Below are 54,266 nucleotides of genomic sequence, written 5' to 3' on the forward strand. Positions count from 1 at the left end.
GGCGACCGGGGTCGGACGCGGCGGCGGCGGCGGGGCGGCCACGGGGGCTGCGGCGCGGGGCGCTTCGGCTTCCGGGGCAGGGGCTGCCGGCTTGCGGGCGGGCGCGGCCTTCTTGGGCGCCTCGTTGGCCTTCACCGGGGACGGGCGCGACTGCAGGCCAAGGCGATGTGCCTTGCCGATCACCGCGTTACGGCTGACGCCGCCCAGTTCGTCCGCGATCTGGCTCGCGGTCAGGCCCTTTTCCCACATCGCCTTGAGCTGGTCGATACGTTCGTCGGTCCAGGACAATGAAAACTCCTCACAATCTGTGCTATGCGCCCTATATGGGGCATGCAGGCGCGACTTCCAACCGCGCAGAACGCCCTTGCGGCATAACGGACCAGCCGATAGTCGATCCCATCATGAACGACCAGCCCAAAATTGCAGCCGCCCATCCCGCGCCCGTTCCCTTCCATGAGCCGGGGGAGTTGGTGATCCGCAACGTCAACTGGGCCGGCATGCGCGCGCTCTACCGCAAGGAAGTGCGGCGCTTCATGAAGGTGCAGCTCCAGACGATCTGGGCGCCGGCCGTTACCACGCTGATGTTCCTGGTGATTTTCACCATCGCGCTGGGCGGAGCGAACCGCCAGGTGCTGGGCGTGCCCTTTGCCGATTTCATCGCGCCGGGCCTGATGATGATGGGCATGATGAACAATGCCTTCGCCAACAGCAGCTTCTCGCTGCTGGCGGGCAAGATGCAGGGGACGCTGATCGACTATCTGATGCCGCCGCTGTCGGTGGGTGAATTGCTGTTGGCGCTGGTCGGCGCGGCGGTGACGCGCGCGGTGGCGGTCGGTCTGGCGCTGTGGGGGGCGATGGCGCTGTGGCCCGGCGTGCATGTGACGCCGACGCATTTGTGGGCAGTGATCTGGTTCGGCCTGATGGGCGCCAGCCTGACCGCCTTCATCGGCGTGATGACGTCGATCTGGGCGGAAAAATTCGATCATGCCGCCGCGATCACCAATTTCGTGATCGGGCCGATGACGCTGCTGTCGGGCACCTTCTATTCGATCGACCGCCTGTCGCCGCTCTTCCGGGCGATCAGCCACGCCAACCCCTTCTTCTACGCCATTTCCGGTTTCCGCTATGGCTTCGTCGCGGCGGCGGATGGCAATGTGCTGGTCGGCAGCGTGGTGCTGCTGGCGCTCAATGCCGGGCTGGCGCTGCTCTGCTATGTGCTGCTGCGCAAGGGCTGGAAGCTCAAGGCCTGACGGCGTCAGGTAAGAGCCGCAAGGATCGGCACGGCCAGCATCGCGCCCAGGATCAGCATGGCGGCCAGCAGCCAGTGGCGCAGTCGGGGGAGGGCGCTGACGCCCTCCTCTTCCCATGGCCACATCAGGCGGCGCTGCCCTTTCCACCCACGCGGGTGACGGTGAAGCCGGCGGCTTCCGCTTCCGCGACCGGATAGATGTTGCGCAGGTCGACCAGCACCGGTGCGCTCATCGAGCTGGCCAGGCGCTTGAGATCCAGCGCGCGGAAGGCGTCCCATTCGGTCACCAGCACCAGCGCGTCGGCGCCGGAAGCGGCCTTATAGGCCGAACCGGCCATGGTGACGCCGGGCATCATCGGCGCGGCGACGTCCATGCCCTCGGGATCATAGGCGACGACCTTCGCGCCGGCATCCTCCAGCGCCTGCACGATCGCCAGGCTGGGCGCGTCGCGCATGTCGTCGGTGTTGGGCTTGAAGGTGACGCCCAGCAGGGCGACGGTCTTGCCGCGCGCTTCACCGCCCAGCGCCTTCACGATCTTGCGGCCCATGGCGCGCTTGCGCAGGTCGTTCACCTGCACCACGGTTTCGACGATGCGGATCGGCGCGTCATAATCCTGCCCGGTCTTGACCAGGGCCAGCGTATCCTTGGGGAAGCAGGAGCCGCCATAGCCCGGACCGGCATGCAGGAACTTGCTGCCGATCCGCTTGTCGAGGCCGATGCCGCGCGACACGTCCTGCACTTCGGCGCCGACCGCCTCGCACAGGTCCGCCATCTCGTTGATGAAGGTGATCTTGGTCGCCAGGAAGGCGTTGGCGGCATATTTGATCAGTTCGGCCGTGCGACGGCCGGTGAACATCAGCGGCGCCTGGTTGAGGTTCAGCGGGCGATAGACCTGGCTCATCACCGAAATGGCGCGTTCCGATCCGGTGGTGCCCACGACGACGCGGTCGGGGCGCTTGAAGTCGCCGATCGCGGCGCCTTCGCGCAGGAATTCGGGGTTCGACACGACCTGGATGTCGAGGTCCGGGCGCAGTTCGCGGGCGATCCGCTCGACCTCGTCGCCGGTGCCGACCGGCACGGTCGACTTGGTGACGATGACCGCCGGGCCATCGAGGGATTCGACGATCTCCTTGGCGGCGGCATAGACATAGCTGAGGTCGGCATGGCCATCGCCCCGCCGCGAGGGCGTGCCGACGGCGATGAAGATCGCGTCGGCGCCCTTCACGCCCTCGGGCAGGTCGGTGGTGAAGGTCAGGCGCCCGGCGGCGGCGTTGGTGCCGACCAGCTGGTCGAGGCCGGGTTCGTAGATCGGCATCGTGCCGGCCTCGATCGCGGCGATCTTGCCCGCATCCTTGTCGACGCAGACGACATCATGGCCGAAATCCGCAAAGCAGGCCCCGGAGACGAGGCCGACATAGCCGGTGCCGATCATGGTGATTTTCATGAGTTGGTGGAACTCCAAACGGGAAGTGATTGGTTTGAGGCTCTAGCATAGTCATAACGCAATACAATTCGCGCCTTTGCGTAATTACCATGCTACCGTTTAGCGGCTGGTTACCCTTTTTTGCCAGGGAAGGCGCATCCGAACGAAAGGGCACAGAGTGAAAGTAGCGCTGGTATTTGGGACACGGCCGGAAGCGATCAAGCTGTTTCCGGTGATCCATGCGCTCAAGGCGCGTGCCGATATCGACACCCGCGTGATCGTGACGGCGCAGCATCGCGGCCTGCTGGACCAGGTGCTGGAGATTGCCGGCATCGTGCCCGACATCGATCTGGACGTCATGACGCCCAACCAGACGCTGGACGGGCTGACCGCCAAGCTGATCGTCGCGCTGGGCGAGGCGTTCGACGCGGAGAAGCCCGACCGGGTGGTGGTGCATGGCGACACGCTAACGACGATGGTCGCGAGCCTGGCGGCCTATTATCGCAAGATCCCGGTCGCCCATGTCGAGGCCGGCCTGCGCAGCGGCGACATCCATCATCCCTGGCCCGAGGAGGTCAATCGCCGCGTCGTCGCGTGCATTGCCGACATGAATTTCGCGCCGACCCAGGCGGCCGCCGATGCACTGCTGCGGGAAAATCGCGACGCGGCCGCTATTCATGTCACGGGGAATACCGTGATCGACGCGCTGCTGGCGACGGTCGATCGGGTCCATGGCGAACCGGCGCTGGCCAGCGGTCTCGACGATCTGGCCACGCGCTTCGCCGGCAAGCGGATCGTGGCCGTCACCAGTCACCGGCGCGAAAATTTCGGCGGCGGGATGGAGGCGATCGCCCGTTCCATCGCGGACATTGCCGCGCGGCCCGATGTCGCGGTGATCTTCCCCGTCCACCCCAATCCCAATGTCCGTCCGGTCATGGATGCGGTGCTGGGCGACCTGCCCAATGTCGCGATGATCGAACCGCTCGATTATCCCCATTTCGTCCGCCTGCTCGACCTGTGTCATCTGGTGCTGACCGACAGCGGCGGCGTGCAGGAAGAGGCGCCCTCGCTCGGCAAGCCGGTGCTGGTGATGCGCGAGACCACCGAACGGCCCGAAGGGGTGCAGGCGGGCACGGCGAAGCTGGTCGGCGCGGACCGGGACCGGATCGTGCGCGAGGTGCTGGCGCTGCTCGACGATGATGCCGCCTATCAGGCGATGGCCCGTGCCCATAACCCGTTCGGCGACGGGAAGGCGGCTGAGCGGATTGCCGATATCATTGCAGGAAAGGCCGGCGCGGCGCATCTTGCCGCCTGACATTACCCAAATCTTCAACATTTCCGGGCAATGTCGCTCCGAATTTTGGTGAATGAAGGATTATCTCCCCCATGCCCGTTGACAGCAAGCAGAAGGTTTCCGTCATTGGCCTGGGCTATATCGGCCTGCCGACTGCGGCGCTGATCGCGCGCGGTGGGGCGCAGGTCGTCGGTGTCGATGTCAGCGCCCATGTGGTCGAGACGGTCAATTCGGGGCGGGTCCATATCGAAGAAGTCGATCTGGACGGCCTGGTGCAGGGCGTGGTGGCACGCGGCAATCTGCGCGCGTCGCTCAGCGTAGAGGCCAGTGACGTCTTCATCATCGCGGTGCCGACCCCGGTGGCCGAGGACCGCGCGCCCGACATCTCCTATGTGCTGCAAGCGGCGCGGACCGTCGCGCCGGTGCTGAAGAACGGCGATACGGTGATCCTGGAGTCCACCTCGCCGGTCGGCACGACCGAGGCGATGCGCGACCTGATCGCCGAGCTGCGCCCCGACCTCAAGATGCCCGCGCCCGGCGTGGCGGGCGACATCGCCATCGCCTATTGCCCCGAGCGGGTGCTGCCCGGCCGCATCCTGGTCGAGCTGATCGACAATGATCGCTGCATCGGCGGCATCACGCCGCGCTGCGCGCGCAAGGCGCTGGGCTTCTATCGCCAGTTCGTGCGCGGTGCCTGCATCACCACCACGGCGCGCGCGGCCGAGATGGTGAAGCTGGTGGAAAACAGCTTCCGCGACGTCAACATCGCCTTCGCCAATGAATTGTCGGTGATTGCCGACCGTATGGACATCGACGTGTGGGAAGTGATCCGCCTCGCCAACCGTCATCCCCGCGTCAACATATTGCAGCCAGGGCCGGGCGTCGGCGGCCATTGCATCGCCGTCGATCCCTGGTTCATCGTCCATGGCGACCCGGAAAATGCTCGCATCATCCGGACCGCGCGCGAGGTGAACGACGGCAAGACCGACTATGTCGTGGCCAAATCGTCGGACATGATCGACGCCTTTGCCGGCGAGGATGTCGCCTGCCTCGGCCTCGCCTTCAAGCCGAACATCGATGATTTCCGCGAAAGCCCGGCGGTCAAGGTCGCCAGCCGGCTCGCCCGCCGCTACGGCAAGCGGGTCAAGCTGGTGGAACCCTATGCGCAGGATCTGCCGATGGAGTTCGCCGGCACCGGCGCCGAACTGATCGATCTCGATACGGCTCTGGAACAATGCGGCGTGTTCATCATTCTTGTCGATCATGACATGTTCAAATCCGTTCCCGTCGACGAACGCGCCGGTAAGGCCGTCTATGACACGCGCGGCATCTGGCCCGACCAGCCGCGCCGTCTGCCCGAGCCGGCCGCGCAGCGCATCGCGGTCTGATCGTCGGCCGGGCGGTTCGTCCTGCCCCCCGCGCGGTTGCCATGACGGTGCCGCGTCGCTAACCCCCGAGCCGAGCGGCCCTTTTGCGGGCCGCACCCGGTTCGCAATGGGGTGTTGATGCGCATGAAGCGCCAGATTTTGGGGCACTATGGCAAGGGCATGAAGGGCGGCGCCGTCGCGGCAGCGGCGATGCTGCTCGCCGGCTGCTCGACTGTGGAGGATGCCCCGCGCGGCGAGGCCGCCTATGCGCTGATGCCCGCGCCCGCCGCGGTGGGCCGCGACTATGTCATCAGTCCCGACGATGTGCTGCGCATCCAGGTCTATCATGAGCCCGACCTGTCACTGGAGGATGCGCGGGTCAGCGCGGCCGGCATGGTCCGCATGCCGCTGGTTGGCGATGTATCGATCGGCGGGCTGACCGCCGGCGAGGCATCGGACGTGATCGCCGGCCGGCTGGGCGAGCGCTATCTGGTGTCGCCGCAGGTCACGGTGTTCGTGAAGCAGGCGGTCGGCCGCCGCATCACCGTCGATGGCGAGGTGCGCGAGCCCGGCCTGTTCCCGATCGAGGGACGGATCGGCCTCATCCAGGCGGTGGCGCTGGCCCATGGCCCAACCCGGCTGGCGAGCCTGGGACAGGTGGTGGTGGTCCGCACCGTCGAGGGGCAGCGCCAGGCCGCGACCTTCGACCTTGGTGCCATCCGCAAGGGCGAAGCGCCCGATCCTGAAATATTGCCCGGCGATCTGGTGATCGTCGGCCTGTCGCGCGCCAAGGCTATCCTTGGCGGCGCGCTGATCGCCATTCCCGCCGTCGCGACCGGCTTCATCGCCATAGACGGAGGCAATTGATGGTGTCCCGGATCATCGAACTGGAACAGCGTCAGGCCGGGGAGGAGGATCGCACCACCCGGTTTGTCGAGAGTGCGCGCGGCACATGGACCGTGGTGCGGCGGCACCGCGTCATCCTGTTCGTCACCATGGCGCTCTGCGTGCTGGCGGGCGTCATCTATATCCTGCTGTCGACGCCCGACTATCGCGCGACCGCCTCGGTCGAGGTGGAGGATGTGCCGGCGGGGGCCGCCGGCGCCGGCGCGATGCAGAAGCCGGTCAGCGCGGCCGACACGGAAAGCATGATGCAGACCGAGCTGGAAGTGCTGCGCAGCCGGGCATTGGCCGAGGATGTCGCGCGCGATCTGGCGCTGGTCGGCAGCCCGGTCTTCTTCCAGGGCATGGATGCGCGCCGCCCGGCACAGGGGCAGGGCAGCCTGACCCAGCGCCAGGTCGAGCATGAGCAGGTCATCAAGTTGTTGCGCGACAATCTGCAGGTCGAATTGCCGGGCAAGTCGCGGGTGCTGCGCATCAGCTTCGTCAGTGCCGATCCGGCTTTGTCGGCCAGAGTGGCGAACAGCTATGCCGACAGCCTGATCCGGGCGGACCTGAAGCGCGGCTTTGAGTCCGGCGTGCAGGCGCGTCGTTTCCTGCTGGGTGAGCTGGATGGCGCGCGCAAGGATCTGGAACGGGCCGAGCGGGATCTGGCGGTCTATGCCTCGCGCACCGGCGCAGTGCCGGCCGAGGCGGCTACGGACGAGGACAAGAAGAGCGACGGCAAGGATGCAAAGCCGGACGCCGCACCGGTGCCGGAAGGATCGACCGCGGCGCGTCTGGCGCAGCTCAACGCCTTCCGCGCGCAGGCGGTCGCGGACCGTATTGCCGCGCAGAAGCGCTGGGAAAGCGCGAAGGCGGCGAGCGCCGAGACGCTGCCCGAGGTGCTGGGCAATGGCGCCATGCAGCAGTTGATGGCGGAACGGGCGCAGGCGCGCGCGGCACTGGTCGAGGAACGGCAGTTCCGCAAGGATGCCCACCCAGAAATGCGCGAGGCGCGGGCGCGGCTGGCGGCGCTTGACGACCAGGCCGAGAGCATGGCGAACACGATCCGCGCGTCGCTGCGCCAGGAATATGAGGTGGCGGCGCATGGCGAGAAGCAGATAGCTTCGGAAATCGCCGCGCTGGAAGGCGATGCGCGGGTCGAGCGCGGCCGCGACATGCAGATGAGCATGATGAGCCGGTCGGTCGAAACCTATCGCCTGCTGCATGACAGCCTGTTGCAGCGTTATCGCGACATGGCGTCGCAAGCGGGCTTCCAGGCCGGCCGCATCCAGCCGCTCGACCGGGCGGCGGTGCCGACCACGCCCTTTGCCCCCCATGCCGGCCAGATCATGCTGGTCGCGCTGCTCGGCGGCATGCTGCTGGGCCTGCTGCTGATCGCGGCGCGGCACATGTTCGACGATGCGGTGACGTCGGCCGATACGCTGGCGGAGCGGGTCGACCTGCCGCTGCTGGGCGCAGTGCCGACCACCGGCGACCAGCCGAGCGCACCGGACATCTTCGCGCCGATCGCGGCGTCGCTGCAACTGGCATCGGTTGCCGGCCTGCCGCGCTCCATCCTCGTCACCAGCGCGCAGGAGGAAGAAGGCAAGTCGCTGACCGTCAACGCGCTGGCCCGCGCGCTGGCGCGGCTGGACAAGAAGGTGCTGGTGATCGACGCCGACATGCGCCGGCCGGTGCAGCACAGCCTGTTCCGGGTGACCGCGACGCGCGGCATCAGCGAGGTGCTGACGGGCCAGGGCAAGGCCGAGGATCTGATCCTCGACAGCGGTGTCGCGGGCGTGTCGCTGCTACCCTGTGGCGCGGTGCCGCCCAATCCGGCGGAATTGCTTTCCACCCCGGCGCTCGACGCACTACTGGGCGCGGTGCGCGACCGCTATGACACGGTGCTGATCGACGCGCCGCCGATCCTGGGCATGTCCGACGCGCAACTGCTCGCCGCCAAGGTGCAGGTCACGCTGCTGGTGGTCGAATGGGGCCGCAACCATCATGGCGGCCTGCGGGTGGCGGTGGACCGACTGCGCCGGGCTGGCGGCTCGATCGTCGGCGCGGTGCTGACCAAGGCGCATGGCCGGGCCTATGATTATGACTATCACCGGGGCGGCTAGAACCTGATCGTTTAGCGCACCTTGGCGGGCGCGCACGCAACCTTGTGGAGGCTGTAGCTGGCGAAGGGCTTTTCGGCATTTGCCTCGTCCCGCGCGACGATGCTCCATGTCAGTTGCGCGCCTTTGATGCGCCAACGGTTGACGAAGGTCGCGTCGGGATAGGCATAGTCGATGTCGAAGCCATCGGGCTGGCTTTCGCCTTCGCCAAGGGCCGTGAAGGCGCCGCCGAAACTGTCGGCCCAGAAACCGATGATCGGATGGGATTTTTCGGTGCCGCCGAAGATCAGATGCGCGGCGTAGCGATCCTTCGGATCGGCCAGGGCGCTGCTTTCCACATCGAGTGCGAGCATGGCGTTGAGCGTGATGGGCTGACTGCGGATGGACACGCTGACCGGCTTGCCCATCACGCTGCCTTCGCCTTCCCAGCAGCCACTTAGCGCAAGGACCGCTTCGGGAACCGCGATCGTGCCGGGTTCGGCAGCTTGAGCGGCCGTCGGCAATAGCAGCAAGGCTATCAGCTGCACGTGCGATTTGCTGATCATCGATCCCCCTTGGTCATTGTCCATCTCGTGTAGAACAAAGGGGGAATGATGCAAGTCAGGACCGATGCCGGCATCGCCGCAGCCGGAAGTTAAAAAAAGCCCGCCGCGCTGATGCGTGGCGGGCTTTTTTGTGATCTCGATCCGGAGGATCAGGCGCGGGCGAGTAGCCCTTCCACCAGGCCGGCGAACAGGCGCTGGCCGTCGGTGTTGCCATGGGCCGGTTCGATCACGCGCTCGGGGTGGGGCATCATGCCCAGTACATTGCCGGCTTCGTTGAGGACGCCGGCGATGTTGCGGGCCGAACCGTTGATGTTCTGGGCGTAGCGGAGCGCGACGCGGCCTTCGCCTTCCAGCCGATCGAGGGTGGCGTCGTCGGCGAAATAATTGCCGTCATGATGGGCGACCGGGAAGCTGATCGCTTCGCCAGCGGCATAGCGGCTGGTGAAGGCGCTCTGGGCGTTCTCGACGGTCAGGGCGACGTCGCGGCAGACGAAATGACCGCCGGCGTTGCGCAGCAGCGCGCCGGGCAGCAGGCCGCTTTCGGTCAGCACCTGGAAGCCGTTGCAGATGCCCAGGACGAAGGCGCCACGGTCAGCGGCGCGGGCGACAGCCTGCATCACCGGCGAGCGGGCGGCCATCGCGCCGGAGCGCAGATAGTCGCCATAGGAAAAGCCGCCGGGCACGCCGATCAGGTCGATGTCGTCGGGCAGTTCGGTATCGCGATGCCACACCATGGTGGGCTTGGAACCGGTCGCAGCCTCGAACGCCACCGCCAGGTCGCGGTCGCAATTGCTGCCCGGAAAGACGATGACGGCGCTCTTCATGGCTCAGGCCACCTTTTCGATGCGGTAATTTTCGATGACCGTGTTGGCCAGCAGCTTGCGGCACATGGCGTCGATGTCCTCGTCGCTGGTGCCATCGGCCAGGTCCAGCTCAATGAGCTTGCCGGCGCGCACGTCGTTGACGCCGCCAAAGCCCAGGCCTTCGAGCGCGTGATGGATCGCACGGCCCTGCGGATCGAGGACGCCGCCCTTGAGAGTGACGAAGATGCGGGCTTTCATGAGGTGCAAACTCCTTGGCATGCCGCCCGCCGATGCGGGGGGATGAACTTTGCCGCTCCCCCTAGGCGCGGCGCGGCGCGCAGGCAAGAGATTATGACTTTCTTAGGAAGCTGAGGATAATCTGATCGCCGAGTTTTTTACAGGGATATGGGGCATGTCCGGTCTGGCACTGGCAATGTTTGTGGGGCTTTTTGCCTGGGGGCAGCAGATTGTGGGCTATGACGACCCGCATGGGCGGGTTCAGCTGGCGCTGTTCGCGACCTTCTGCTTCGGCTTGCTGGTCGGCTATCGCGCCAAGTCCGCCTGATCCTTTAGGGGCGATAGCGGCTGGGCGAGACGCCCAGCGCCCGCTTGAACATGGTCGAGAAATTGGCCGGCCCGTCATAGCCCAGGTCCAGCGCGATCGTCGTGATCGCTTCGCCCGCCGCCAGCCGGGGCAGGGCGGCCGACAGGCAGGCCTGTTGCCGCCATTGCGCGAAGCTCATCCCCGTTTCCTGGCGGAAAAGCCGGGTGAAGCGACGCCGGTTCATCGCCAGCGCGTCGGCCCATTGGTCGATCGTCACATGGGACTGTGGCTGTTCGACAAAGGCGTGGCAGCGGGCCGCAAGCGCGGCATGGCGCGGGAAGGGCACGGCGAGCGGGATCAGCGGCGCCCGCTCGATCTCCGCCACCAGCAACCGCATGACCAGGCCATCGCGCGCCGCTTCCGCATATTCGACCGGAACATGGGCGGCCTCCACCAGCAACTGGCGCAGCAGCGGCGACACGCCGAGCACCCGGCAGGACCGGGCCAGGCCGGGATAGACGGCCTGATCGACCAGCACGCTGCGCGTCTGCACCGCGCCGACCATTCGCACCGCATGGGGCGTGCCGCCCGGAATCCAGACGGCCCGCTCGGGTGGGGCGACCCAGGCGCCCTGCGGCGTGCTCACCGCGACCACGCCGGACGCCGCATAGAGCAATTGCCCGCGCCGATGCTGATGCTCGGCCAGTTCGAAGGAGGGCGGATAATCATTGCCGATGCCGACCACGGGCCGGGGCACATGCTCATGATCGTCGGGGTGCCGCTGGTCCATCATTGTCCCGATTGCAAAAGAGATTGACCCATATGCGGAAGCGGGACGGGAAGGGAAGCGCTAATCGGTCCGGCCTCAGAAAGGAACGGACAATGAAAGAGATAAGGATAGACAAGACAGGCGCACAATTGGCAGCGGGCGGCACGGCGTTCGGCGTGATCGTGGCGATCAGCTTCTGCCATCTGCTCAACGACATGATGCAGTCGCTGCTTCCCGCCATCTATCCGGGCCTCAAGAGCGAGCTACATTTGAGCTTCGGCCAGATCGGCATGGTGACCCTGGTCTATCAAATCACCGCGTCGATCCTGCAGCCGATGATCGGCCTCTATGCCGACAAGCGACCGACGCCGATGGCGCTGCCGGGCGGCACGCTCTTCTCGCTGGCGGGCCTGACCGTGCTGTCGATCGCGCACAGCTATGGGCTGGTGCTGGTCGGCGCGGCGCTGCTGGGCGTCGGTTCCTCGGTCTTCCATCCCGAATCCTCGCGGGTGGCGCGGATGGCGGCGGGCGGTCGCCATGGTTTGGCCCAGTCGCTGTTCCAGGTCGGTGGCAATGCGGGGCAGGCGCTGGGGCCGCTGGCGGCGGCGCTGGTCGTGGTGCGCTGGGGCCAGTCGAGCCTGGCCTTCTTTGCGCTGCTGGCGCTGCTGTCGGGCGCGGTGCTGTGGAATGTCGCCAACTGGTATCGCCATCATGGCCTCAGCCGGTTGCAGGTCGGCGGCGCCGGCGCGCTGCATATCGAACTGCCGCGTGGGCAGGCGGCGCGGGGCATCGCCATCCTGCTGGCGCTGATCTTCTCCAAATATGTCTATCTCGCCAGCCTGACGAGCTATTATACCTTCTACCTGATCCAGCGGTTCAACCTGTCGGTGCAGAATGCGCAGCTCCATCTGTTCGCCTTCCTGGCCGCGGTGGCGGTCGGCACGGTCGCGGGCGGGCCGCTGGGCGACCGGTTCGGGCGTAAATATGTGATCTGGTTCTCGATCCTGGGGGCGCTGCCCTTCACCCTGGCGCTGCCCTATGCCGGGCTGTTCTGGAGCGGGCCGCTGACCGTCATCATTGGCCTGATCCTCGCCTCGGCCTTTCCCGCGATCGTCGTGTTTGCGCAGGAACTGGTGCCGGGCAAGGTCGGCATGATCTCCGGCCTGTTCTTCGGCTTCTCCTTCGGCATGGGCGGGCTGGGCGCGGCCGGGCTGGGCTGGCTGGCCGACCATAGCAGCATCGAAATGGTGTTCCGCGTCTGCGCCTTCCTGCCGGCGATCGGCCTGCTCACCGCCTTCCTGCCCAATCTGGGGCACGAGCGGAACTGAATGTCACGGGCGGGGCGGCCCAGGTCGTCCCGCTTATTCTCTTTGCCGGCAACTGCTTATAAGGCTGGGGCATGAGTCCCGACCTTCTCTATTTCGCCTGCGCCATCATCGCCGTCATCATATCGGGGCTCGCCAAGGGCGGCTTTGCCGGTGTCGGGGCGCTGGCCATGCCGATCATGGCGCTGGGCGTCGATCCGGTGCGCGGTGCTGCGATCCTGTTGCCGATCCTGATCCTGCAGGATGCGGTCAGCGTCTGGGCCTTCCGCCGCAGCTGGGACGGGCATATCCTGGCGGTGATGCTGCCCGGCATGGCGATCGGCGTCGGGCTGGGCTACTGGTTTGCGGCGCAAGTCTCCGAAACCGCGGTGCTGGGCGCGCTAGGCGCCATTTCCACCTTGTTCGGGTTGCAGCGGCTCTGGGTCGAGCGGGGCGGGGCGATCGTCCTGCCCTCGACCTCGTCGGGCTGGGTCGGCACGCTGTTCGGCGTCGCGAGCGGCTTTACCAGCCAGATCGCCCATGCCGGATCACCGCCCTTCCAGATGTGGGTGCTGCCCAAAAAGCTGCCGCGCGACATGCTGGTCGGCACCACGGCTGTCGCCTTCGCTGTCATGAACTGGATGAAGGTGCCGGCCTATGCCGCGCTGGGCCAGTTCACCCATGCCAATCTGATGGCGACGGCGCTGCTGGTGCCGGTGGCGGTTGTCTCGACCTTCGCCGGGGTGTGGCTGGTGCGGCGGGTGGACGCTGCGCGCTTCTACACGCTCATCTATGTGCTGATGGTGCTGCTGGGGCTCAAGCTGATGGCGGATGCGCTGATCGGTTGAGAGGCTGTCTCGAAATGCACGAAAGAGCGCATTTCGGTAGCGGCACCGGCCCACACCCCCACCCGACCGCCCACAGAGTGTATCCTGAATGGGAGGTCGGGTGGGGGTGTGGGCCGGTGCAGGCGCGCCAAAGGCGCATAACAAAAAGGCCGGCGCTGTGGCCGGCCTTTCTATCTTAGTCCTTCTCGCGCTTCTTGCGATGCGTGTCGAGGTCGAGGACGGTGGTGTCCAGCCCTTCGGGCAGCAGGCCCAGGCGGCGGGCCACTTCCTGATAGGCTTCGACTTCGCCGCCGAGGTCGCGACGGAAGCGATCCTTGTCCAGCTTCTCGTTGGTCGCCATGTCCCACAGGCGGCAGCCATCGGGGCTGATCTCGTCGGCCAGGATGATGCGGCTGTAATCGCCGTCATAGAGGCGGCCGAATTCCAGCTTGAAGTCGATCAGGCGGATGCCGATGCCGGCGAACAGGCCGCACATGAAGTCGTTGATGCGGATCGCCATGTCGGCGATGTCGTGCATCTCTTCCTGCGTGGCCCAGCCGAAGCAGGCGATATGCTCTTCGGAGATCAGCGGGTCGCCCAGCGCATCATCCTTGTAGCAATATTCGATCAGCGTGCGCGGCAACTGGGTGCCTTCCTCGATGCCGAGCTTCTTCGACAGCGAACCGGCGGCGACGTTGCGCACCACGACCTCGATCGGCACGATCTCGACCTGGCGGACGAGCTGTTCGCGCATGTTGAGGCGGCGGATGAAGTGGGTCGGCACGCCGATCTGGCCGAGCAGGGTGAAGATATGCTCGGAAATCCGGTTGTTGAGCACGCCCTTGCCCGAAATCGTGCCCTTCTTCTGGGCATTGAAGGCGGTCGCATCATCCTTGAAATATTGGATGATCGTGCCGGGCTCGGGGCCTTCGTAAAGGATCTTTGCCTTGCCTTCGTAGATCTGGCGGCGACGGGCCATGCGCGTTCCTGTCTTTTTCTTACAAAAGATTTTGCCCCGGCAAACGCGAATCGGAAAGGATCAGCGGGTGCCGGGGCTGCTTGGGGTGGCCCATAGAGCAATATAGGCGGGGGTGCAATTGTGGCGGCTATGCCCCCTTCATCTTCCGATATTCGTCGAACAGGCCAAGGAAGCGGTCGATGTCCGCCTTGCTCAGGAAATAGGGGGTGGCGAGGCGCAGCTTGCTGGGGTTGCCGCCGCGAATGCGCACCTTGTGATTTTTCCAGAGCCAGTCCTGCAATTCCATCCGCTGCACCGGCGGCACGTTGACGGTCGCGATCGCGCAGCGCAGCGCCGGATCGGGCGAGGTCCAGTCCTCCGCGCCGCGCTTCATCATCTCGGCATGGATATGGTCGGCGAGCATGCGGTTGCGCGCCTCGATCCGATCCATGCCGATGCTGTCGGCGAAGCCGATCGCGGCGTTGAGGCCCATCAAGGTCGGGATGCAGGAGGAGCCGATCTGCATATAACGGTCCGCCATGCGGGTCGGGTCGTCATAGCCGCCGGTCGCGATCGTGTTCCAGACCCGGTCCATCACGCTCCTGTCGCGCAGATAGAGGAAGCCGGTGCCCTTCGTTGCGAACAGCCATTTGTGCATCGACCCGGTATAGAGGTCGCAGCCGATATCGTTGAGGTCGACCTTCATCATGCCCGGTGCATGGGCGCCGTCGAAGGCGGAGATGATCCCCTTCGACCGGGCGAGCGCGGCGATTTCCTTGGCCGGCAGCACCACGCCGGTCGAGGTGCTGATATGGCTGACGAAGATGATCCGCGTTTTCGGCGTGATTGCATCGTTGATGCGGTCGAGGATTTCGGCAGCGTTCTTCGGCGGCTTGGGCATGGCGAATTTCTTGACCACCACGCCATAGCGGCGCGACCGCAGCATCCAGGGCATTTCGCCCGATCCATGTTCCTCGTCGCTGATTAGCACCTCGTCGCCCGGCTTCATGTCGAAGCCATTGGCGATGTAGCTGTTCGCCTCGGTACAGTTGCGCAGGATCGCCATCTGCTCGACCTTGGCGCCCATGAAGTCGGCAAAGGGCTTGCGATACTGGTCCCAGGCGCCATAGCCCCAGATCGGATAATCCTCCGACCCTTGCTGCGTCATCTGCTCGGTCGTCTCGAACCCGTCGAAGATCGCCTTCAATACCGGGCGCGGCGAGGAACCGACCGTGCCGACATTGAGGTTCACGACATCGACCGGGATCAGGAACTGTTTGCGCAGCGCCGCCCAATAGGCATCTTCATTTTTCGCATGGAGATCGGCGGCCGGCAGCGGCACGCTGGTCAGCGCTTCCGCCCCGATCGGCGCGGCGAGCGAGGCGGCAGCGGCACTGCCCAGGAAGGAACGGCGATCGAGCATGGACATCCCCCGTTTGGCGCTCCCGAAGCCGGAGCGGCATCATGTCTGCCGCTGGTTCAACGAGGCGCAAGGGGAAATCCGCAGGGCGCGCGCTACAGTACGTCGCCGAACATGAACCAGATCAGCGCCAGCCAGGCGATCAGGCCGATGCTGCCAATGATCACGCCGGATTTGGCGCTGATGGCGGCCCACAGGCCGCGCGGTTCGTCATCATCTTCGCTATGCATGGCACCGGCCTAGCGGGACCGGTGCCTGATCTCAATCATTCGGTCGCCGGTTCCGGCTCGGCCTCCGGCTCCTCCTGGCGGGTGGCGGCCAGCCGATCGGTGAAGGCGCTGCGCCACCAACTGATATCCTGCTGCTCGACGCTGTCCATCATCGCCCGCCAGCGCCGCTTGCGCTCGTCGAGCGGCATGGCCAGCGCCCGGTCGATCGCGTCGGACATCTCTTCGGGGCTATAGGGGTTGATGAGCAGCGCGTCCTTGAGCTGCATCGCCGCGCCGGCGAAGCGGGACAGGATCAGGACGCCGGGATCGTCCGGGTTCTGGGCCGCGACATATTCCTTGGCGACCAGGTTCATGCCGTCGCGCAGCGGCGTCACCAGCCCGATCCGGGCGGAGCGATAGATGCCGGCGAGCTTGTCGCGCGGATAGCCCTGGTTGACATAGCGGATCGGGGTCCAGTCGACATCGCTATATTCGCCGTTGATCCGCCCGGCGAGCGAGTCCAGCGTGGCGCGGATCTGCTGATAGCTTTCCACCTCGCCGCGCGAGGGCGGGGCGATCTGCGCCAGCACGACGCGGCGATGATGTTCGGCATGATCCTTCAGGAAGCGGGCATAGCCGTTGAACCGCTCTTCCAGACCCTTGCTATAGTCGAGCCGGTCGACGCCGACGATCAGCGAGCGATCCTGCAGCGAGGCGCGGACCTGGCGGTGCATCTCCACCGCCGCGTCGCTGGCGGCGGCCTGCTTGAACTCCTCGGCATTGATGCCGATCGGGCAGGCGACGGCCTGGATGGTGCGACCGCCGACGGTGACGAAATCGCCATCGACAGTGCCGCCCATCTCGCGCTCGACATAATGGCGGAAGGATTCCAGCCATTCCTCGGTATGGAAGCCGATCACGTCATAGGCGAAGAGGGTGCTGACCAGCTTGGTATGATGGGGCAGCGAGACCAGCAGGCGGGTCGGCGGCCAGGGAATGTGCAGGAAGAAGCCCATCCGGTTCTGATGGCCCCGATCTCGCAGCATCTGGCCGAGTGGGATCATGTGATAATCCTGCACCCAGATAATGTCTTCCGGTTCGATCAGCGGGCTGGCGGTGTCGGCGAAGCGCTGGTTGACGCGATTGTATCCGCCCTCGAAATCGCGGGCATATTCGGCCAGGTCGATGCGGTAATGGAAGAGCGGCCACAACGTCTTGTTGGCATAGCCATTATAATATTCGTCGACATCCTGCTCTTCCAGGTCGATCGTCGCGGTCTTCACCCCGTCATCGTCGGCAAAGCCGATATGGCCTGTGAAATTGTCGGTTGTGCCACCCGACCAGCCGACCCAGATGCCCCGGCTTTCACGCAGCGCCTGCGCCAGCGCCACGGCAAGCCCGCCCTGATTGGCGGCGCCATTGGGGCGACTGACCCGGTTGGAAATGACTATCAGACGGCTCATCGCATCACGCTCCACGGTTTGCTCAGCAAGACGGCGCAGTTGATGATGCCGACCAACGAATAGGTTTGCGGGTAATTTCCCCAGAGTTCCCCATTATGGGGATCGATATCTTCGGACAGCAGCCCGGCCGCAGTGCGGCGGGACAGCATCTCCTCGAACAGTTCGCGTGCCTCCTCGGTCCGGCCGGTGCGATGCAGCGCCTCGATCAGCCAGAAGGTGCAGACATTGAAGGCAGTGACCGGCTCGCCGAAATCGTCCGGTGCGCTGTAGCGCAGCATGTCGTTGCCGCGGCGCAGATCCTTTTCCAGTGCTTCGAGCGTGCCGGTGAACATCGGATCGTCGGCAGTCAGGAAGCGCAGGTCGAGCAGTTGCAGCAGCGACGCGTCGCGCGCGTCATCCTCGAAATTGGCGGAGATCGCCTTGCTGTCGGCGCGCCAGGCGGATTCGATGATGCGGGCGCGCATGGTTTCGGCGCGATTTTCCCAATGGGCGGCGCGCAGCGGCAGGTCGAGCGCGGTGGCGGCATGGGCCAGCCGATCGCAGGCAGCCCAGCACATCACCGCGCTGTAGCTGTGGACATGGGCGCGGGTGCGCAATTCCCACAGGCCCGCGTCGGGCTGGTCATAGACCTGCCAGGCGCGTTCGCCTACCGCCTCCAGCGCCTCGAAATCGGCATGGCCGGCCATGCGCAACAGGCGCCGGTCGATGAAGCCCTGAACCGAGGACAGGACGATCTGACCATAGGCGTCGTGCTGGATCTGTTCATAGGCGGCATTGCCGACCCGCACCGGCCCCATGCCGCGATAGCCAGGCAGGTGCGCGGCCTCCCATTCATGCAGCGTCGCATTGCCGCGCACGTCGTAGAGCGGCTGGATATGGCCGCCCTTGGCGCCGTCGACGATGTTGCGCAGATAGACGAGATAGGTTTCCAGCACGTCGAGGGCGCCGAGCCGGTTGAGCGCCTCGACCGTATAATAGGCGTCGCGCACCCAGCAGTAGCGATAGTCCCAGTTGCGACCGCTGTCGGCATGTTCGGGGATGGAGGTGGTGAGCGCGGCGACGATCGCGCCGGTTTCCTCATGCTGGCAGAGCTTGAGGGTGATGGCGGAACGGATCACCGCCTCCTGCCATTCGGGCGGGATGGCAAGGCCGCGCACCCAGAGCTGCCATTCCAGGATGGTGTCGTCCAGCATCCGCTCGATCGCCGGGCGCAGCGCGTCGGAAAATCCCTCGTCTGGCCCCATGAAGAAATGCATGTCCGATTCGAGGCGGAACCAGCTTTCCTGCGCGATCAGGCCAATGGGTGCATTGGTCGATATCCGCATCGCCATGTAGGACAGGACCATGCGGATATGGTTGGAGCCGTAGGTGACCGGGACATTTTCCTTGCCCCAGCTTGTCGTGGGGCGCAGGCGGACGCGGATGCGCGGGCTGCCGGCAGCGGGGCGCACGATGCGCGCGAAGGCGACCGGGCGATACATGCGGCCCTTATGCTTGTGGCGCGGGCAGAAATCGAAAATCTCGATCGCATTGCCTTGGCCGTCGCTCTGGCGGGTGACCAGGATCGGCGTGTTGCGGATGTAATGCTGTTCGACCGCGACGCAATTTTCCAGCTCAATCGCCCAGAAGCCACGGGCTTCCTTGCTGTCCCAATGCTTGTTGTCGAGCAGGGCGGAAAAGACGGGGTCGCCGTCGACCCGCGGCACGCAGGCCCAGACCATGCGCCCGGCGCGGTCGATCAGGGCGGATGCCTGGCAGTTTCCGATCGGCCAGAGGTCGAGGTCACGCTCGTTTCCGGCCAGGATATGGTCGCTGGTATCGATGATGTTCGGCCCCCTTCGTTCATGCGAATGGTGGCCGCCGGTCAGATGATCGCGGCGACCCCCTGCGCCAGATAATGCCTGACGGCGGCAACCTGTTCCAAGCCGAAGGCCGCGTGCGTGTGCCGCGCGGGCCCGACCAATATGCCATGGCCGCCCAATTGCGCGGCGGCGGCGAAACCTTCCTCGTCCGTGACATCGTCGCCGATGAAGATCGGCGTGCCGCCGGCCATCGGCGCCTGCTGCATCAGGCGGGTGAGCGCGCTGCCCTTGTCGGCGCCGCCGGGGCGTAGTTCGAACAGCATCTTGCCCGCCTGCACGGCCAAGCCATGCTGCTCTGCAAGCTGATGGGCAAGCAGGCCGGCGGCCTCGCCACAATCGGGCGCGCCACGGAAATGGAGGCCGACGCTGATCGACTTGCGTTCGACCAGCACGCCGGGACGGGTGTCGGCAAAGATATGGAAGGCCCGTTCGACCGCATCGATGGCGGGCAGGCGGGGCGGCGCATCCGGCACTTCGCCGGGCGCGGCAAATTCCAGGCCGTGGGTGCCGGCAAGCAGGAAATTCTGAAAGCCGAAATCGCGCAGCGTGGCGATCGACCGGCCGCTGACGATGGCGAGGCGTCCGTCCAGCTTGCGTCGTAGCGCCGCCAGCAGGGCAAGCAGATCATCATCGACATGCACCCCGTCGGGCGTGTCCGCGATCGGCGCCAATGTCCCGTCGAAATCGAGGAACAGGGCGGCTCCGGTCAGCAGCGCGGGCGGGGGAGCGGGAAGATCGGGCAGAGGGGGAAGAGCGGTTTCGGGCACGGCCTAAAGGTGGCGCCTGTACCGGAAACCGCAACCCCTGTTTTGCCCCTTGCCGGGATTTTCACGATTGGCAGGGGCGCTTGCATTGGCGTTCATCGGCCCAGGGCGCGCTCCATTCGATGCGGTGAAGCACCCGAAATGCCTGCATCACGCGATGCAGGAAATGGTCGGCACTCTTGCTGATTTCTTCATGGCTGTCGTTCCACAGCCGGGCGTCATATTGATCGCGCATCACTGTTCCTTCCGTCCATGATCATCGCCGGGCGCGGAGGGCCGCCGGCACCACTGTCTCTGCCCGAACGGCACCCTTGGCGCCAACAAAAGCATGGACAGAATAGATAAGCCTGGCTTATCTAATGGCGCATGTCGCCGCTGCCGCCCCTGTCCGCCATTCGCGTGTTTGAGGCCGCTGCGCGGCTGGAGAATTTCACGGCCGCCGCGCAGGAGCTGGGGATGACCCAGGCGGCGGTCAGCTATCAGGTGAAATTGCTGGAGGAGCGGCTGGGCATCAGCCTGTTCCAGCGGACCGGGCGCAAGGTGGCGCTGACCGAAAAGGGGCGCGAGATCGCACCGATCCTGACCCGCGCCTTCGACCAGATGCGGCAGGGCTTTGCCGCGCTGACCCAGGATCATTCGGCGGTGCTGAGCATAAGCTGCACCAACAGTTTTGCGCATCTCTGGCTGGCGCCACGGATCGGCGCCTTCCAGATGCGCCACCCGAACCTCGCCGTGCGGATCATGGCCGATGATGCGGTGGTCGACCTGGCGCGCGACGGCATCGATCTGGCGGTGCGCGGCGGCAAGGGGGAATGGCCGGGGCTGGAGGCGAAGCTGCTGACCCATAACCGGTTGGTGCCGATGTGCAGCCCGGCCTGGCGTGACCGGCACGGGCCGATTGCCGACGCACGCGCGCTCCACGCTTTGCCGCGCCTGTCGCCCGACGACATGTGGTGGCATGAATGGTTCGCGGCGATGGGCGTGGAGGCCGACCCGGCCGATGGCCCGCCCGGTATCGCGCTCGACAGCCAGGTGATGGAGGGGCGCGCCGCGATCGCCGGGCAGGGGGTGGCCATCCTCAACCATTTCCTCTGGAGGGCGGAGGTGGAAGCGGGGCAACTGGTGGAGGCGGTACCCTCCTATGTCCGTGAAATCGCCAGCTACTGGCTGGTCTATCCGCCCCACGCCCGCAACACGCCCAAGATCAAGGCTTTTCGCGACTGGATCAGCGCCGAGTTTGCTGCCGCCATCGCCGCCGATCCGGACGCGCGTTTCTTGCCGCGTTAATCCATGGCATGATATCGTCCTGCAAAAGGTGATCGGCCAATGGATGACGATGAGTTCGCGGCAAGCCGGGCGCGGGTCGAAGCCGCGCCAGAGCGAAACCTGATTGCTGCTGCCGAAGAACTGGGGATGGATCTCAGTCTACGGTCCGAGCCCGGTTTCGTGGAGGAAGTCCGCCATCGCTGGATGGAAGCCAATAGGGGCGCGATGGAAAGTTGGAACGCCTATGTCGAGAAGCATGGCCTCCCGCTCGACAAATATCGAAATTTTTGATCGTGGCGCCCAGTCTTCGGGGTGCATAATTCTCGTTTCCGTTCACGTTCCGTCCTGCTAAGCCACTCCCGATGACCGATTTTCGCGACCCGTTCGACGCTATCAAGGACCATCCTTTCGACGCGGCGCTCTCGCAGCGCTATCTGGTCTATGCGCTCTCCACCATCACCGCGCGTTCGCTGCCGGACCTGCGCGATGGGCTGAAGCCGGTGCATCGGCGCCTGCTCTGGGCGATGCGGCTGTTGCGGATGGAGCCGGGCGGCGCGAACCCGGACGTGCTGGTCGCCAATCCGGCGCGCAACACCACCAGCTACAAGAAATGCGCGCGCGTCGTCGGCGACGTCATCGGTAAATATCACCCGCATGGCGATGCATCGGTCTATGACGCGATGGTGCGCCTGGCGCAGGATTTCTCGCTGCGCACGCCGCTGGTCGATGGCCAGGGCAATTTCGGCAATATCGACGGCGATAATGCGGCGGCCATGCGCTATACAGAGGCGCGGCTGACCCAGGCGGCCGCGGACCTGATGGCGGGCCTGGACGAGGGCACGGTCGATTTCCGTCCGACCTATAATGGCGAGGATGAGGAGCCGGAGGTTTTTCCCGGCCTCTTCCCCAATTTGCTGGCCAATGGCGCCAGCGGCATCGCCGTCGGCATGGCGACCAGCATCCCGCCGCACAATGTCGGCGAACTGCTGGATGCCGCCACCTTGCTGATCGACAGCCCGGAGGCGGACGACGCTGCGCTGATGGAGATCGTCAAGGGGCCGGACTTCCCGACCGGCGGCGTGCTGGTCGATAATCAGGCAATCATTTCCGAAGCCTATCGCACCGGGCGCGGCTCCTTTCGCACCCGTGCGCGCTTCTCCACCGGTCGCAACGAGGACGGCAGCTGGGAAGCGGAAGGGATCGAGAAGCTGGCCGGTGGTACCTGGCAGCTGGTGATTTCCGAAATCCCCTATCAGGTGCAGAAGTCCAAGCTGATCGAGCAGATTGCGGCGCTGATCAACGACAAGAAGCTGCCGATCCTGGAGGATGTGCGCGACGAGAGCGACGAGGCGATCCGCATCGTCATCGTCCCCAAAAGCCGCAACGTCCCGGTCGATGTGCTTAAGGACAGCCTGTTCCGGTTGACCGACCTGGAAAATCGTTTTCCGCTCAACCTCAACGTGCTCGACGCCAGCCATACGCCGCGCGTGCTGGGGCTGCGCGCGGTGCTGGTCGAATGGCTCAAGCACCAGATCGAGGTGTTGGTCCGCCGGGCGCAGCACCGGCTGGAGAAGATCGCCGCGCGGCTGGAACTGCTCGACGGCTATATCATCGCCTATCTCAACCTCGACCGGGTGATCGAGATCATCCGTACCGAGGATGAGCCCAAGGATGTGATGATGGCCGAATTCAGCCTGACCGACCGTCAGGCCGAAGCGATCCTCAACATGCGGCTGCGTAGCTTGCGCAAGCTGGAGGAAATGGAGTTGCGCCGCGAACACGCCGAGCTGGTCAAGGAACAGGCGGAGCTGGAAAAGCTGGTCGAGAGCCCGGTCCGGCAGCGCACGCGGCTGAAGCGCGACATTGCCGACCTGCGCAAGCGCTATGGCCCCGATACGGTGATCGGCCGGCGCCGCACGCTGGTCGAGGAAGCCGGCCCGGCGCGCGAGATCCCGCTGGAGGCGATGATCGAGCGCGAGCCGGTGACGGTGATCCTGTCGGAGCGCGGCTGGATCCGCGCGATGAGCGGGCATCGCGACCTGGCTGCGGCCGATACGCTGAAGTTCAAGGAAGGCGATGGCCCGCAATTCGCCTTCCACGCCTATACCACGGACAAGCTGCTGATGGCAACGTCGAGCGGGCGCATCTACACGCTGGGGGCGGACAAGCTGCCGGGTGGGCGCGGCTTTGGCGATCCGGTGCGGATGATGGTAGATATGGACGATCAGGGCGGCATCGTCGCGCTGATGCCGGCCAGGACGGGTGGGCAATTGCTGCTGGCTTCGTCTGACGGGCGCGGCTTCCTCGCTGATGTGGCGGATATCCTGGCGGAGACGCGCAAGGGCAAGCAGGTGGTCAATGTCCGCACGGGCGCGAAGCTTGCCGTGGTGCATGCGGTCGATCCGGAGGCGGACAGCATCGCCGTCATCGGCGAGAACCGGAAGCTGCTGGTCTATTCGATCATCGAAATGCCCAAGATGGCGCGCGGGCAGGGGGTGCAGATGCAGCGCTATCGCGACGGCGGCCTGTCCGATGCGATCGCCTTCCGCCTGAGCGACGGGATCAGCTGGGCGATGGGCGGCGAGACCGGCCGGACCCGGACCGAGGCGGACATGACGCCATGGCGGGTCGCCCGCGGCGCTGCCGGTCGCATGCCACCGACAGGCTTCCCGCGCGACAACAAGTTCTGACGCAAATTCAGCACCATCGGCAGATGTTCGTTTCCCGAATATTTACCCTTGGCGGATAAGGCAGAGGCATGAAAGCCATGTCGGTGCGTAGCTGGCCCCCTGAACAGACCAGTGGCCTCCCCTTGCCCGGGGATGATGACACGCATCTGCCGCACATGATCGGAGCGAGCGAATGGCTCACCGCCCTGTCGCAGGCTGCTGCAATTTTATCATGTGAAAACAATGTCATAAACATTGTTGAGGCGAATGAGCCTTTCTTGAAGGCGTTCCGGGAACATCGCGAACGGACGGCCGCAACGGCCCAGGCATCGGCCGAATGGCGCGCGCGCGTCACCGGTTTTGCCCAGTCGGATCGCGATTCGGAAAGTTTCGAAATTCGCCGCGACGGCAAGCTTGGCCCTGAATATTTTCTCTGCACGCTCGGACGGCTGCGGGCCACCGGCGCGCGCACCGAACAATTTCTCTTCACCGCGATCGATCGCACCAGCGAGCGGACGATGGAGAAGAATTTGCGGCGCGAGCTGCTTTCCGACGGCCTGACCGCGCTGCCCAACCGCACCGGCTTCGGCGAGGAAATCGATGATCGGCTCGCCAATGGCAGCTGGCCGGACAATGCCCAGTTCGGCATCATCGCGATCGACCTCAGCCGGTTCAGCCGGGTGAATGAATCGCTGGGTCCGATGGCTGGTGACGAACTGTTGATCACGGTTGCCAAGCGGCTCAAATCCTGTCTGCGTCAGGGCGATGTGCTGGCCCGCATCGGCGGCAATGACTTTGCCATTTTTGCGCGCTTGAACAATGGCTTGTCTGACTCTCTTCAGATCGTTCAGAGGATCAGAGAGGCGCTGAGTTCGCCGATCCGGCTGTCTGACCTGCAGATCCGTGTCGATTGCGCGATCGGCTGCGCCTTGTCGACGCATCTGGAGGATGATCCGGACGATGTCGTCCGCAAGGCGCAGGCGGCGGTCAAGATCGCCAAGCGCACCGGCAAGGTCGAGATTTATCGCAATGGTGTGCTCAAGGAAGCGCAGCGCCGCTTTTCGATCGAGAGCCGGCTGCGTGATGCACTCGCCCATGGCGGGCTGACCCTGGCTTATCAGCCGCTGATCCATCTCCAGACCGGCGAAATTACCGGTTTTGAAGCGCTGGCGCGTTGGGACGACCCGGAATTGGGTCATGTCTCGCCGGTCGAGTTCGTGCCGGTCGCGGAAGAGAGCGGTCTCATCACCCCGCTCGGTCGCTGGGCCGCCTATGAAGCGGCGCAGGCGCTGAGCCGCTGGGACGCGAAATTCGGCCAGGCCCTGCCGGTCGGCGTCAACGTCAACCTGTCGCCGATCCAGATGGCGCGCGACGATGTCGCATCGATGTTCGAGGAAGCGCTGCGCTATTCCGGCATTGGCGGCCATCGCCTGACCGCCGAACTGACCGAAAGCGCGATCATCGCCGATCCGGACAAGGCGCGCAAATTGCTGTTCGCGCTCAAGGATCTGCAGATGCCGATCGCGATGGATGATTTCGGCACCGGCTTCTCTAACCTGGCGAGCCTACACAGCCTGCCGATCGATATCCTAAAAATCGATCGAAGTTTCGTCTCCAACATGCTGGAAGATCACGATAAAGCCGTGATCGTCCGCACCATATTGTCACTGGCGGAATCGCTCAACCTGCGGGTCACGGCCGAGGGTATCGAAACCCAGGAACTGGCCGACATGCTGCAGAAGATGGGCTGCTGGCAGGGGCAGGGCTATTATTTCGCCCGCCCGATGAGCGAAGCCGATGCCTTCGACTATTGGCGCGTGCGCTGGAATTTCGAGACGATCTGATCGGCGATTTCGCCGACCCGATCGGCGTCGGGGAAATCCTCCGCCACCCATGATTTTTGCACTTCCTGCAAGGCACGGGCGACGTCCGGGCCGGGCTGAAGGCCGCGCGCGATCAGCGCGCCGCCGCCGATCGGCAGGCTGGGCGGCGTCCAGCCGTCGAGCGGGACCAGTGCCGACAGGGACGCTGCGGGATCAAGCAGGATGCGGTCGATCGCGCCTTCCACGCCGACCCGGTGCGCCAGCGCGCGCGGGCCTTCGGGTGCGGAGGCGGTTTCGAGCGCGGTGATCAGCCGCTTGCGCGCCTTGTTGGAGAGTTTGAGCCGTGCGCCGATCTGGTCCGCCAGCGCCGCGTCGGCCGGCACCAGCGCGGCCAGCCGGCGCAGCGCCGATGGCGCCATGTTCGCCTCATTCTCCCGTGCGATCAGCTTAGCCAGCCGGTCGATGCCTTCGTGCGTGATTTCGGGCAGCACCGGTAGCCAGATCCCGCCGTCCACCATCAGGCGCAGCGCCGGCACGGGATCGCGTACCACCAGCAATTTGAGCAGTTCGTCGGCGATTCGCTCGCGCGACAGGGCCATCAGGCTGTTGGCCGCGGCGACGCAGGCATCATAGGCCGATGCGTCAACTTCGTTGTCACCATAGCGGGCCAGGAAGCGGAAATAGCGCAGGATGCGCAGATGATCCTCGGCGATCCGGGCGCTGGCATCGCCGATGAAGCGCAGGTGCCGGGCGTCGAGATCGGCCACGCCGCCGAAATAGTCGCTGATCGCGCCGGTCAGGGGATCGGCATAGAGGGCGTTGAAGGTGAAGTCGCGACGAGCGGCATCCTGCTGCCAGTCGTCGGTATAGGCGATGGTGGCGCGGCGGCCGTCGGTGCTGACGTCGCGGCGCAGCGTGGTGATCTCGACCGGCCCGTCGGGCAGCACGGCGGTGATCGTGCCATGCTCGATCCCGGTCGGCACTGCCTTGATCCCGGCCGCCTTCAGCCGATCGACCACATCCTGCGGCATCAGGCTGGTGGCGATGTCGAGATCATTGACCGGCAGGCCGAGCAGCCCGTCCCGCACCGCGCCACCGACATAGCGGGCGCGACCCTGGTCGGCGTCGAGTGCGGCGAGAAGGCCGGAAAGGCCGGAGCGGTGGCGCCACGGGGCGTCAGGAAGAATGCGGGTCATGGCCGAGCCTGCGGGAAAGATTGGCGAGGATGGCAGCGGTCACGCCCCAGATGCGGCGGCCCTGCCAGTCGATTTCATAATATTGCCGCTCGATGCCTTCGAACATCAGGCTGCGGCGCACCCGATTGGCCGGATCGAGCGCATAGTCAAGCGGCAGTTCGAACCAGTCGGCCACTTCGCCCGGTTGGGCGCGCAGCGGCAGGTCGGGCGGGATGACGCCCAGCACCGGCACGATGTCGAAGCCGGTGAAGGTATGATAGCGGTCCGACGTGCCGATGATGTCGACCCGGTCGGAGGGGAGGGCGATTTCTTCGCGGGCTTCGCGCAGGGCGCCAGCAATCTCGTCGGCATCGTCGGGGTCGACCCGGCCGCCGGGAAAGGCGACTTGCCCCGCATGTTTGCGCAGCTTTTCCGAACGCTGGGTCAGGATAAGGCCGGGATTGGCCCGGTCGGTGATCGCGACCAGCACCGCAGCGGGTGCCAGCGCCATGTCGCCGACGATGCGCGGATCGCGGGTTTCGGACGGCAGCAACTGGATGTCGCGGCTATGCCCGTCGATCAGGGCGGCGCGCAGCCGCTCGGCCAGCGTCATGCCGCGCCGTCCAGCGGAAAGAAACTGCCTTCGCTCCACAGGCCGACCCGCTCGCCTTCTTCATTCAGGGCGAGGTTCATCAGTTCATAATAGACGCTGCGCACGATCAGCGCGTCGAGCCCGGCACGGACATGGAGATAGGGATGGGGGCCATCACCCTTTTCGCGCAGGGTCAGCGCATGGTCGGGGCCGGCTGGTACCAGTTCGCCGGTGTTGAGCCGGAAGGCGAGGTTCCGGCTGGCGCCTTCGCCCTCGCTCTTGAGTTCGACCGCAACGAAGGGGGCATCCTCGACCGCGATGCTCAGCTTCTCGACCGGGGTGACGAGCACATAGGAGCCGTCGCCCTCACGCCGCAATATGGTGGAAAAGAGCCGCACCATCGCTTCGCGCCCGATCGGCGATCCCTGATGGAACCAGGTGCCGTCGCGCGCGATCCGCATCTCGCTGTCGCCGCAATGGTCGGGATTCCATTTATCGACCGGCGGCAGACGCTTTTCGGCGGTAAGGCGGGCAATGTCGGCGAGCGACAGGTCGGCGAGGTCGGGCAGGGGCTCCATCGGCATGAAAAGCAGATAGGAGCGGCCGGCCCGCTTGGCAAAGGTCTTTCGGTCGGGTCAGGCGGTAACGGTGATTCGCGGCGACAACATGCCGGTTCCGCCGACCGGGCGGCCATCGACCGACAAGGCAAGCAGGCGCCGGGGCTCGAACGGGCCGGGGCAATCCCAGCCGGCGGTGCCGTCGGCGGTGAAGCCCCAGAAGCGGCCATAATATTCCGGATCGCCGATCATCATCAGCGGTTCGCAGGCCTGGGCGCGGGCGGCGGCAACCACTGCATCCATCATCGCGCGGCCATGGCCGCCCTTCTGATGCGCCGGCGCAACCGCGACCGGGCCGACCATGATCAGTGGCAATTGGCTGCCATCCTCGTGGGTTAGCGCCACCGGCCAGCTTTGCAGCGATCCGATCAGCTCGCCCTTCTCGTCCAGCACCGCGAAGGACAGGGCAGGCAGCCAGGGCATGCCATCGCGGATCAGATAGGCGGTGCGGCCGTGCCGGTCGGGACCGAAGGCGGCGTCCAGCAGGCCCTCGATCGCGTCGGCGGGCTGGCTGTCGAGGGGAAGAATTGCTGACATGTCTTGCCGATCCGCCATCAATGGCGCATGGACCGCGCCGGAAGCGGCGGGCCTATAGCGTCCATGCCGCAAAAGGAAAGATCAAACTGGACCCGCGCCCTTCGCGCGACCGGACATGGCGAGCTATGGACAGCATTTTTGACGATTATCTGACGCTGGAGGTCAACAACCTGCACGTCGACGTATTGACCGGCATCTATTCGGAAGAGACGCATCTGCCCCAGCCGCTGCGCATCTCAATCCGGGCCAAGCTGCGGATTGCGGACCATTATGATCCCGATACGCCGCTCAGCGAGTCGAAAAACTACATGGACCTCAAGCATGCCGCGTCGACCGCGCTGCCCGAGGGGCTGCATTTCACTTTGATCGAGGGGGTGGCCGACCATATCATCGAGACCATCTTCCTGCAGGACGACAAGGTCCGCCATGTCGAGGTGAAGATCGTCAAGCTGGCGCTGAGCGAGCGGGGCGAGGAAATCGGCATCACCCTGGGCCGCGGCCGGAAATAAGCGCCGCTGGCGACGCATATAGAAAAGGCCCGCCGCTGCCGGACGCAGCGGCGGGTCTTTTCTTACGCCTTCTTGATGAGGCCGATCTCGATCAGTCGTTCGGTCAGATAGTCATGCGCACTGATCGGTTCCTCGCGGCGCGGATTGTCCGGCGTCACGCACTGCGGCAACGCGTCGATCATGAAGTCCGGGCGCAGATGCAGGAAGAAGGGCATGGAATAGCGTGAATGGCCGCGCCGTTCGGGCGGCGGATTGACGACGCGGTGGCTGGTCGAGGGCAGCACATGGTTGGTCAGCCGCTGCAGCATGTCGCCGACATTGATCGCGAGCGCGCCCGGCGGCGGCACGACCGGCAGCCAGTTGCCGTCGCGGTCCTTCAACTCCAGCCCGCCTTCTTCGGCGCCCAGCAACAGGGTGATGAGGTTGATATCCTCATGCGCGCCGGCGCGGATGCCCGGTGCCTCCGGCGACACCGGCGGATAATGGAGCAGGCGCAGGATCGAGTTGCCATCCTTGATCGGGCCGTCGAACCAGCGTTCGGGCAGGCCCAGATAGAGGGCGATCGCCGACAGCAGTTCGGCGCCGACCCGGTCGAACTCGGCATAGAGCGGCGCGAACACGTCGCGAAACACCGGCATCTCGGTCGGCCAGACATTGGGCGGCATGGTTTCGGCGAGCGGATCGCCGGGCGCAAGGTCGCGGCCGACATGCCAGAATTCCTTGAGGTCATTCTCGCTCGCGCCCTTGGCGATTTCCACGCCAAAGGCGGTGTAGCCACGCTGGCCGCCATTGAACTTGGCATCATAGGCGCGCTTCATTTCGACCGGCTGGGCGAAGAATTCGCGGGCCAGCGCCCATCCCTTGTCGACCAGCGCCTGGTCCATGCCATGGTCCTTGACCATGGCGAAGCCGAAGCGTTGGAAGGAGCCGCCGAAGGCGGCGGCGAAATCGCCCTTGCTCATCTCTGCCATGGACAGGACGGGCACCTGGTCCAGCACGGATTGCGACACGTATATTCTCCAGATCGATTTGGCTTGCGGATGATATAGCGATCAGCCGCGATGGTTCCCATCCTTGATCGTCCTTGGCGCCTGATGCAAGGATGCGGCATGAACTACTGGCTGATGAAATCGGAACCCGACGTCTTTTCCTATGCCGACCTGGTCAAGAAGGGGAAGGCGGAATGGGACGGGGTGCGCAACCATGCCGCCCAGTTGCACATGAAGGCGATGCGCAAGGGCGACCTGGCCTTCTTCTATCACAGTAATATCGGCGTCGAGGCGGTCGGCATCATGGAGATTGTCGAGGAAGCGGCGCCGGACAGCACCGACGAGACCGGCAAGTGGATCGCGGTCCATGTTGCGCCGCACAAGAAACTGGATCGCCCGGTGACGCTGAAGACGATGAAGGCGGACCCGGCATTGGCCGACATGGTGATGTTGCGGCAATCGCGCCTCTCCGTCGCGCCGCTGACGCCGCATCAGTTCGAGCATATCGTCGCCTTGTCAAAGGCTTAGAAAAACGAGACTGCCTCGATTGCGTTCCGCGCAACTGGAACGCCGTTTTTTGCGATTGTATGAGTTTTTGCGCTGCAACATATGGGTGGCAACAGAACAGAATGTCCAAGAGGTGTTTGAGGGCATTCACAAGGAGCACACCCATGCGAATGCTGTCCAAGTTTGTTGTCGCCGGCGCCCTGAGCGCCATCGTTGCCGTCGCTGCCCCCGCCAATGCGCAGGACGCCGCCAAGCAGCGCTTCACCCACGAAGGCTACACCTACGTCTATGACGTCAAGGATACCAAGACCGGCAAGGTGATCTCGGGCCGTCGTTACCCCGACGCCGTCGCCTTCAACCTGCAGGTCAAGGGTGACAAGGTTTCGGGCGTCTCGGGCGGCCAGACCGTGTCGTTCAAGGTCGATGACGCGCGCGGCGCGGCTTCGGGCGCGACCAACTAAGCCATTTGGCCTCGGCCATCAAAAAGGGCGGCTTCCCGATGGGAAGCCGCCCTTTTTCGTTGTCCTTGACGACGGGATCAGCGGCAGCGGCGCTTGCTGTCGATTTCCTTGCCGAGCAGTGCGCCGCCAGCAGCGCCCAGGATGGTGCCGGTCGCACGGTCGCCGCGGGTGTCGATCGCGCGGCCGACCAGCGCGCCGCCGACGCCGCCGATGATCAGGCCGGTCGTGCCGTCGGACTTGCGGCAATAGGTGCGCCCGTCGCGACCGCGCCATTCCTTGTAGCGATAATGTTTGCGGGCCTGTGCGCCGTCCGTGGGAACGGCCATCGACACGGGAATGGCCAGCGACAGGGCGGCCATGGCCATCAGGGCGTTACGCATAATATCTCCTCCGAATTGCGTTGTCAGCCGATTGAACCCCTGCCTATTGACCTAGGTTGCATGAACCTCTGACAACGGCATAAGTTTTTGTTTCAGCAGAAATTAAATTTGAGGTGAAGCGATGAACGCAGGCGACGGGCAGGATGCTGCCGGACTGATCCGGGCGCTCGACCTGGCCCCGCATCCCGAAGGCGGCTGGTATCGCGAAACCTGGCGCGCACAGGCGGCTGTGGGCCAGAGGGCGGCCGGCACGGCGATCCTGTTCCTGTTGGAGGCGCATCAGCGATCACACTGGCATAGGGTCGATGCTGACGAGATGTGGTTCTGGCATGCGGGGGCGCCGATCGTCCTGGGCATCGCTCCGCCGCAGGGGCTTGGCGTCGATCATCACCTCGGCCCGGATATCGCCGCGGGACAGATGCCGCAGCGCCTGGTCCCGGCGCATCATTGGCAGGCGGCACGGCCGGTTGGTGGATGGGCGCTCGTCAGCTGCACGGTCACGCCAGGCTTCGACTTTGCCGGCTTCACGCTCGCGCCGCCCGATTGGGTGCCCGCCTGAAGCGCGCGGATTTCCGCCGATTTTCAGACTTATCCAAAGTTATCCACAGATTTGTGGCGCGACCTGTCTTCAAATTGTCGGAATCCGCTTTGTCCGACTCGCGGATCGTGACAGCATCCTCTTATCGGGACAGGCGGAACGGAGCGATCCAAAGCCGGAAAATCCAAGAGAAATCAAGGATTTTTTTGCCCTGATGGTCCGTTGGAAGCTGCCATGCGCGAGGATGGCAGGGACGATCGGATCCAAGCCTTTCAGGATGATGCCGGGTACGCGCGAAAGTGAACGTCGGGCTTCGGATGAAAGGTCAGCATGGGTGAACAGGCCTTCGGGCTCGTTCTCCCGCGCGAAGATGTGGCAACACATCACATCGCCGGACCGGAAGGCGCAACCCGCGAGGGCATGTGGCCGAAAGGAACCGACGTTAGTGGGGGCCGGCAGCGATGTCGGCCCCCATTTTGTTTCCGGGATGCCGAGTGCCATCGAGTGCGCATGAGCGCACTGTTCAAGAGTCCGTTGGTGCCGGCTGAGGGGATCGAACCCCCGACCTTCGGTTTACAAAACCGCTGCACTACCGCTGTGCTAAGCCGGCGCACCCGACGGGTCGGACGCCCTTACTATCAGATCACGCCGAACGTCCAGCCCTCTGTGCGCGCAATTTCGTCGGTCAGAGGCAAAGGTGTCCAAAGCGCCGGATTTTCCGCCCTTTCGCGCATCCAGGCCGCGGTCAGCAAGGCATCGGCTTGATGGTCGGCGGCGAGCGGACCGGCGTAAGGGGGCGTTGCGAACATGGTCAGCGCGTTATTGAGGGCGGCGAGATCGCGCATCTTGGTCCGGCCCTTCGGACGGCCAGCGGCGCGTGCAGCGATGCTGGTATAGATTTCGACGACCAGCGATCCGCTGGCAGGCAGCGGATCGAACGGCCAGACCGGCACATGTCGCCGGACGTGATGGAGCAGGCGCATGCCGGCAAAGCTGGCCTTGGCCACCTGCGCGGCGCCGATCGCGTCATAGATGGTCGAGGGCTTGCCGCCGCCCCCGGCATTATAATGGGCTTCGCAGGCGCGGTTGTGCAAAAAGTCGGCCTTCATCCCGTCGGCCTTGCCGAAATAGAAATGGCGACGATGGGTGGTTTCCAGCAGGCTGGCGGCGCCCAGATCGGGATCGGCGCAGACCGCATCGACATAGGCCCAGAAAGCGGGCCCGTTCGTGGGCGTCGGATCGCCGGGCAGATAGGCGCCGCGCGCCACGAAGGGCGGGGCGAAGCTGAAATCGAAGCCGAACAGGGTCGGCGCCTCGCGCGCCGTTGCGATCAGCCAGTCGGCGACCGCCTGGCGCGACCAGATGCCGCCCGGCGCCTCGACCAGTTCCGGCGCATCCTGACCGATGCCGCAGATGGCGACCACTATCCCCTTGTGCCGCGTGCCCTTGGCGCCCGACCAGTCGATCGCGGCGAAGCGCGCGAACCGGGGCGTCACGCCGCGCCGCGTTCGGCGCGCAGTTTGTTCCAATAGGCAATGCGCTCGGCAATCCGCGCCTCGAACCCGCGTTCGGTCGGCGTATAGAAGGTTTGCGGGCTCATCTCCTCCGGCCAGTAATTGGCGCCGGAAAAGCCGCCCTCGGCATCATGGTCATATTGGTAATTCTTGCCATAGCCGACCTGCTTCATCAGCTTGGTGGGTGCATTGACGATGTTCATCGGCGGCATCAGGGACCCGGTTTCGCGCGCGGTGCGGAAGGCCGTCTTCATCGCCATATAGCCGGCGTTCGACTTGGGCGCGGTGGCGCAATAGATGCAGGCCTGAACGATCGCCAGTTCGCCTTCGGGCGAACCGAGAAATTCATAGGCGTCCTTGGCGGCGAGGCACTGCACCACTGCCTGCGGGTCGGCCAGGCCGATATCTTCGGTGGCGAAGCGGACGAGCCGGCGCAGCACATAGAGCGGTTCCTCGCCCGCGGTCAGCATGCGGGCGAGATAATAGAGCGCCGCCTGCGGATCGGAGCCGCGCAGCGATTTATGGAGGGCGGAAATGAGGTTGTAATGGCCTTCGCGATCCTTGTCATAGACCGCGACGCGGCGGTGGAGCAGGGCGGAGAGGCCCGCCGGATCGAGCGGCACAGGAATGTCGATCGAATAGAGGGTTTCGACCTGATTAAGCAGGAAGCGGCCGTCGCCATCCGCGCTGGCCAGCAGCGCTTCGCGCGCGGCCATGTCCAGCGGCAACGGGCGCTCCATCAGCGCTTCGGCCCGGTCCAGCAATTGTTCGAGCGCGGCGGCATCGAGCCGGCGCAGGATCAGCACCTGCGCGCGGGACAGGAGCGCGGCGTTCAGTTCGAAGCTCGGGTTTTCCGTCGTGGCGCCGACCAGCGTGACCGTGCCATCCTCGACGAAGGGCAGGAAACTGTCCTGCTGGGCGCGGTTGAAACGGTGGATCTCGTCCACGAAGAGCAAGGTCTTTTCGCCGCGCCGGCCATGGTCCTTTGCGGCGGCGAACACCTTCTTGAGGTCGGCGACACCGGAAAAGACGGCCGAGATGGGCTCGAACCGCATGCCGACGGCGTCGGCGAGCAGCCGCGATATCGTGGTCTTGCCAGTGCCGGGCGGTCCCCAGAAGAGGATCGAGGACAGGCGGCCGGCGGCCACCATCCGGCCGATCGCGCCGTCCGGGCCGGTCAGATGCTCCTGGCCGACCACATCGGCCAGCACGGCCGGACGCAACCGATCAGCCAGCGGGGCATGGTCGATGCCGGCGGGAAGGACATCGTCGGAAGAGAAAAGATCAGCCATCGTCCCCGATATAGGTCGGCCGGCCCGATCAGGGAACAGGGCTGGAACGGATCTTGGCACCCTGGGCGCGCTGGCGGATGATCCGCAAATAGGTGTCGACCAGCGCCTGGTTTACCTGATCCCAGCCGAAATGTTCAGCCTGCGCCTCGGCGGCGGCGCCTGCGCTGGCGCGGGCAGCACCATCGGTGCAGTAGATTTGCAATGCGTCGGCGAACTTGCCGATGGCGCCGGGGCGGATCAGCCGGCCGGTAACGCCTTCCTGCACCAGATTTTCGCTGCCGGTGGCGCGGGCGGCGACGGTCGGCAGGCGGCAGGCCATCGCCTCCAGCGTGACATTGCCGAACGTCTCGGTGACCGACGGGTTGAACAGCATGTCCATGCTGGCGACGGCGCGGCCCAGGTCGGCCCCGCCCTGGAAGCCGGTGAAGACGGCATCGGGCAAGCGGTTCTGGAACCATTCGCGGGCCGGCCCTTCGCCAACCACCAGCACCTTGTGCGGCACCTTGCGTGCGGTCAGCTGGTCGATCGTGTCGGAAAAGACGTCCAGCCCCTTTTCCATCACCTGACGGCCAATGAAGCCGATCACCGGCACATCGTCGGCAAAGCCGAGCGAGCGGCGCCAGTCGAGATCGCGGCGCTGAGGGGTGAATATCTCGCGATCAATGCCACGGGTCCAGATGCCGACATCATAGCTCATCCGCTGTTCGCGCAGCAACTGGGCCATCGATTCCGACGGGGCGACGATCGCATCGCAGCGGCGGTAGAAGCGGCGGAGAATGCCCTCGATCGCGGGTTCCAGGAAGGCGAGGCCATAATAGCGCGGATAGGTTTCGAACCGGGTGTGGACCGAAGCAACGGCGGGCAGGTCATGATCGCGCGCCCAGGTCAGTGCCCGATGGCCGAGCGGATCGGGGCTCGACAGATGGATCATGTTGGGCGCGAACGCCTTCAGATCCCGGCGCAGCGCGCGCGACAGGCGGGTGGGGATGCGATATTCCGGGCGGCCGGGCACGGGAATGGACGGAGCGCTGACCAGGTCGCCGGTCGGCGGGAAGGCGGGTGTATCGGTGGTCGGGGCATAGACGCGCACCTGCGCACCCTGACGCAGCAGATAGCCGACGAAGCGATTGAGCGCCTGGTTCGCGCCATCGCGCACATAATTATAATTGCCGCTGAACAGCGCGACACGAAGTCCGGTAACATCCATCGCGGCCCCTTAGACCAGACCGGCGAAAAACCCAAGGAACCAGAGCGGGTCTCGGGAATTTTGCTGAGGCTGACCGGGAAAGCCGGCCGGCATGATTGCCCCCGAAGGAGAGGATGTCTGCTGATGGCCGAGAGATTCCGCAAGGGAACACGGGTCAGGTGGAATTGGGGGCAGGGTGTCGGCCGGGGACGCATAGCCGAACGGTTCGAGCGGCATGTGGAGCGGATGATCGCTGGCTCGCTCATCCGTCGCAACGGGTCTACCCGCGATCCCGCCTATCTGGTCCAGACCGACAAGGGCGACCTGGTGCTCAAGCTGGGATCGGAACTGAGCGCCGCGTGATCTTGCGGCGGACGGGGCAAGCTGGCCGCAACTGGCCATCGTCATCGCGCTGCAACCATGGCATGGAGCGGCATGACCCAGCCTTTCATGACCATCGATGCGCTGCTGATCGGCATGCCCCGGCCCTTTCGTGATGACGAGCATAGCGCCATTGGCAAGCTGCCGGTCGCTGGCCCGATCCGCATCAACTGGCTGGGGTTCGCGGGCGACGGGGTGGCCGATACCGTTCATCATGGCGGCTGGGACAAGGCGATCCATCTCTATCCGCAGGACCATTATGGCTGGTGGCGCGATCGCAAGCCCGGTCATCCGCTGCTCGACGCGCCCGGCGCCTTTGGCGAGAATATCGCAAGCCGCGGCATGACCGAAAGCGACATCTGCCTGGGCGACCGGTTCAGCCTGGGCAGTGCGGTGGTGGAGGTGAGCCATGGCCGCCAGCCCTGCTGGAAGCTCGACCATCGTTTCGGTGCCCGCGACGTGATGGCGACGATCGTCAAGACCGCGCGCTGCGGCATCTATTTCCGAGTGATCCGCGAAGGTGAGGCGGAGGCCGGCACACAGATGACATTGCTGGAGCGGCCCTTGCCCGACTGGAGCATCGATCGGGTGTTTCGCCTGCTGATCGGTGGCGGCCACAAGGCTGATCCCGATGCGGTGCGCGCGCTGGCCGACATGCCGCAACTGGCCGAAGCCTGGCGCGAACGGGCGCGCAAGCTGGCGGCGTGACGGCTGAGGTCGCCTAGCGCTCCACCGCCATGCGGACGGCGAGGCCGCCCAGCACCGTGCCCATCAGCCAGCGCTGGATCGTGAGCCAGCGCGGCCGGGTGCCGAGGAAGTCGGCGATCGATCCGGCCAGGCAGGCGATGATCGCATTGACCGATAGGCTGATCGCGATCTGGGTGGCGCCCAGGATCAGCGACTGGCCAAGCACATGGCCGCGCGCCGGATCGACGAACTGGGGCAGCAGCGAGAGATAGATCATCGCTACCTTGGGATTGAGCAGATTGGTCAGCAGCCCCATGGCGAACAGCTTGCGCGGGCCATCGAGCGGCAATTGCTTCACCTGGAAAGGCGAACGGCCGCCGGGCCGCACCGCATTCCAGGCGAGCCACATCAGATAGAGCGCGCCGCCCAGGCGCAGCACGTCATAGGCGAAGGGCACCGCCATCAGCAGCGCGGTGATGCCGAAGGCGGCGGCCACCATGTAGAAGAGGAAGCCGCAGGCGACGCCGAGCAGCGAGACCATGCCGGCGGTGCGCCCCTGGCTGATTGAGCGCGAGATCAGGTAAATCATGTTCGGACCCGGCGTCAGCACCATGCCGAGCGAGATCAGGGCGAAGGCGGCAAGATGCGCGGCGCTGGGCATGGCTGGGTTCCCCGGATGAGCGTTTGGCCTCGCCTAGGGGGGAATGATCCGCGCCAACAGGTCCGGGGGACAGCAATTGGCCACCCCGGATGTGGAGGTAGGTCAGGCCGGCCGGGTGCGCCACATGGCGATCGGGCACATGGTCAGCACGGGTTCGTCCTTCTGGTTGTAGAGCGTCACCTTGTTGCGGACGATGCCCATTTCCGGGCGGCTCTGCGAAATCTTCTTGTCGATCACCTCATTGGTGCCGCGCAGCGTGTCGCCGGGGCGGACCGGGCGCAGCCAGCGCAGTTCGTCGACGCCCATGGCACCCAGGCTCGCGGCCTGCCGGCCGGGCTGCTTCTGCATTTCCGCGACGAACATCTTCATGAACAGCGCTGTGGTGTGCCAGCCGCTGGCCGAGATGGTGCGGAAATGGGTGGTGGCCGCTGCCTCGTCGGACAGATGGAAGGGCTGGGGATCGAACTCGGCGGCAAAGGCGATTGTTTCCTCACGCGACAGGGTCAGCGGCCCGAACGCCACGCTGTCGCCTATCTCGATATCCTCGAAATAGAGAATGTCGTCCATCTATCCGTCTCCTCGAAGCGATTTCGAGGCAGATGACACATCTGCCGGCTCGGAAATCGCGCCATCATTCTTCAACGGATAAAGAGGTAGGTGAGCTTTCCGTTTACGTCAACTGTCAGCTGATGCTCAACCCTGGCGTGCCGCGTGGCACGGTCATGGTCGCACGGGCACGGATCTGGCCGCCCGGCGCCGATACCTGATCCATCACCATCGCCCGCGTCGTCCACGCGTCCGGCGTCACCTCGCAGGTCAGATAGCCGCGCTGGTCGTTGATGAACTTGAGCTGCGGGTTGTTCTTCAGGATGATGTCGCTGCCCGGCCGCAGGTCCGATCCGTCGCCGCCCGAAGAGATGGAGGTCGACACGAACTCCACCGCCACCGGCTTGGTGCCGTCATCCAGCAGGCCAGCAAAATTCTGATGCTCGTCGCCGGTCAGAACCACGACGTTGTCGAGGCCCTTCATCCGGCCGAGCAGCCGCTGGCGCTGCACCTTGTAGCCGGCCCAGGTGTCCATATTGTAGATCGGCTCCACCGCGTCTGGGCTGTTGCGGCGATCGAGCGCCATCATCATCACCTGCTGGGCCAGGCAGTTCCACTTGGCGTCGCGGCGGGCAAGGTTGCGAGCCAGCCAGCCTTCCTCCTCGGCGGAAATGACCTGTGCCTGAGTGGCGGTCATTTCGGCGCAGGCCGGCTTGAAATTGTCGCCGCAGGGCTGGTCGGTGCGGAAGGTGCGGGTGTCGAGGAAGTCGATCGACAGCAGGTCGCCGAAGCGCGCCTGGCGATACATATTGCCGATCATCTCGCTGCGGGGCGCCATCGCCGCGCGGACCGGCATATATTCATACCAGGCCTGCATGCCGGCGGCGCGGCGCATGCGGAAGGCATCGGCCGGCGCGCCCTTGGCGTCGATGTCACCGACCCAGTTGTTGGCGACCTCATGATCGTCGAAGGTCGGAAACCAGCTATGGCGGCAACGCGCCGCCTGCAGATCATAATCGCTCAGATATTGGGCGTAGCGCAGGCGATAGTCGGCAAGGTCATAACAATCCTGGCCGATATGGTCGCGCACCTGCGGTCCGGGCAGGCCGTCCTTGTCATAGTCCGGCCCGCGCTGGCTATATTCATAGATGAAGTCGCCATAATGATAGACGAAGGCGAGATTGTCCTCGCGCGCCAGATGGCGGAAGGCGGTGAACAGGCCGTCCTGATAATTCTGGCAACCCGCGACGCCGAATTTGAGCAGCTTGGGACTCGCCGACGCCAGCGGCAGGGTGCGGGCGCGGCCACGCGTCGACTGGTCATTGCCGAGCGCAAAGCGATACCAATAGGGCCGATCGGGCTGAAGGCCGGTCACCTCGACATGGACGCTGTGGCCCAGTTCGGGCCGGGCGATCGCTTCGCCGCCGGCAACGATGGTTCTGAAGCGATCATCGGCCGCGACCTCCCATTTCACCGGGATCGGCGTCATCGGCATGCCGCCATGCGGCTCGAACGGGCGCGGCGCCAGCTTGGTCCAGATGACGAAGCCGTCGGGCGCCGGATCGCCCGATGTTACGCCCAGTGCAAAGGGGTAGCCGGCGAACCAGTTCTGGGCGTGCAGGATGGCGGGGGCGCCGACGATCGGGGCGATGGCGGCGGCGGAGAGGAGCGAGCGGCGCGTGAACATGACGCGCCGCCTAGAGCCGCTTTATGACAAATACATGTCGCCCGTTCAGGGCTTGACCAGCCCCTGCAGCACAGCCGGGTTGCCTTCGCTCGCCACCGGCGTCACGCCCAGCAGGCGGGCGAGCAGCGGATAGACATCGACATTGGTGAAATCGGCCGAGGGACGGAAGCCGCTGACGAAGGCCGGGCCGTTGGCGATGAACAAAGCCTGCATTTCGGGGGCGCGGTCGTCCCAGCCATGGTCGCCGCCGGTCACCGGCTTGGTCGGGGTCGTATTCTGGAACACCCAGCCGGTTTCGGCCAGGCAGAAATAGGACGGGATGCGGCGATGGGTGCCATAGTGGAAGCGCGCCGGGATTTCGCTCTTGCGCCAGCACTGCATATGGTCGCGCGGCTTGAACAGCGCGGCCTCCAGCGCCTTTTCGCGGCCGGGATTGGCGACCAGGCTGGCATAGGGGCCGGCCTCCACCACGCGATAGTCGGCCGGGTCGGCGATCTTGTCGATCGGCAGCACCCGGCCATTGGCCTTGGCGGCCATGCCATGGTCGGAGACGATGACGATATTGGCCGGCTGGCCCAGCGCCTTGAGGCCGGCGACCAGTTCACCGATATGGGCGTCGACGTCTGCGACTGCCTGGGTGGTTTCCGGCGCGGCCGGGCCGTTGATGTGGCCGGCGGTGTCGACCTCATCGAAATAGAGGGTGACGAAGCGCGGGCGGATGTCGGCCGGGCGGCGCAGCACGTCCAGCACGCCATTGACGCGCTGGGTCGGGCTGATCGCCTCGTTGAACTGGGCCCAGTCGCTCGGGCGCGATCCGCCGCTGATCCTGTAGGGCCATTCGGCCGCCTTGTTGCCGCCCCAGGCGACGTTGGAGCCGGGCCAGAACATGGTCGCGGTGCGCACGCCCTGCTTTTCGGCGGTGATCCAGATCGGCTCGGCCTCGTTCCACCAATAGGGATCGTCGCTGGCCATGGTGAACTTGTCCTTGGGCCGGCTGTCATCTTCCATATTATTGGCGACGATGCCGCTGCGGTCCGGCCGGTCGCCGGTCACGATCGCCCAATGATTGGGGAAGGTCTTGGTCGGGAAGGACGGGCGCATCGATGCTTCGGTGCCGCCGGCCGCCAGTGCATTGAGATTGGGCGAGACGCCACGGGTCAGATAATCGGGACGGAAGCCGTCGATCGACACCAGGATCGTCACCGGCGCGCGCTGTTCGGTCGGCGCGGCGGCGACGCTGGCGGGATGCTGCTGCACCGGGGCGCAGGCGCCGAGCAGGGTGGAAACGGACAGGGCAAATGCGAGCGACAGGCGACGGGCGGACATCAGGGCCTCATGGCAAAAAAGGAAGATTTGACCGCTGCTTAGCAGTCCAACCAAGTCGGTAAAGTGACGAATGGTTCATGTCGGTTCGACATAGGGCGCCAGCGCGCTCCAGGCCTGTCGTTTGGCATCGCGTGAAAGGCTGGCATAGGCGCCGCTGGAGGAAGGGAGGTCAATCATCACCAGATCGGACCTTTCTCCCAATTGGCGGCGGCCATGCTGGGCGGCGGTCTTGCCGTTGAAGGCGATCGCGCGGAGATTGGGCAGGCGGGACAGGAAGGCGCTGAGGTCGCGCAGCTCCGCACCCCGGATGCTGCTGTCCAGGCTGCCGTCGCGATCGGCGCTCTCGATCACATCCCACAGGCCGACGCCCCGTGCGCGCAGCCGCTTGAGCTTCATCGCATAGGGTGCGCTGCGTAGATCCTCGCTTAGTAAATCGCTGACCAGCGCCCAGAAGGCATTGCCGCGATGGGCATAATATTCGCCCTGTTTGATGGAGGCGTCGCCGGGCAGGCTGCCCAGGATCAGCAGCCGCGTTCCCGCATCCACGCTGGGCGGGAAGGCGGCCTTGCGCTGCGCAGGCCGCTGGCCAATGCGCAGCGCCATCGGATCAGACGTTGAAGCGGAACAGCATGATGTCGCCGTCCTGCGTCACATAATCCTTGCCTTCCGAACGCCACTTGCCCGCTTCCTTGGCACCGGCTTCGCCGTTGAACTGGACATAGTCGGCATAGGCCATGGTTTCGGCGCGGATGAAGCCCTTTTCAAAGTCCGAGTGGATGGCGCCGGCGGCCTGCGGGGCCTTGCTGCCCTTGGCCACGGTCCAGGCGCGGGCTTCCTTGGGGCCGACGGTGAAGAAGGTGATGAGGCCCAGCAGCTCATAGCCAGCGCGGATGATGCGGGCGAGACCGGCTTCGGTCAGGCCCAGCGCTTCGAGATATTCGCCGCGTTCCTCGACCGGCATGGTGATGAGTTCAGCCTCGATCGCGGCCGACACGATGACCGCGCTGGCATTTTCGGCCGCCGCCTTCTCGAACACGCGGGCGGAAAATGCGTTGCCTTCGGCCGCGGCACCTTCCTCGACATTGCAGACATAGAGGACCGGCTTGGCGGTCAGCAGTTGCGCCTGGGCGAACAGGCGGGCTTCTTCCTCGTCGCGCGGCTGGGTCAGGCGGGCGGGCTTGCCGTCGCGCAGCAGTTCCAGCGTCTGGCCCAGCACGGATGCGGCGGCCTTGGCTTCCTTGTCGCCCTGCGCGCCCTTCTTGAGCAGGTTGGGAACCCGCTTTTCCAGGCTTTCGAGGTCGGCGAGCATCAGTTCGGTTTCGACCGTCTCGGCATCGGCGATCGGATCGACCTTGCCCTCGACATGGGTGATGTCGTCATCCTCGAAGCAGCGCAGTACGTGGACGATGGCGTCGGTCTCGCGGATGTTCGCCAGGAACTGGTTGCCCAGCCCTTCGCCCTTCGACGCGCCGCGCACCAGCCCGGCAATGTCGACGAAGGCGAGCTGCGTCTCGATGATCTTGGCGCTACCGCCGATCTTGGCGATGGTCTGCAGCCGATCGTCGGGCACGGCGACGCGGCCCTCATTGGGCTCGATCGTGCAGAAGGGATAATTCGCCGCCTGCGCTGCCTGCGTCTCGGTCAGCGCATTGAACAGGGTGGACTTGCCCACATTGGGAAGCCCGACGATACCGCAACGAAAACCCATTATCGAAACCTTTGAAGACGCAGATTGATGCTCTGCCCGCTAGCGCCTTCCCGGCTGCAAGGCCAGCATTTCCACGATGCGGGGGCGGAAAACAGTGGATGCGGCTGCTGTTTCGGGCATTCCTCCGGGGTGGCCCTTATTGTGGGGAGCCGGGCTTTTTCTACTATGGCCGAAAAATAAGCGGGTCGCGTTGGCAATCGGGAGACGATTATGACCATCGCGACAAGGCTTGATGCGGCTCTTGGCAAGAATATCAACAAGATATGCGAAAACAAATTTCACGATCCGGCAGCGAATCACTGTGCGCATTTTGTCTCGCACATATGTGATCTGACATTTTCCTTTAACTGCAAACAGTTCGCCGGCGGAAACAAGCCTGGCGCCAATGTTCGTGTGCATGAAGTGTTCGCCCAATGCCCGCGCGTGGGGCGCTGGGTCGATGCCGATCTCGCCAAGACCCAGCTGATTTTCGTGACGCTGGCCAGCAATGTCGACCTTACCCGCAAAGAGATGGTCAACATTCCGCAAAAGCATATCGGCGTCTATCATGGCGGGAAGGTCTATCATTACAGCAACACCGCCGATCAGGTGACATCGGAATCGCCCGAGAGCTTCCTTGCCAAGTTCCAGGAACTTTATGCCGGCAATCAGGGGCTATTCTATGGCTGGATACCGGGCGAAAATCTGCTGCTCGACGTGCAGGCCGAGCCGCGATCGGTCAGCGCCGACAAGAAGTTCGAACTGCCCGATCCCGTCGATGGCCGCTGGAAGGCGCGACTGGTGGGCGAACCTGATTTCTTCCTGGTGGGGAAGGAGGTCAATGACGCTGCCCGCAAATATCACGGCATCTTCATGCCGGGCGCCAGCTATTGGGGCGAGATTTATCGGGCGGAGGAGTATCGCCCCAGCTTGCGGACCTGGGCGACGCTGCTGGAAGTGACGGGGGCCTGCGAGAGCGAAAATCACTTCAATCTGGTCAACACCTATGACCGGGCGAAATTCACCTTCGGCTTCTATCAACTGGCCGCGCATACGCCGCAGGACAATCTGATCCTGATGTTCCACCGGCTGGCCGAATTGCCCGATTTCAAAGGCTATTTCCCCGAACTGGAATTGCGGGGCGGGCGCCTGTTCCGGGTCGATTCCGATGGCGGAGCGACGGATCTGGAGCAGGAATTCACCGCCAGCAACGGCGAACGGCAGATCATGTTGTTCATGAACTACCTGAACCCCCAGCGGGTGCCGATCGACCGCCAGGAAGTCTTGCAGGCGGCGCGGCTGATCCACTGGACGCAGCATGATCCGGCTGCCCGGCTGGCTCAGGTGCGGACCGCCGCCGATATCCTGCAGCGCAAGATGTCCGCGCGCTACGCCAGGAAGCTGCCGCTGGACGGCAAGTCCGACATCATCTGCGCGATCGTGGCGGATATCTTTCATCAGGGGCGCTCGACCTTCGCGGCCGTCAAGCCGCTGCTGAGCAGCGCCAATCCGGTCGAGGCGCTGCTGAAGGTCAATGATGCCGCCTGGAGCGGGCGTAACAATCGGCTGCGCGCGGCAATCAAGGTCGCCAAGGACGATGGGCGGCTGGGGCAGAAACATTATTCCGCCGCCACCAACGAATTTGTCTGATCGGGAGGATCAGTGGCGGAAGAACAGCGTCACCGATGCGACATGGTTGACGCGCTGGCGGCTGCCGCCCTGGTCGATCAACTGGTTGAGGTAGCCGACTTCCATGGTCGATGCGCCCGGCAGGCCGATTTCCACCCCGGCGAAGCTGCGCAACTGGTCGAAGCCCTTGCGGGCGCCCCAGTCGGTATCGTTGAGGGCAAAGAAGACCTCGCCATAGGCGAGCGCATTGACCGCATCGCTGCCCGGTTTGAGCGCATGTTCCACCCGCAGCATCTCGCGCAGGCGCCAGCCCATGTCGCTGCCGTTTGAGCGCCAGCGCTGCTCCAGCCGGGTGCGCGAGGAAATCTCGGCATCCTTGGGCCGGGCCAGCGTCCAGCTCAACTGCTGGAAGCTGCGTTCCTCATTGGCGTCCTTGCCACCCTCGATCGGGACGACGACATGGGCGTAACCCTGATAGAGGGTGATATCGCGCGACAATTTGACGCCCAGCGCGCCGCGGAACAGCGCCTGGTCGATGCGCGACACGCCGTCGCCGACGCGCGGCTGGATTTCCGCAAAATAGACCAGCTCGTCCTTGATCGACCCCATCGCCGTCAGATTGACCCAGAGCTGCTCGTCCTCGCTCGTCGCGGCCTGGGCGGGCACGGCGAGGGCGGCAAAGGACAGGGTGGCAAGGGGCAGGGCGACAGCAAGCGACGGGAAACGCATGAAACCTCTGGCGATGGAAAGCGACATTCCCACCGCCTTTAGGTTGCTGTCATTGCTGTCCCGTTGCTGCGGGGTAAGCGATGGTGAACCGGTTCAGGTGATGACGCTGGGCTGATCCATGCCGGTATAGCCGGCGATGTCGGCCAGTTCTTGTGCGGCCGCGACCAGCGGCGCCAGCGCATCGCCGGTCGCCAGCGCCAGATCGCCGTCCGGCCCGACATAGCGTTCGATATAGACGCGCAGGGTCGCGCCCTCGGTGCCGGTGCCCGACAGGCGGAAGACGACGCGCGATCCATCCTCGAACAATATGCGCACGCCCTGGTTCCGGCTCACCGACTGGTCGGTCGGGTCGGTATAGGCGAAATCGTCCGCCGCCTTCACCGTGCCGCCGCTGTTGCCGGTGCCGGGCAGGCTGGCGAGCGTGTCGCGCAGGGCGGCCATCAGCGCGTCGGCCTTGTCCTTGGCGATCGCTTCATAGTCGTGGCGGGCATAATAGTTGCGGCCATAGGTCGCCCAATGATCGGCCATGATGTCGGCCACGCTCTGCTGGCGCGCGGCCAGGATGTTGAGCCACAGCAGGACGGCCCAGATGCCGTCCTTCTCGCGCACATGGTCGGACCCGGTGCCGGCGCTTTCCTCGCCGCAGATCGTCGCCATGCCGGCGTCGAGCAGGTTGCCGAAGAATTTCCAGCCGGTCGGTGTCTCATAGAGCGGAATGCCCAGCTTCTGCGCCACCCGGTCGGCCGCGCCGCTGGTCGGCATGGACCGGGCAATGCCCTTGAGGCCACCGGCATAGCCGGGCGCCAGATGGGCATTGGCGGCCAGCACCGCGAGCGAGTCCGAAGGCGTCACATAACAATGGCGGCCGATGATCAGGTTGCGATCGCCGTCGCCGTCCGACGCCGCCCCGAAGTCGGGCGCATCGGCGGCCATCATCCGGTCATAGAGCGCCTTGGCATGGACCAGATTGGGGTCGGGATGGTGATGGCCGAAATCGGGCAGGGGGGTGCCGTTCATCACCGTTCCGGCCGGTGCGCCCAGGCGCTTTTCGAAAATCTCGGTCGCATAGGGGCCGGTCACCGCGCTCATCGAGTCGAAGGCGAGGGTGAAGCCACCGGCGATCATCGCCCTGATCGCGGGGAAATCGAACAGGCTTTCCATCAACGCGGCATAGCCGGCGACCGGATCGACCACCTCGACGGTCATGGCGCCCAGCTGGCTGGTGCCGAGCGTGTCGATATCGACGTCGGCGGCATCGAGGATGCGATAGCTGTCGATCGTCAGGGTCCGCGCGTGGATCGCGTCGGTCACCTTTTCGGGGGCTGGCCCGCCGTTCGACACATTATATTTGATGCCGAAATCCTCGTCCGGGCCGCCCGGATTATGGCTGGCCGACAGCACCAGCCCTCCAAAGGCGCCGGACGAGCGGATCAGATGCGACGCAGCCGGGGTGGACAAGATACCGCCCTGACCGACCAGCACTCGGCCAAAGCCATTGGCCGCCGCCATCCTGAGTGCGATCTGGATGACTTCGCGATTGAGATAGCGGCCATCGCCGCCGATCACCAAGGACTGGCTGGCATAGCCGTCCAGGCTGTCGAACACCGACTGGATGAAATTTTCCGCATAATGGGGCTGCTGGAAGACCCGAACCTTCTTGCGCAGGCCCGATGTGCCGGGCTTCTGGTCGTCGAAAGGCGTGGTCGCGACGGTCTGGATCACCTCTGTCCCCTGCTTTGCCTAATAAGTCGTTACGCCTCTATGGCTTGTTCATGCTGCACTGCGCAATGCGCTTTGTCGCGCCGAAGGTGCGGGCGGCCGTGATCGCATGCGATTACTGCGCAAGAGACGGGTTGGCCAAAGCCGTCATGCGGGTTATCACCCATGGCAACTATTCAGAAAATCGGCATTTTCAGTGACAGTATCGTGACCTTTGTAGGAGGTTCCATGTCTCGTCTGCCTGCTTTCCTGTCCGGTCTTGCGCTGCTCTCGGCGCAACTGGCTTCGGTATCGGCCGATGCCTGCACGCGCCTGGTCTATCATGGCGCCAATGATGATGTGATCACCGCCCGGTCGATGGACTGGAAGGTCGATGTCGGCACCAACCTCTGGATCTTTCCGCGCGGCATCGCGCGCAGTGGGGAGGCGGGGCCCAATTCGGTCAAATGGACGTCCCGCTATGGCAGCGTGATCGCCACCGGCTACGACATTTCCACCACGGACGGCATGAACGAGGCAGGGCTGACCGCCAATCTCCTGTGGCTGGTCGAATCCGAATATCCGCATTTCGATGGCAAGCAGCCGGGCATGAGCATCGCCATCTGGACCCAATATGTGCTCGACAATTTCGCCACGGTGAAGGAGGCGGTCGACGCACTGGGCAAGGAAAGCTTCGTCGTCGTCACCGACAATATTCCCGGCGAGGAACGGCTCGGCACGCTCCACCTCGCGATTTCGGATGCGTCGGGCGACAGTGCCATCTTCGAATATATCAAGGGCAAGCTGGTGATCCATCACGGCCCGCAATATCCGGTGATGACCAATTCGCCGATCTTCGACGAGCAACTGGCGCTCAACGCCTATTGGAAGGATATTGGCGGCACCACCATGTTGCCGGGCACCAACCGCTCGGCCGATCGCTTCGCCCGCGCCTCCTTCTATGTGAAGGCCATTCCCAAGAGCGAAGACCCGGTGACGGCGCTGGCCAGCGTGTTCAGCGTGATCCGCAATGTCTCGGTGCCATTCGGCATCTCGACCCCGGACCAGCCCAACATCTCCTCGACCCGCTGGCGCACGGTCGCGGATCACAAGCGCAAGCTCTATTTCTTCGAGTCCGCGTTGACGCCGAACAGCTTCTGGGTCGATCTGAAGACGATCGACTTTGCGCCTTCTGCCAAGGTGAAGAAGCTCGATCTTGGCCCGAACCAGACGAAAACCTTTTCGGGCGAGGTCGGCGGCCAGTTCAAGGATGCGCCGGCCTTCAAATTCCTGGGACTGTCCTGATCGGCTGGGGGCGCCGCCATGCGATATCTTCCTCTATGCTGCCTGCTCGCCAATGCCCTTGTCTATGCCGGACCGGCCTTGGCGCAGGAGGCGCCGGCGCACCTGTCCGATGACACGCCCGATCAGGGCTGGCATCTCACCGTCTCGCCCTATGTCTGGGCGGCATCGCTGCACGGCAATGTGGAACTGGCTGGGTTCCGCACCAGGGTCGACATGCCCTTTTCGGAGATATTCGACCATCTCGACTTCGTCACCATGGGTGAAGTCCTCCTGAGCAATGGCAAGGTCGGCGCCTATGTCGATGGCCAATATGTGAAGACCAGTCAGGACGCATCCGTCTATCACCAGCAGGTCGGACTGGGCATCAGGAAGACCCATGTGTCGGGCGGCCTCTTCTATAATATCATCGACCATCGCATGGCGGAGCGAACCGTCCATGGGGATCGGCGGCGCTTTACCTTCGCGCCGGTCGTCGGTTTGCGCTGGTCGAAACTGTCGGCCGATGTCGCGGCGCTGGGCCTGACGGCCAATCGCAAGGCCGACTGGACGGAGGTGCTGGCCGGCGTCCGCACGGCGGGCGATATCGACCGTCACTGGGTGATCGACGCGCGCCTGAATGCCGGCGGCTTTAGCGATCGGAAATCCAGTATGGATGGTGAAGGAACGATCGGTTATCGGCTGCGCCTCGCCGGCCTGCCACTGACCGTTCGCGCTGGCTATCGCTTCGTTCACCAGCAATATCGGATGCGCGACTTTACCGGCCAGCAATTTCGCTGGAACGTGTCGCAGGAAGGGCCGCTACTGGGTCTGTCGGCGCGCTTCTGATCGGCCTTCAGTCGGCCAGCCGCAGCGCCACTTCGTTCATGAAGCGGGCGTCGTCATTCTTGGCCAGCCATTCCGCCTCGGCACCGATCGCGCCCAGCATGTCGGCCAGCGCGTCCATCTCGCTCTTGTGGTAATTGCCCAGCACATAGCCATGGACCTTGTCCTTGTGGCCGGGATGGCCGATGCCCAGCCGCACGCGGCGGAAATCATTGCCAATATGGGCGTCGGTCGAACGCAGGCCATTATGGCCGGCATTGCCGCCGCCGCGCTTCACCTTGACCTTCATTGGTGCAAGATCGAGCTCGTCATGGAAGACGGTCACGTCCTGCGGTGTCAGCTTGTAGAAGCGCATCGCCTCGCCGACCGCGCGGCCGCTTTCGTTCATGAAAGTGGCGGGTTTGAGCAGGATGATCTTCTCCGGGCCGATCCGCCCTTCCTGCACCCAGCCCTGGAACTGCTTTTTGGGCGGCGAGAAGCGATACATGTCGGCGATCAGGTCCACGGCCATGAAGCCGACATTGTGCCGGTGCATCGCATATTGCTGCCCCGGATTGCCGAGGCCGGCCCAGATCTGCATCGTCTATCTCGCATGAAAAGAAAAATCCCGCCCGCCGGTTAGGCGGACGGGATCGGAATTTCCAGCCTGCAAGCAAGCTGCAAGACGATTACTCGCCTTCGCCCTCGGCGGCTTCGCCTTCGGCGCTCTTCAGAGCCGAGGGAGCGACGATGGTGGCGATGGTGAAGTCGCGGTCTTCGATCGCAGCCTTCGCGCCCTTGGGCAGGGTCACGGCGCTGATGTGGATCGAATCGCCGACTTCGAAGCCCTTGAGGTCGACGACGACGTCATCGGGGATCTCGGCGGCATCGACGACCAGTTCGACGTCGTGACGGACGACGTTCAGCACGCCACCCTTCTTGAGGCCGGGCGAGGCGTCTTCATTCTCGAAGCGCACCGGGACAGCGACGGTCACGGTGGCATGTTCCGAAACGCGCAGGAAGTCGGCGTGCAGCGGACGATCGGTCACGGGGTGGAAGGCCACATCCTTGGCGAGGGTGCGGACGGTCTTGCCGCCGACTTCGACCATGATGACCGAATTGAAGAAGTGGCCGGTGCCGAGCTGCTTGTTGAGGAGCTTTTCCTCGACGTGGATCGACAGGGGTTCTTCGTTCATACCATAGATGACGGCGGGTACGCGGCCCTCACGGCGGAGGGCGCGGGAGGCTCCCTTGCCTGCCCGATCGCGTGCCTCGGCCGACAGCGTAAGCTGCTCGCTCATTGCGTGTCTCCAAAAGCAAATTTGATACAATTTTCCCGCCACGCCTCCAGGGATGACCATCGCGGGAAGGCGGCCCTGTAGCAGAAAGCGGCGATAAAGCAAGTTTAGCGTTGGCTTATTGCACGCGCGTGACCTTGTAGCCCTTGGCCTTGAGCAGGTCGACGAGATTGTCCTTGCCGGTCAGGTGGCCGGCGCCCACCGCGATGAAGGGGCGGCCCTTCAGCTTGTCGACCGCGCCGACCCAGTCGCGGTTGCGCGCGGTCAGGATCGCATCCTCGACCACCGGATCGGGCTGCTCGCCATTCTGGTCCTCTTTCGCGATCGCCTCCATGTCGCCCTTGGCCCAGGCGGTCAGGATGCGATTATAGAGTGCCTTCATGTCCTTGGCTTCATGGATGGTCTGGATCAGCAGCTTGCGTTGCGCCGCTTCGGGCAGGTCGTCAAAGGCGCCGAACTGGCGCTCGACGGTTTCGAGGCCACCGATCGGCCGGCCCTTGAAGGCGGCGATCAGTACCGGCTCGACGCCATTGGCCTGGCTGACGTTCAGGCTTTCCTGCGACGCGGCGGACAGCAGCATGGCGGCCGCCCAGCTTTCATAGCCCGACAGCGCCTGCGCGCTGGTGCCGCCTTCCTTTACGATCCGGTCGAGTTCGGGGCGCTCGCCCGCCGGCACGCGCGCGTCGAGCGCGGGCAGGTTGGGGCTGCGGCCCATGCTTTCGAACAGGCCCAGCGTCTTCTGCTGGTCCTGCAGGTCGGCGGCCTCCAGCACCAGCTGGTCGGCATCCTTCCACGCCTGCTTGATCGTCGGCGTCTGCCAGTCGACCCCTTCGGGCAGGACATGGATGGTGCCGAAGATCCAGCCGTCCAGGCCGGCGCGTTCCACCCGCCACAGCGCCGGCCCTTGGCCGGCCTCGACCTTGGGGGCAGGGGCCTTCTGTTCGCTGCCGCAGGCGGCGAGTAGCGCAAGGCCGCAGAGGGCCAGAAAACGGATCATCCAGCTTTTCATGGCCTTATTCCCCCTGCTTCACGCGCGCGCTGGCGATGCCCAGCGTCTTCAACTGATCCTGCACGCTGCCCTTGCCGGCCAGATGGCCCGCGCCGACGGCGACGAAGACGGTGCCGGGCTGATCCAGTCGCGCCTTGATCCACTTGGCCCAATTGGCGTTGCGGTTGATCAGCAGCACCTGGGCCAGTTCCGGTGTGGCCTTGAGCGAATCATTCATCTCGTCGGCCAGCTTTTCCGGCTGGCCAGTCTGCCAATGGTTGAGCAGGGCGGCGAACTTGCCTTCCATCCCGTCCATCCCCTCGACCGTGGCGTTGAGGAACTGGACCTGCTGCGCCATCGGCAGATCAGCGAAGAAATTGAGCTGCTGCTCCACCGTTTCCAGCGCGCCGACCTTCTTGCCGGCCTTCTCGGCTGCGGCCCGCAATATCTTCTCCGCGCCGATGTCGGACTGATAGCCCAGCTTCTGCAGCGGCGCCACCGACAGGATCATGCCCGCCATCCAGGGATTGAACGCCTCGAACGATTGCCAGGGTACGCCGGCCGCCACCATCGCGGCGCGATATTTCTGCGCGGCGTCGGGCGCGAGCCGGGTGGACAGGGCGACCCGGTCGGTCGCCATCGCCTTGCCCGCCATCATCTGCGCCATCTCGCCGGGGTTTTCCGGCTCGATGATTTCCAGCACCAGTTCGTCCGATGCGTCGAACGCCTGCTTCACCCCGCCCTTGAACCAGTCGATCCCCGGTTTCAGCACATGGACGGTGCCGAACAGATAGATGGTCGTGTCGGCGTCCTTCACCTGCCACAGGGCAGGGGCGACGTTGACAGCGATGTTGACGGGTTCGCGGGCGACGACGGGCTGGGTCTGGCCCCAGGCGCCGAGAAGCAAAAGTCCCGCGGCGAGCCAGCGGGACGGGAAAGCGGTCAGTCTCATATCCCTTCCATGCGGGCGCCGGGCGCGGAGGGCAAGCGGCTTAACCCTGTTCGACGCGGCTTTTCCTTGACCCTTGGCCCGCGCTGCGCCAAGGCGCGGCCGACCATAATCTGTCATTATTGCAAGGACCACCGGTGGCCGAGGGCAAAGCGCTTTCCTTCCAGGACCTCATTCTCACCCTGCACGCCTATTGGGGCAAGCAGGGTTGTGTCATTCTTCAGCCCTACGACATGGAAGTGGGGGCGGGTACATTCCACCCGGCAACCACGCTGCGCAGCCTGGGGCCCAAGCCCTGGAACGCGGCCTATGTCCAGCCGAGCCGCCGTCCGACCGACGGCCGCTATGGCGAGAACCCGAACCGGCTGCAGCATTATTACCAATATCAGGTGATCATGAAGCCCAGCCCCGCAAACCTGCAGGAACTCTATCTGGGCAGCCTCCGGGAAATCGGCATCGATCCGCTGGTCCACGACATCCGCTTTGTCGAGGATGACTGGGAAAGCCCGACGCTGGGCGCCTGGGGCCTGGGCTGGGAAGTCTGGTGCGACGGCATGGAAGTCACCCAGTTCACCTATTTCCAGCAGATGGGTGGCTATGATTGCAAGCCGGTCGCGGGCGAGCTGACCTACGGCCTTGAACGCCTCGCCATGTATATTCAGGGCGTCGACAGCGTCTATGACCTGAAGTTCAACGACCAGGGCGTCACCTATGGCGACGTGTTCCTGGAAAATGAGCGGCAGATGTCGAAATGGAATTTCGAGGTCGCCGACACCGAAAAACTGTTCCGCTGGTTCAAGGACTGCAAGGCCGAATATGACCAGTGCATCGCCAATGATGTGCCGCTCGCGGCCTTTGAGCAGGCGATCAAGGCCAGTCACACCTTCAATCTGCTGCAGGCGCGCGGCGTGATCTCGGTGCAGGAGCGCGCCAGCTATATGGGCCAGGTCCGCGACATGGCGAAGGGTAGCTGCGAAGCGTGGATGAAGACCAACGGATGGACCGCCTGATGACCATGAATAATATCGTCATCCCAGCGAAGGCTGGGATCTCGGGCCATGTGGCACTGCATTCGCTTGCGGCCCCAGCCTGCGCTGGGGCTTCGGAGGAAATCGCATGACCGATTTCCTCCTTGAACTGCGCTGCGAGGAAATTCCCGCGCGCATGCAATTGAAGGCGTCCGACGATCTGGCCCGCCTCTTCACCGAGGAACTGGCCAAGGCCGGGCTCAAGCCCGCGTCGATCGACAGCTTCGTCACGCCGCGCCGCCTGGCGCTTATCGCCCGCGACCTGCCGCTGGAAACCGCGGCGGTCAGCGAGGAGTTCAAGGGCCCCCGCACCAGCGCCCCGGCGCAGGCGCTCGAAGGCTTCCTGCGCAAGACCGGTCTGACCCAGGATCAGCTGGAGGATCGCGACGGCGTCTGGTTCGCCGTGGTGAACAAGCCCGGCCGCGCCACCACCGACGTGCTGGCCGACGCCGTGCCGGCGGTCATCCGCGCCTTCCCCTGGCCCAAGTCGATGCGCTGGGGTGCGGCCAGTGCCACTACCGAAAGCCTGCGCTGGGTCCGTCCGCTGCAGGGCATCATCGCGCTGCTGGGCGGCGAGATCGTGCCGCTGTCGATCGAAGGGATTGAGGCTGGCCGCGAGACGGTGGGGCATCGCTTCCATTCGACCGGCGCGATCCGCATCGACGGCGCCGATGACTATGCCGAAAAGCTGCGCGCCGCCTATGTCATAGTCTCGCATCAGGAGCGTCAGGCGATCATCGAGGCGAAGGCCGGCGAGGCCGCCGCGGCCAAGGGCTATAGCGTGATCGAGGACAAGGGCTTGGTCGCGGAAAATGCCGGCCTGACCGAATGGCCGGTGCCCTTGCTCGGCGATTTCGATCCGGAATTTCTTGAAGTTCCGCCTGAAGTTATTCAGCTAACCCTGCGTATCAACCAGAAATATTTCGTTCTGCGTGATGCGGACGGAAAGCTGGCTCCGGCCTTCATCTGCACCGCCAATATCGAGGCGAAGGATGGCGGCG

At 64.7% G+C, this 54,266-nt stretch carries 59 protein-coding genes and 1 tRNA gene (1 of these 60 running past the window's edge); 23 read left to right on the forward strand and 37 right to left on the reverse strand.

Going from position 1 to position 54,266, the window contains the following annotated elements:
• A partial coding sequence (locus tag JQK15_RS16385) for a GcrA family cell cycle regulator (RefSeq protein WP_214866490.1) occupies positions 1-288 on the reverse strand: 288 nt, incomplete at its 3' end.
• 113 nt (positions 289-401) lie between these two features.
• Between JQK15_RS16385 and JQK15_RS16390 the strand changes: the two genes are divergently transcribed.
• Positions 402-1,250 (forward strand): ABC transporter permease, encoded by an 849-nt coding sequence (locus JQK15_RS16390; RefSeq protein WP_004207367.1) that lies wholly within the window; start codon positions 402-404, stop codon positions 1,248-1,250.
• A gap of 124 nt (positions 1,251-1,374) precedes the next feature.
• On the opposite strand, the gene JQK15_RS16395 is transcribed toward JQK15_RS16390, so the two are convergent.
• On the reverse strand, positions 1,375-2,694 hold the full coding sequence (locus JQK15_RS16395; protein WP_214866491.1) for a UDP-glucose dehydrogenase family protein: 1,320 nt from the start codon (positions 2,692-2,694) through the stop codon (positions 1,375-1,377).
• A 157-nt stretch (positions 2,695-2,851) separates the two neighbouring features.
• Here JQK15_RS16395 and wecB point away from each other — a divergent pair, with 157 nt between their 5' ends.
• From wecB to JQK15_RS16415, 4 genes are all read left to right on the forward strand, one after another.
• On the forward strand, positions 2,852-3,988 hold the full coding sequence (gene wecB / locus JQK15_RS16400) for a non-hydrolyzing UDP-N-acetylglucosamine 2-epimerase (RefSeq protein ID WP_214866492.1): 1,137 nt from the start codon (positions 2,852-2,854) through the stop codon (positions 3,986-3,988).
• 71 nt (positions 3,989-4,059) lie between these two features.
• Positions 4,060-5,355, forward strand: coding sequence for a UDP-N-acetyl-D-mannosamine dehydrogenase (gene wecC / locus JQK15_RS16405; RefSeq protein WP_017499499.1), 1,296 nt, complete (start codon positions 4,060-4,062; stop codon positions 5,353-5,355).
• A 117-nt stretch (positions 5,356-5,472) separates the two neighbouring features.
• Positions 5,473-6,201: a polysaccharide biosynthesis/export family protein gene (locus JQK15_RS16410; protein ID WP_010337739.1), complete on the forward strand. Its 729-nt coding sequence runs from the start codon at positions 5,473-5,475 to the stop codon at positions 6,199-6,201.
• Entirely contained in the window at positions 6,201-8,345 is a 2,145-nt protein-coding gene (locus JQK15_RS16415; RefSeq protein WP_214866493.1) for a GumC family protein, read from the forward strand. The genes JQK15_RS16410 and JQK15_RS16415 overlap by 1 nt, the downstream gene beginning before the upstream one ends.
• A gap of 11 nt (positions 8,346-8,356) precedes the next feature.
• Here the strand turns inward: JQK15_RS16415 and JQK15_RS16420 are convergent, their stop codons facing one another.
• From JQK15_RS16420 to purS, 3 genes are all read right to left on the reverse strand, one after another.
• On the reverse strand, positions 8,357-8,887 hold the full coding sequence (locus JQK15_RS16420) for a hypothetical protein (protein WP_214866494.1): 531 nt from the start codon (positions 8,885-8,887) through the stop codon (positions 8,357-8,359).
• 149 nt (positions 8,888-9,036) lie between these two features.
• Entirely contained in the window at positions 9,037-9,711 is a 675-nt protein-coding gene (purQ, locus tag JQK15_RS16425) for a phosphoribosylformylglycinamidine synthase subunit PurQ (protein ID WP_004207359.1), read from the reverse strand.
• Between the two features lie 3 nt (positions 9,712-9,714).
• A complete protein-coding gene (purS, locus tag JQK15_RS16430) occupies positions 9,715-9,948 on the reverse strand; it encodes a phosphoribosylformylglycinamidine synthase subunit PurS (RefSeq protein WP_004207358.1) in 234 nt (77 codons plus the stop codon).
• Between the two features lie 154 nt (positions 9,949-10,102).
• On the opposite strand from purS, the gene JQK15_RS16435 reads away from it, so the two are divergent.
• On the forward strand, positions 10,103-10,255 hold the full coding sequence (locus tag JQK15_RS16435; RefSeq protein WP_004207357.1) for a hypothetical protein: 153 nt from the start codon (positions 10,103-10,105) through the stop codon (positions 10,253-10,255).
• A 4-nt stretch (positions 10,256-10,259) separates the two neighbouring features.
• Here the strand turns inward: JQK15_RS16435 and JQK15_RS16440 are convergent, their stop codons facing one another.
• A complete protein-coding gene (locus tag JQK15_RS16440) occupies positions 10,260-11,024 on the reverse strand; it encodes an AraC family transcriptional regulator (RefSeq protein ID WP_214866610.1) in 765 nt (254 codons plus the stop codon).
• A gap of 92 nt (positions 11,025-11,116) precedes the next feature.
• Between JQK15_RS16440 and JQK15_RS16445 the strand changes: the two genes are divergently transcribed.
• Together JQK15_RS16445 and JQK15_RS16450 are read left to right on the forward strand one after the other, a co-directional pair.
• Positions 11,117-12,331: an MFS transporter gene (locus JQK15_RS16445; RefSeq protein ID WP_214866495.1), complete on the forward strand. Its 1,215-nt coding sequence runs from the start codon at positions 11,117-11,119 to the stop codon at positions 12,329-12,331.
• A 71-nt stretch (positions 12,332-12,402) separates the two neighbouring features.
• Complete coding sequence (locus JQK15_RS16450) at positions 12,403-13,155, forward strand: sulfite exporter TauE/SafE family protein (protein WP_214866496.1); 753 nt, start codon at positions 12,403-12,405, stop codon at positions 13,153-13,155.
• A gap of 175 nt (positions 13,156-13,330) precedes the next feature.
• Here JQK15_RS16450 and purC read toward each other — a convergent pair whose 3' ends face one another.
• The 7 genes from purC to JQK15_RS16480 all read right to left on the reverse strand — a co-directional run bounded on the left by purC (position 13,331) and on the right by JQK15_RS16480 (position 20,045).
• Positions 13,331-14,113, reverse strand: a complete 783-nt coding sequence (gene purC / locus JQK15_RS16455) for a phosphoribosylaminoimidazolesuccinocarboxamide synthase (RefSeq protein ID WP_004207352.1) — start codon at positions 14,111-14,113, stop codon at positions 13,331-13,333.
• Between the two features lie 127 nt (positions 14,114-14,240).
• On the reverse strand, positions 14,241-15,515 hold the full coding sequence (locus tag JQK15_RS16460; RefSeq protein WP_214866497.1) for an aminotransferase class V-fold PLP-dependent enzyme: 1,275 nt from the start codon (positions 15,513-15,515) through the stop codon (positions 14,241-14,243).
• 92 nt (positions 15,516-15,607) lie between these two features.
• The gene (locus JQK15_RS27310) at positions 15,608-15,742 is read right to left on the reverse strand and encodes a hypothetical protein (RefSeq protein WP_004207350.1); all 135 of its coding nucleotides are present in this window, start codon (positions 15,740-15,742) and stop codon (positions 15,608-15,610) included.
• Between the two features lie 35 nt (positions 15,743-15,777).
• Complete coding sequence (gene otsA, locus JQK15_RS16465; RefSeq protein ID WP_004207349.1) at positions 15,778-17,184, reverse strand: alpha,alpha-trehalose-phosphate synthase (UDP-forming); 1,407 nt, start codon at positions 17,182-17,184, stop codon at positions 15,778-15,780.
• Complete coding sequence (locus tag JQK15_RS16470; RefSeq protein WP_257211540.1) at positions 17,181-18,950, reverse strand: glycoside hydrolase family 15 protein; 1,770 nt, start codon at positions 18,948-18,950, stop codon at positions 17,181-17,183. Before JQK15_RS16470 ends, otsA begins: the two co-directional genes overlap by 4 nt.
• Before the next feature lie 98 nt (positions 18,951-19,048).
• Entirely contained in the window at positions 19,049-19,813 is a 765-nt protein-coding gene (gene otsB, locus JQK15_RS16475; RefSeq protein WP_214866498.1) for a trehalose-phosphatase, read from the reverse strand.
• A 61-nt stretch (positions 19,814-19,874) separates the two neighbouring features.
• Entirely contained in the window at positions 19,875-20,045 is a 171-nt protein-coding gene (locus tag JQK15_RS16480; RefSeq protein WP_004207346.1) for a hypothetical protein, read from the reverse strand.
• Positions 20,046-20,176: 131 nt separating this feature from the next.
• On the opposite strand from JQK15_RS16480, the gene JQK15_RS16485 reads away from it, so the two are divergent.
• The 4 genes from JQK15_RS16485 (at position 20,177) to JQK15_RS16500 (ending at position 25,589) form a co-directional block, all read left to right on the forward strand.
• Complete coding sequence (locus tag JQK15_RS16485; RefSeq protein WP_214866499.1) at positions 20,177-21,097, forward strand: LysR substrate-binding domain-containing protein; 921 nt, start codon at positions 20,177-20,179, stop codon at positions 21,095-21,097.
• Between the two features lie 39 nt (positions 21,098-21,136).
• Positions 21,137-21,367: a type II toxin-antitoxin system CcdA family antitoxin gene (locus JQK15_RS16490; protein ID WP_214866500.1), complete on the forward strand. Its 231-nt coding sequence runs from the start codon at positions 21,137-21,139 to the stop codon at positions 21,365-21,367.
• 71 nt (positions 21,368-21,438) lie between these two features.
• Positions 21,439-23,766, forward strand: a complete 2,328-nt coding sequence (parC, locus tag JQK15_RS16495; protein ID WP_214866501.1) for a DNA topoisomerase IV subunit A — start codon at positions 21,439-21,441, stop codon at positions 23,764-23,766.
• A gap of 68 nt (positions 23,767-23,834) precedes the next feature.
• Positions 23,835-25,589 (forward strand): putative bifunctional diguanylate cyclase/phosphodiesterase, encoded by a 1,755-nt coding sequence (locus tag JQK15_RS16500; protein WP_214866502.1) that lies wholly within the window; start codon positions 23,835-23,837, stop codon positions 25,587-25,589.
• On the opposite strand, the gene JQK15_RS16505 is transcribed toward JQK15_RS16500, so the two are convergent.
• Genes JQK15_RS16505 through JQK15_RS16520 form a run of 4 tightly spaced genes read right to left on the reverse strand, consistent with a single transcriptional unit; the run spans position 25,553 to position 28,489 of the window.
• Positions 25,553-26,764 (reverse strand): CCA tRNA nucleotidyltransferase, encoded by a 1,212-nt coding sequence (locus tag JQK15_RS16505; protein WP_214866503.1) that lies wholly within the window; start codon positions 26,762-26,764, stop codon positions 25,553-25,555. The genes JQK15_RS16500 and JQK15_RS16505 overlap by 37 nt on opposite strands.
• Positions 26,745-27,356, reverse strand: a complete 612-nt coding sequence (locus tag JQK15_RS16510) for a CoA pyrophosphatase (protein ID WP_004207340.1) — start codon at positions 27,354-27,356, stop codon at positions 26,745-26,747. The genes JQK15_RS16505 and JQK15_RS16510 overlap by 20 nt, the downstream gene beginning before the upstream one ends.
• A complete protein-coding gene (locus JQK15_RS16515; protein ID WP_214866504.1) occupies positions 27,353-27,919 on the reverse strand; it encodes a DUF1285 domain-containing protein in 567 nt (188 codons plus the stop codon). Before JQK15_RS16515 ends, JQK15_RS16510 begins: the two co-directional genes overlap by 4 nt.
• Positions 27,920-27,970: 51 nt before the next feature.
• Positions 27,971-28,489, reverse strand: a complete 519-nt coding sequence (locus JQK15_RS16520) for a GNAT family N-acetyltransferase (protein WP_026108829.1) — start codon at positions 28,487-28,489, stop codon at positions 27,971-27,973.
• Positions 28,490-28,614: 125 nt separating this feature from the next.
• Between JQK15_RS16520 and JQK15_RS16525 the strand changes: the two genes are divergently transcribed.
• The gene (locus JQK15_RS16525; RefSeq protein ID WP_004207337.1) at positions 28,615-28,998 is read left to right on the forward strand and encodes a dihydroneopterin aldolase; all 384 of its coding nucleotides are present in this window, start codon (positions 28,615-28,617) and stop codon (positions 28,996-28,998) included.
• A 62-nt stretch (positions 28,999-29,060) separates the two neighbouring features.
• On the opposite strand, the gene JQK15_RS16530 is transcribed toward JQK15_RS16525, so the two are convergent.
• The gene (locus JQK15_RS16530; protein ID WP_214866505.1) at positions 29,061-30,008 is read right to left on the reverse strand and encodes an isopenicillin N synthase family dioxygenase; all 948 of its coding nucleotides are present in this window, start codon (positions 30,006-30,008) and stop codon (positions 29,061-29,063) included.
• Positions 30,009-30,107: 99 nt separating this feature from the next.
• On the opposite strand from JQK15_RS16530, the gene JQK15_RS16535 reads away from it, so the two are divergent.
• Positions 30,108-30,515, forward strand: a complete 408-nt coding sequence (locus JQK15_RS16535) for an EVE domain-containing protein (RefSeq protein WP_214866506.1) — start codon at positions 30,108-30,110, stop codon at positions 30,513-30,515.
• Between the two features lie 149 nt (positions 30,516-30,664).
• Positions 30,665-30,955, forward strand: coding sequence for a hypothetical protein (locus JQK15_RS16540; RefSeq protein ID WP_010337758.1), 291 nt, complete (start codon positions 30,665-30,667; stop codon positions 30,953-30,955).
• A gap of 77 nt (positions 30,956-31,032) precedes the next feature.
• Here the strand turns inward: JQK15_RS16540 and JQK15_RS16545 are convergent, their stop codons facing one another.
• Positions 31,033-31,335, reverse strand: a complete 303-nt coding sequence (locus tag JQK15_RS16545) for a glycine zipper 2TM domain-containing protein (protein WP_004207333.1) — start codon at positions 31,333-31,335, stop codon at positions 31,033-31,035.
• 121 nt (positions 31,336-31,456) lie between these two features.
• On the opposite strand from JQK15_RS16545, the gene JQK15_RS16550 reads away from it, so the two are divergent.
• Complete coding sequence (locus JQK15_RS16550; protein ID WP_185704909.1) at positions 31,457-31,894, forward strand: cupin domain-containing protein; 438 nt, start codon at positions 31,457-31,459, stop codon at positions 31,892-31,894.
• A gap of 69 nt (positions 31,895-31,963) precedes the next feature.
• On the opposite strand, the gene JQK15_RS16555 is transcribed toward JQK15_RS16550, so the two are convergent.
• The 5 genes from JQK15_RS16555 to JQK15_RS16575 all read right to left on the reverse strand — a co-directional run bounded on the left by JQK15_RS16555 (position 31,964) and on the right by JQK15_RS16575 (position 35,886).
• Entirely contained in the window at positions 31,964-32,374 is a 411-nt protein-coding gene (locus tag JQK15_RS16555) for a hypothetical protein (RefSeq protein WP_214866507.1), read from the reverse strand.
• A gap of 34 nt (positions 32,375-32,408) precedes the next feature.
• Positions 32,409-32,483: transfer RNA gene (locus tag JQK15_RS16560), tRNA-Thr, on the reverse strand.
• Positions 32,484-32,511: 28 nt separating this feature from the next.
• The gene (locus tag JQK15_RS16565; protein WP_214866508.1) at positions 32,512-33,369 is read right to left on the reverse strand and encodes a hypothetical protein; all 858 of its coding nucleotides are present in this window, start codon (positions 33,367-33,369) and stop codon (positions 32,512-32,514) included.
• On the reverse strand, positions 33,366-34,679 hold the full coding sequence (locus JQK15_RS16570; protein WP_214866509.1) for a replication-associated recombination protein A: 1,314 nt from the start codon (positions 34,677-34,679) through the stop codon (positions 33,366-33,368). Before JQK15_RS16570 ends, JQK15_RS16565 begins: the two co-directional genes overlap by 4 nt.
• 28 nt (positions 34,680-34,707) lie before the next feature.
• Positions 34,708-35,886, reverse strand: coding sequence for a glycosyltransferase family 4 protein (locus JQK15_RS16575; protein ID WP_010337830.1), 1,179 nt, complete (start codon positions 35,884-35,886; stop codon positions 34,708-34,710).
• A 123-nt stretch (positions 35,887-36,009) separates the two neighbouring features.
• Here JQK15_RS16575 and JQK15_RS16580 point away from each other — a divergent pair, with 123 nt between their 5' ends.
• A complete protein-coding gene (locus JQK15_RS16580; RefSeq protein WP_029547743.1) occupies positions 36,010-36,228 on the forward strand; it encodes a hypervirulence associated TUDOR domain-containing protein in 219 nt (72 codons plus the stop codon).
• A gap of 72 nt (positions 36,229-36,300) precedes the next feature.
• The gene (locus tag JQK15_RS16585; protein WP_214866510.1) at positions 36,301-36,954 is read left to right on the forward strand and encodes an MOSC domain-containing protein; all 654 of its coding nucleotides are present in this window, start codon (positions 36,301-36,303) and stop codon (positions 36,952-36,954) included.
• 13 nt (positions 36,955-36,967) lie between these two features.
• Here the strand turns inward: JQK15_RS16585 and JQK15_RS16590 are convergent, their stop codons facing one another.
• The 7 genes from JQK15_RS16590 to JQK15_RS26930 form a co-directional block, all read right to left on the reverse strand.
• On the reverse strand, positions 36,968-37,594 hold the full coding sequence (locus JQK15_RS16590; RefSeq protein ID WP_214866511.1) for a LysE family translocator: 627 nt from the start codon (positions 37,592-37,594) through the stop codon (positions 36,968-36,970).
• Between the two features lie 102 nt (positions 37,595-37,696).
• Positions 37,697-38,161, reverse strand: coding sequence for a MaoC family dehydratase (locus JQK15_RS16595; protein WP_214866512.1), 465 nt, complete (start codon positions 38,159-38,161; stop codon positions 37,697-37,699).
• Positions 38,162-38,276: 115 nt separating this feature from the next.
• Positions 38,277-39,827: an alkaline phosphatase D family protein gene (locus JQK15_RS16600; protein ID WP_214866513.1), complete on the reverse strand. Its 1,551-nt coding sequence runs from the start codon at positions 39,825-39,827 to the stop codon at positions 38,277-38,279.
• Between the two features lie 45 nt (positions 39,828-39,872).
• Positions 39,873-41,153 (reverse strand): alkaline phosphatase family protein, encoded by a 1,281-nt coding sequence (locus tag JQK15_RS16605; RefSeq protein ID WP_214866514.1) that lies wholly within the window; start codon positions 41,151-41,153, stop codon positions 39,873-39,875.
• Positions 41,154-41,228: 75 nt separating this feature from the next.
• Positions 41,229-41,756: a DNA-deoxyinosine glycosylase gene (locus tag JQK15_RS16610; RefSeq protein WP_214866515.1), complete on the reverse strand. Its 528-nt coding sequence runs from the start codon at positions 41,754-41,756 to the stop codon at positions 41,229-41,231.
• A 4-nt stretch (positions 41,757-41,760) separates the two neighbouring features.
• A complete protein-coding gene (ychF, locus tag JQK15_RS16615) occupies positions 41,761-42,861 on the reverse strand; it encodes a redox-regulated ATPase YchF (protein WP_007704566.1) in 1,101 nt (366 codons plus the stop codon).
• A gap of 39 nt (positions 42,862-42,900) precedes the next feature.
• Positions 42,901-43,260 (reverse strand): hypothetical protein, encoded by a 360-nt coding sequence (locus JQK15_RS26930; RefSeq protein ID WP_251007816.1) that lies wholly within the window; start codon positions 43,258-43,260, stop codon positions 42,901-42,903.
• Positions 43,261-43,284: 24 nt separating this feature from the next.
• On the opposite strand from JQK15_RS26930, the gene JQK15_RS16620 reads away from it, so the two are divergent.
• A complete protein-coding gene (locus JQK15_RS16620) occupies positions 43,285-44,490 on the forward strand; it encodes a hypothetical protein (protein WP_353047215.1) in 1,206 nt (401 codons plus the stop codon).
• 9 nt (positions 44,491-44,499) lie between these two features.
• Here the strand turns inward: JQK15_RS16620 and JQK15_RS16625 are convergent, their stop codons facing one another.
• A complete protein-coding gene (locus JQK15_RS16625) occupies positions 44,500-45,225 on the reverse strand; it encodes a DUF2490 domain-containing protein (protein WP_251007817.1) in 726 nt (241 codons plus the stop codon).
• Positions 45,226-45,291: 66 nt separating this feature from the next.
• The gene (locus tag JQK15_RS16630; protein ID WP_214866517.1) at positions 45,292-46,920 is read right to left on the reverse strand and encodes an alpha-D-glucose phosphate-specific phosphoglucomutase; all 1,629 of its coding nucleotides are present in this window, start codon (positions 46,918-46,920) and stop codon (positions 45,292-45,294) included.
• 225 nt (positions 46,921-47,145) lie between these two features.
• Between JQK15_RS16630 and JQK15_RS16635 the strand changes: the two genes are divergently transcribed.
• Both JQK15_RS16635 and JQK15_RS16640 read left to right on the forward strand, forming a co-directional pair.
• Entirely contained in the window at positions 47,146-48,201 is a 1,056-nt protein-coding gene (locus tag JQK15_RS16635) for a linear amide C-N hydrolase (RefSeq protein ID WP_214866518.1), read from the forward strand.
• Between the two features lie 18 nt (positions 48,202-48,219).
• Complete coding sequence (locus JQK15_RS16640; protein WP_214866519.1) at positions 48,220-49,026, forward strand: porin family protein; 807 nt, start codon at positions 48,220-48,222, stop codon at positions 49,024-49,026.
• Positions 49,027-49,033: 7 nt separating this feature from the next.
• Here the strand turns inward: JQK15_RS16640 and pth are convergent, their stop codons facing one another.
• The 4 genes from pth to JQK15_RS16660 all read right to left on the reverse strand — a co-directional run bounded on the left by pth (position 49,034) and on the right by JQK15_RS16660 (position 52,240).
• The gene (gene pth, locus JQK15_RS16645; RefSeq protein ID WP_214866520.1) at positions 49,034-49,603 is read right to left on the reverse strand and encodes an aminoacyl-tRNA hydrolase; all 570 of its coding nucleotides are present in this window, start codon (positions 49,601-49,603) and stop codon (positions 49,034-49,036) included.
• An 88-nt stretch (positions 49,604-49,691) separates the two neighbouring features.
• Entirely contained in the window at positions 49,692-50,303 is a 612-nt protein-coding gene (locus tag JQK15_RS16650) for a 50S ribosomal protein L25/general stress protein Ctc (protein WP_004207310.1), read from the reverse strand.
• 115 nt (positions 50,304-50,418) lie between these two features.
• Positions 50,419-51,309, reverse strand: a complete 891-nt coding sequence (locus tag JQK15_RS16655; protein WP_214866521.1) for a TraB/GumN family protein — start codon at positions 51,307-51,309, stop codon at positions 50,419-50,421.
• 4 nt (positions 51,310-51,313) lie between these two features.
• Complete coding sequence (locus tag JQK15_RS16660) at positions 51,314-52,240, reverse strand: TraB/GumN family protein (RefSeq protein WP_214866522.1); 927 nt, start codon at positions 52,238-52,240, stop codon at positions 51,314-51,316.
• A 134-nt stretch (positions 52,241-52,374) separates the two neighbouring features.
• Here JQK15_RS16660 and JQK15_RS16665 point away from each other — a divergent pair, with 134 nt between their 5' ends.
• Positions 52,375-53,247: a glycine--tRNA ligase subunit alpha gene (locus tag JQK15_RS16665; RefSeq protein WP_004207307.1), complete on the forward strand. Its 873-nt coding sequence runs from the start codon at positions 52,375-52,377 to the stop codon at positions 53,245-53,247.
• 106 nt (positions 53,248-53,353) lie between these two features.
• A protein-coding gene (gene glyS / locus JQK15_RS16670; RefSeq protein WP_214866523.1) for a glycine--tRNA ligase subunit beta crosses the window boundary here: on the forward strand, positions 53,354-54,266 show its 5' portion. It continues 1,091 nt past the right edge of the window; the window shows 913 of its 2,004 coding nt (coding positions 1-913); it begins with the start codon at positions 53,354-53,356; its stop codon lies beyond the right edge, outside the window.

The organism is Sphingobium sp. BHU LFT2, assembly GCF_018604485.1.
GTDB classification, from domain to species: domain Bacteria; phylum Pseudomonadota; class Alphaproteobacteria; order Sphingomonadales; family Sphingomonadaceae; genus Sphingobium; species Sphingobium yanoikuyae_A.

Excerpts from the sequence above, each read along its gene's own strand:
- JQK15_RS16605 (WP_214866514.1), bottom strand. The coding sequence starts at position 41,153 with ATGTCCGCCCGTCGCCTGTCGCTCGCATTTGCCCTGTCCGTTTCCACC.
- parC (WP_214866501.1), top strand. The coding sequence starts at position 21,439 with ATGACCGATTTTCGCGACCCGTTCGACGCTATCAAGGACCATCCTTTC.
- JQK15_RS16655 (WP_214866521.1), bottom strand. The coding sequence starts at position 51,309 with ATGAAAAGCTGGATGATCCGTTTTCTGGCCCTCTGCGGCCTTGCGCTA.
- JQK15_RS16635 (WP_214866518.1), top strand. The coding sequence starts at position 47,146 with ATGTCTCGTCTGCCTGCTTTCCTGTCCGGTCTTGCGCTGCTCTCGGCG.
- JQK15_RS16490 (WP_214866500.1), top strand. The coding sequence starts at position 21,137 with ATGGATGACGATGAGTTCGCGGCAAGCCGGGCGCGGGTCGAAGCCGCG.
- JQK15_RS16625 (WP_251007817.1), bottom strand. The coding sequence starts at position 45,225 with ATGTCGCTTTCCATCGCCAGAGGTTTCATGCGTTTCCCGTCGCTTGCT.
- JQK15_RS16590 (WP_214866511.1), bottom strand. The coding sequence starts at position 37,594 with ATGCCCAGCGCCGCGCATCTTGCCGCCTTCGCCCTGATCTCGCTCGGC.
- JQK15_RS16575 (WP_010337830.1), bottom strand. The coding sequence starts at position 35,886 with ATGGATGTTACCGGACTTCGTGTCGCGCTGTTCAGCGGCAATTATAAT.
- JQK15_RS16555 (WP_214866507.1), bottom strand. The coding sequence starts at position 32,374 with ATGGCACTCGGCATCCCGGAAACAAAATGGGGGCCGACATCGCTGCCG.
- JQK15_RS16650 (WP_004207310.1), bottom strand. The coding sequence starts at position 50,303 with ATGAGCGAGCAGCTTACGCTGTCGGCCGAGGCACGCGATCGGGCAGGC.
- JQK15_RS16525 (WP_004207337.1), top strand. The coding sequence starts at position 28,615 with ATGGACAGCATTTTTGACGATTATCTGACGCTGGAGGTCAACAACCTG.
- JQK15_RS16600 (WP_214866513.1), bottom strand. The coding sequence starts at position 39,827 with ATGTTCACGCGCCGCTCGCTCCTCTCCGCCGCCGCCATCGCCCCGATC.
- purQ (WP_004207359.1), bottom strand. The coding sequence starts at position 9,711 with ATGAAGAGCGCCGTCATCGTCTTTCCGGGCAGCAATTGCGACCGCGAC.
- JQK15_RS16460 (WP_214866497.1), bottom strand. The coding sequence starts at position 15,515 with ATGCTCGATCGCCGTTCCTTCCTGGGCAGTGCCGCTGCCGCCTCGCTC.
- JQK15_RS16435 (WP_004207357.1), top strand. The coding sequence starts at position 10,103 with ATGTCCGGTCTGGCACTGGCAATGTTTGTGGGGCTTTTTGCCTGGGGG.
- purS (WP_004207358.1), bottom strand. The coding sequence starts at position 9,948 with ATGAAAGCCCGCATCTTCGTCACTCTCAAGGGCGGCGTCCTCGATCCG.
- JQK15_RS16545 (WP_004207333.1), bottom strand. The coding sequence starts at position 31,335 with ATGCGTAACGCCCTGATGGCCATGGCCGCCCTGTCGCTGGCCATTCCC.
- JQK15_RS16540 (WP_010337758.1), top strand. The coding sequence starts at position 30,665 with ATGCTGTCCAAGTTTGTTGTCGCCGGCGCCCTGAGCGCCATCGTTGCC.
- JQK15_RS16415 (WP_214866493.1), top strand. The coding sequence starts at position 6,201 with ATGGTGTCCCGGATCATCGAACTGGAACAGCGTCAGGCCGGGGAGGAG.
- wecC (WP_017499499.1), top strand. The coding sequence starts at position 4,060 with ATGCCCGTTGACAGCAAGCAGAAGGTTTCCGTCATTGGCCTGGGCTAT.
- JQK15_RS16410 (WP_010337739.1), top strand. The coding sequence starts at position 5,473 with ATGCGCATGAAGCGCCAGATTTTGGGGCACTATGGCAAGGGCATGAAG.
- JQK15_RS16550 (WP_185704909.1), top strand. The coding sequence starts at position 31,457 with ATGAACGCAGGCGACGGGCAGGATGCTGCCGGACTGATCCGGGCGCTC.
- JQK15_RS16640 (WP_214866519.1), top strand. The coding sequence starts at position 48,220 with ATGCGATATCTTCCTCTATGCTGCCTGCTCGCCAATGCCCTTGTCTAT.
- JQK15_RS16440 (WP_214866610.1), bottom strand. The coding sequence starts at position 11,024 with ATGGACCAGCGGCACCCCGACGATCATGAGCATGTGCCCCGGCCCGTG.
- JQK15_RS16480 (WP_004207346.1), bottom strand. The coding sequence starts at position 20,045 with ATGCGCGATCAATATGACGCCCGGCTGTGGAACGACAGCCATGAAGAA.
- JQK15_RS16510 (WP_004207340.1), bottom strand. The coding sequence starts at position 27,356 with ATGACGCTGGCCGAGCGGCTGCGCGCCGCCCTGATCGACGGGCATAGC.
- JQK15_RS16585 (WP_214866510.1), top strand. The coding sequence starts at position 36,301 with ATGACCCAGCCTTTCATGACCATCGATGCGCTGCTGATCGGCATGCCC.
- JQK15_RS16595 (WP_214866512.1), bottom strand. The coding sequence starts at position 38,161 with ATGGACGACATTCTCTATTTCGAGGATATCGAGATAGGCGACAGCGTG.
- JQK15_RS16420 (WP_214866494.1), bottom strand. The coding sequence starts at position 8,887 with ATGATCAGCAAATCGCACGTGCAGCTGATAGCCTTGCTGCTATTGCCG.
- JQK15_RS27310 (WP_004207350.1), bottom strand. The coding sequence starts at position 15,742 with ATGCATAGCGAAGATGATGACGAACCGCGCGGCCTGTGGGCCGCCATC.
- JQK15_RS16445 (WP_214866495.1), top strand. The coding sequence starts at position 11,117 with ATGAAAGAGATAAGGATAGACAAGACAGGCGCACAATTGGCAGCGGGC.
- JQK15_RS16485 (WP_214866499.1), top strand. The coding sequence starts at position 20,177 with ATGTCGCCGCTGCCGCCCCTGTCCGCCATTCGCGTGTTTGAGGCCGCT.
- JQK15_RS16660 (WP_214866522.1), bottom strand. The coding sequence starts at position 52,240 with ATGAGACTGACCGCTTTCCCGTCCCGCTGGCTCGCCGCGGGACTTTTG.
- purC (WP_004207352.1), bottom strand. The coding sequence starts at position 14,113 with ATGGCCCGTCGCCGCCAGATCTACGAAGGCAAGGCAAAGATCCTTTAC.
- ychF (WP_007704566.1), bottom strand. The coding sequence starts at position 42,861 with ATGGGTTTTCGTTGCGGTATCGTCGGGCTTCCCAATGTGGGCAAGTCC.
- JQK15_RS26930 (WP_251007816.1), bottom strand. The coding sequence starts at position 43,260 with ATGCACACGAACATTGGCGCCAGGCTTGTTTCCGCCGGCGAACTGTTT.
- JQK15_RS16515 (WP_214866504.1), bottom strand. The coding sequence starts at position 27,919 with ATGCCGATGGAGCCCCTGCCCGACCTCGCCGACCTGTCGCTCGCCGAC.
- JQK15_RS16500 (WP_214866502.1), top strand. The coding sequence starts at position 23,835 with ATGAAAGCCATGTCGGTGCGTAGCTGGCCCCCTGAACAGACCAGTGGC.
- JQK15_RS16610 (WP_214866515.1), bottom strand. The coding sequence starts at position 41,756 with ATGGCGCTGCGCATTGGCCAGCGGCCTGCGCAGCGCAAGGCCGCCTTC.
- otsA (WP_004207349.1), bottom strand. The coding sequence starts at position 17,184 with ATGAGCCGTCTGATAGTCATTTCCAACCGGGTCAGTCGCCCCAATGGC.
- JQK15_RS16520 (WP_026108829.1), bottom strand. The coding sequence starts at position 28,489 with ATGTCAGCAATTCTTCCCCTCGACAGCCAGCCCGCCGACGCGATCGAG.
- pth (WP_214866520.1), bottom strand. The coding sequence starts at position 49,603 with ATGCAGATCTGGGCCGGCCTCGGCAATCCGGGGCAGCAATATGCGATG.
- JQK15_RS16390 (WP_004207367.1), top strand. The coding sequence starts at position 402 with ATGAACGACCAGCCCAAAATTGCAGCCGCCCATCCCGCGCCCGTTCCC.
- JQK15_RS16450 (WP_214866496.1), top strand. The coding sequence starts at position 12,403 with ATGAGTCCCGACCTTCTCTATTTCGCCTGCGCCATCATCGCCGTCATC.
- JQK15_RS16535 (WP_214866506.1), top strand. The coding sequence starts at position 30,108 with ATGAACTACTGGCTGATGAAATCGGAACCCGACGTCTTTTCCTATGCC.
- JQK15_RS16395 (WP_214866491.1), bottom strand. The coding sequence starts at position 2,694 with ATGAAAATCACCATGATCGGCACCGGCTATGTCGGCCTCGTCTCCGGG.
- JQK15_RS16570 (WP_214866509.1), bottom strand. The coding sequence starts at position 34,679 with ATGGCTGATCTTTTCTCTTCCGACGATGTCCTTCCCGCCGGCATCGAC.
- JQK15_RS16505 (WP_214866503.1), bottom strand. The coding sequence starts at position 26,764 with ATGACCCGCATTCTTCCTGACGCCCCGTGGCGCCACCGCTCCGGCCTT.
- JQK15_RS16580 (WP_029547743.1), top strand. The coding sequence starts at position 36,010 with ATGGCCGAGAGATTCCGCAAGGGAACACGGGTCAGGTGGAATTGGGGG.